At 66.3% G+C, this 57,671-nt stretch carries 41 protein-coding genes (2 of these 41 running past the window's edge); 13 read left to right on the plus strand and 28 right to left on the minus strand.

What is annotated here, in order from left to right; genetic code table 11:
• From AC1RR5_RS11565 to AC1RR5_RS11610, 10 genes are all read right to left on the minus strand, one after another.
• On the minus strand, nucleotides 1–449 hold the start of the coding sequence (locus tag AC1RR5_RS11565; RefSeq protein ID WP_492921688.1) for a class I SAM-dependent methyltransferase. It extends 472 nt beyond the left edge of the window; the window shows 449 of its 921 coding nt (coding positions 1–449); it begins with the start codon at nucleotides 447–449; its stop codon lies beyond the left edge, outside the window.
• Complete coding sequence (locus AC1RR5_RS11570) at nucleotides 446–1,198, minus strand: ABC transporter ATP-binding protein (RefSeq protein ID WP_492921690.1); 753 nt, start codon at nucleotides 1,196–1,198, stop codon at nucleotides 446–448. The genes AC1RR5_RS11565 and AC1RR5_RS11570 overlap by 4 nt, the downstream gene beginning before the upstream one ends.
• A 9-nt stretch (nucleotides 1,199–1,207) precedes the next feature.
• A complete protein-coding gene (locus tag AC1RR5_RS11575; RefSeq protein ID WP_492921692.1) occupies nucleotides 1,208–1,999 on the minus strand; it encodes an ABC transporter permease in 792 nt (263 codons plus the stop codon).
• Nucleotides 2,000–2,113: 114 nt separating this feature from the next.
• Complete coding sequence (locus AC1RR5_RS11580; RefSeq protein WP_492921694.1) at nucleotides 2,114–4,132, minus strand: glycoside hydrolase family 97 protein; 2,019 nt, start codon at nucleotides 4,130–4,132, stop codon at nucleotides 2,114–2,116.
• A 175-nt stretch (nucleotides 4,133–4,307) separates the two neighbouring features.
• Nucleotides 4,308–5,024 (minus strand): DUF6445 family protein, encoded by a 717-nt coding sequence (locus tag AC1RR5_RS11585; protein WP_492921696.1) that lies wholly within the window; start codon nucleotides 5,022–5,024, stop codon nucleotides 4,308–4,310.
• Nucleotides 5,021–6,061, minus strand: a complete 1,041-nt coding sequence (locus AC1RR5_RS11590; RefSeq protein WP_492921698.1) for a cupin-like domain-containing protein — start codon at nucleotides 6,059–6,061, stop codon at nucleotides 5,021–5,023. Before AC1RR5_RS11590 ends, AC1RR5_RS11585 begins: the two co-directional genes overlap by 4 nt.
• Entirely contained in the window at nucleotides 6,054–7,529 is a 1,476-nt protein-coding gene (locus tag AC1RR5_RS11595; RefSeq protein WP_492921700.1) for a tryptophan 7-halogenase, read from the minus strand. Before AC1RR5_RS11595 ends, AC1RR5_RS11590 begins: the two co-directional genes overlap by 8 nt.
• Nucleotides 7,526–9,079 (minus strand): tryptophan halogenase family protein, encoded by a 1,554-nt coding sequence (locus AC1RR5_RS11600; protein ID WP_492921702.1) that lies wholly within the window; start codon nucleotides 9,077–9,079, stop codon nucleotides 7,526–7,528. The genes AC1RR5_RS11595 and AC1RR5_RS11600 overlap by 4 nt, the downstream gene beginning before the upstream one ends.
• Before the next feature lie 58 nt (nucleotides 9,080–9,137).
• On the minus strand, nucleotides 9,138–12,503 hold the full coding sequence (locus AC1RR5_RS11605) for a TonB-dependent receptor (protein ID WP_492921704.1): 3,366 nt from the start codon (nucleotides 12,501–12,503) through the stop codon (nucleotides 9,138–9,140).
• A 538-nt stretch (nucleotides 12,504–13,041) separates the two neighbouring features.
• On the minus strand, nucleotides 13,042–14,490 hold the full coding sequence (locus AC1RR5_RS11610) for an MFS transporter (RefSeq protein ID WP_492922095.1): 1,449 nt from the start codon (nucleotides 14,488–14,490) through the stop codon (nucleotides 13,042–13,044).
• Nucleotides 14,491–14,628: 138 nt separating this feature from the next.
• Here AC1RR5_RS11610 and AC1RR5_RS11615 point away from each other — a divergent pair, with 138 nt between their 5' ends.
• A complete protein-coding gene (locus tag AC1RR5_RS11615) occupies nucleotides 14,629–15,642 on the plus strand; it encodes a LacI family DNA-binding transcriptional regulator (protein WP_492921705.1) in 1,014 nt (337 codons plus the stop codon).
• On the opposite strand, the gene AC1RR5_RS11620 is transcribed toward AC1RR5_RS11615, so the two are convergent.
• Complete coding sequence (locus AC1RR5_RS11620; RefSeq protein WP_492921706.1) at nucleotides 15,639–16,397, minus strand: LytTR family DNA-binding domain-containing protein; 759 nt, start codon at nucleotides 16,395–16,397, stop codon at nucleotides 15,639–15,641. The genes AC1RR5_RS11615 and AC1RR5_RS11620 overlap by 4 nt on opposite strands.
• A 107-nt stretch (nucleotides 16,398–16,504) precedes the next feature.
• Between AC1RR5_RS11620 and AC1RR5_RS11625 the strand changes: the two genes are divergently transcribed.
• From AC1RR5_RS11625 to AC1RR5_RS11645, 5 genes are all read left to right on the plus strand, one after another.
• Nucleotides 16,505–17,116, plus strand: coding sequence for a DUF2306 domain-containing protein (locus AC1RR5_RS11625; protein ID WP_492921707.1), 612 nt, complete (start codon nucleotides 16,505–16,507; stop codon nucleotides 17,114–17,116).
• 104 nt (nucleotides 17,117–17,220) lie between these two features.
• Complete coding sequence (locus tag AC1RR5_RS11630; RefSeq protein ID WP_492921708.1) at nucleotides 17,221–18,186, plus strand: sugar ABC transporter substrate-binding protein; 966 nt, start codon at nucleotides 17,221–17,223, stop codon at nucleotides 18,184–18,186.
• 6 nt (nucleotides 18,187–18,192) lie between these two features.
• Nucleotides 18,193–19,734, plus strand: coding sequence for a sugar ABC transporter ATP-binding protein (locus AC1RR5_RS11635; protein WP_492921710.1), 1,542 nt, complete (start codon nucleotides 18,193–18,195; stop codon nucleotides 19,732–19,734).
• Nucleotides 19,731–20,747 (plus strand): ABC transporter permease, encoded by a 1,017-nt coding sequence (locus AC1RR5_RS11640; protein ID WP_492921711.1) that lies wholly within the window; start codon nucleotides 19,731–19,733, stop codon nucleotides 20,745–20,747. Before AC1RR5_RS11635 ends, AC1RR5_RS11640 begins: the two co-directional genes overlap by 4 nt.
• A gap of 62 nt (nucleotides 20,748–20,809) precedes the next feature.
• Nucleotides 20,810–23,059: a GH92 family glycosyl hydrolase gene (locus AC1RR5_RS11645; RefSeq protein ID WP_492922096.1), complete on the plus strand. Its 2,250-nt coding sequence runs from the start codon at nucleotides 20,810–20,812 to the stop codon at nucleotides 23,057–23,059.
• Here the strand turns inward: AC1RR5_RS11645 and AC1RR5_RS11650 are convergent, their stop codons facing one another.
• The 4 genes from AC1RR5_RS11650 to AC1RR5_RS11665 form a co-directional block, all read right to left on the minus strand.
• The gene (locus AC1RR5_RS11650; protein ID WP_492921713.1) at nucleotides 23,060–24,406 is read right to left on the minus strand and encodes a glycoside hydrolase family 27 protein; all 1,347 of its coding nucleotides are present in this window, start codon (nucleotides 24,404–24,406) and stop codon (nucleotides 23,060–23,062) included.
• 11 nt (nucleotides 24,407–24,417) lie between these two features.
• On the minus strand, nucleotides 24,418–26,946 hold the full coding sequence (locus AC1RR5_RS11655; protein ID WP_492921714.1) for a glycosyl hydrolase 115 family protein: 2,529 nt from the start codon (nucleotides 26,944–26,946) through the stop codon (nucleotides 24,418–24,420).
• A 56-nt stretch (nucleotides 26,947–27,002) separates the two neighbouring features.
• Nucleotides 27,003–29,561: a GH92 family glycosyl hydrolase gene (locus AC1RR5_RS11660; RefSeq protein ID WP_492921715.1), complete on the minus strand. Its 2,559-nt coding sequence runs from the start codon at nucleotides 29,559–29,561 to the stop codon at nucleotides 27,003–27,005.
• Nucleotides 29,562–29,638: 77 nt separating this feature from the next.
• Nucleotides 29,639–32,632, minus strand: coding sequence for a TonB-dependent receptor (locus AC1RR5_RS11665; RefSeq protein ID WP_492922097.1), 2,994 nt, complete (start codon nucleotides 32,630–32,632; stop codon nucleotides 29,639–29,641).
• 450 nt (nucleotides 32,633–33,082) lie between these two features.
• On the opposite strand from AC1RR5_RS11665, the gene AC1RR5_RS11670 reads away from it, so the two are divergent.
• Nucleotides 33,083–36,298 (plus strand): glycoside hydrolase family 2 TIM barrel-domain containing protein, encoded by a 3,216-nt coding sequence (locus tag AC1RR5_RS11670; RefSeq protein WP_492921717.1) that lies wholly within the window; start codon nucleotides 33,083–33,085, stop codon nucleotides 36,296–36,298.
• An 8-nt stretch (nucleotides 36,299–36,306) separates the two neighbouring features.
• The gene (locus AC1RR5_RS11675) at nucleotides 36,307–37,221 is read left to right on the plus strand and encodes a family 43 glycosylhydrolase (protein ID WP_492921719.1); all 915 of its coding nucleotides are present in this window, start codon (nucleotides 36,307–36,309) and stop codon (nucleotides 37,219–37,221) included.
• A gap of 3 nt (nucleotides 37,222–37,224) precedes the next feature.
• Here AC1RR5_RS11675 and AC1RR5_RS11680 read toward each other — a convergent pair whose 3' ends face one another.
• Nucleotides 37,225–37,545 carry a DUF1244 domain-containing protein gene (locus tag AC1RR5_RS11680; protein WP_492921720.1) on the minus strand — a complete coding sequence of 107 codons (321 nt, stop codon included), beginning with the start codon at nucleotides 37,543–37,545 and terminating at the stop codon, nucleotides 37,225–37,227.
• A 141-nt stretch (nucleotides 37,546–37,686) separates the two neighbouring features.
• Between AC1RR5_RS11680 and AC1RR5_RS11685 the strand changes: the two genes are divergently transcribed.
• Both AC1RR5_RS11685 and AC1RR5_RS11690 read left to right on the plus strand, forming a co-directional pair.
• A complete protein-coding gene (locus AC1RR5_RS11685) occupies nucleotides 37,687–39,624 on the plus strand; it encodes a hybrid sensor histidine kinase/response regulator (RefSeq protein WP_492921722.1) in 1,938 nt (645 codons plus the stop codon).
• An 84-nt stretch (nucleotides 39,625–39,708) separates the two neighbouring features.
• Complete coding sequence (locus AC1RR5_RS11690; RefSeq protein ID WP_492921724.1) at nucleotides 39,709–41,478, plus strand: hypothetical protein; 1,770 nt, start codon at nucleotides 39,709–39,711, stop codon at nucleotides 41,476–41,478.
• A 182-nt stretch (nucleotides 41,479–41,660) separates the two neighbouring features.
• On the opposite strand, the gene AC1RR5_RS11695 is transcribed toward AC1RR5_RS11690, so the two are convergent.
• The 9 genes from AC1RR5_RS11695 to AC1RR5_RS11735 form a co-directional block, all read right to left on the minus strand.
• Complete coding sequence (locus tag AC1RR5_RS11695) at nucleotides 41,661–42,776, minus strand: protein-glutamate methylesterase/protein-glutamine glutaminase (RefSeq protein WP_492921725.1); 1,116 nt, start codon at nucleotides 42,774–42,776, stop codon at nucleotides 41,661–41,663.
• Between the two features lie 8 nt (nucleotides 42,777–42,784).
• Nucleotides 42,785–43,645, minus strand: coding sequence for a CheR family methyltransferase (locus tag AC1RR5_RS11700; RefSeq protein WP_492921727.1), 861 nt, complete (start codon nucleotides 43,643–43,645; stop codon nucleotides 42,785–42,787).
• A gap of 71 nt (nucleotides 43,646–43,716) precedes the next feature.
• Entirely contained in the window at nucleotides 43,717–44,205 is a 489-nt protein-coding gene (locus AC1RR5_RS11705; RefSeq protein WP_492921729.1) for a chemotaxis protein CheW, read from the minus strand.
• Entirely contained in the window at nucleotides 44,205–45,890 is a 1,686-nt protein-coding gene (locus AC1RR5_RS11710; protein ID WP_492921731.1) for a methyl-accepting chemotaxis protein, read from the minus strand. The genes AC1RR5_RS11705 and AC1RR5_RS11710 overlap by 1 nt, the downstream gene beginning before the upstream one ends.
• Nucleotides 45,891–45,931: 41 nt before the next feature.
• On the minus strand, nucleotides 45,932–47,746 hold the full coding sequence (locus tag AC1RR5_RS11715) for a methyl-accepting chemotaxis protein (RefSeq protein ID WP_492921733.1): 1,815 nt from the start codon (nucleotides 47,744–47,746) through the stop codon (nucleotides 45,932–45,934).
• 14 nt (nucleotides 47,747–47,760) lie between these two features.
• Nucleotides 47,761–48,261: a chemotaxis protein CheW gene (locus AC1RR5_RS11720; RefSeq protein ID WP_492921735.1), complete on the minus strand. Its 501-nt coding sequence runs from the start codon at nucleotides 48,259–48,261 to the stop codon at nucleotides 47,761–47,763.
• A gap of 10 nt (nucleotides 48,262–48,271) precedes the next feature.
• Nucleotides 48,272–50,257: a chemotaxis protein CheA gene (locus AC1RR5_RS11725; RefSeq protein ID WP_492921736.1), complete on the minus strand. Its 1,986-nt coding sequence runs from the start codon at nucleotides 50,255–50,257 to the stop codon at nucleotides 48,272–48,274.
• Nucleotides 50,254–50,619, minus strand: a complete 366-nt coding sequence (locus AC1RR5_RS11730) for a response regulator (protein ID WP_291876031.1) — start codon at nucleotides 50,617–50,619, stop codon at nucleotides 50,254–50,256. Before AC1RR5_RS11730 ends, AC1RR5_RS11725 begins: the two co-directional genes overlap by 4 nt.
• Entirely contained in the window at nucleotides 50,616–50,936 is a 321-nt protein-coding gene (locus tag AC1RR5_RS11735) for an STAS domain-containing protein (RefSeq protein ID WP_492921738.1), read from the minus strand. Before AC1RR5_RS11735 ends, AC1RR5_RS11730 begins: the two co-directional genes overlap by 4 nt.
• A gap of 688 nt (nucleotides 50,937–51,624) precedes the next feature.
• Between AC1RR5_RS11735 and AC1RR5_RS11740 the strand changes: the two genes are divergently transcribed.
• The 3 genes from AC1RR5_RS11740 to AC1RR5_RS11750 all read left to right on the plus strand — a co-directional run bounded on the left by AC1RR5_RS11740 (nucleotide 51,625) and on the right by AC1RR5_RS11750 (nucleotide 54,737).
• Nucleotides 51,625–52,236: a hypothetical protein gene (locus tag AC1RR5_RS11740; RefSeq protein WP_492921739.1), complete on the plus strand. Its 612-nt coding sequence runs from the start codon at nucleotides 51,625–51,627 to the stop codon at nucleotides 52,234–52,236.
• Between the two features lie 297 nt (nucleotides 52,237–52,533).
• Nucleotides 52,534–52,917 carry an HNH endonuclease gene (locus AC1RR5_RS11745; RefSeq protein ID WP_492922098.1) on the plus strand — a complete coding sequence of 128 codons (384 nt, stop codon included), beginning with the start codon at nucleotides 52,534–52,536 and terminating at the stop codon, nucleotides 52,915–52,917.
• An 83-nt stretch (nucleotides 52,918–53,000) separates the two neighbouring features.
• Nucleotides 53,001–54,737, plus strand: a complete 1,737-nt coding sequence (locus AC1RR5_RS11750) for an HsdM family class I SAM-dependent methyltransferase (RefSeq protein ID WP_492921740.1) — start codon at nucleotides 53,001–53,003, stop codon at nucleotides 54,735–54,737.
• Here the strand turns inward: AC1RR5_RS11750 and AC1RR5_RS11755 are convergent.
• The 3 genes in view from AC1RR5_RS11755 to AC1RR5_RS11765 are tightly spaced (at most 6 nt apart) and all read right to left on the minus strand, a layout consistent with a single transcriptional unit that may run on beyond the window.
• Nucleotides 54,688–55,362: a hypothetical protein gene (locus AC1RR5_RS11755; RefSeq protein WP_492921741.1), complete on the minus strand. Its 675-nt coding sequence runs from the start codon at nucleotides 55,360–55,362 to the stop codon at nucleotides 54,688–54,690. The two genes, AC1RR5_RS11750 and AC1RR5_RS11755, sit on opposite strands and share 50 nt — an antisense overlap.
• A gap of 6 nt (nucleotides 55,363–55,368) precedes the next feature.
• Nucleotides 55,369–56,466: a hypothetical protein gene (locus AC1RR5_RS11760; protein ID WP_492921742.1), complete on the minus strand. Its 1,098-nt coding sequence runs from the start codon at nucleotides 56,464–56,466 to the stop codon at nucleotides 55,369–55,371.
• 1 nt (nucleotide 56,467) lies between these two features.
• Nucleotides 56,468–57,671 carry the final stretch of a sensor histidine kinase gene (locus AC1RR5_RS11765; RefSeq protein ID WP_492921744.1) on the minus strand. It continues 1,313 nt past the right edge of the window, so 1,204 of the gene's 2,517 nt are visible here — the last part of the coding sequence; its start codon lies beyond the right edge, outside the window — the gene reads right to left on this strand; it ends in the stop codon at nucleotides 56,468–56,470.

Consider the following 57,671-nt stretch of genomic DNA (forward strand, 5'->3'; position numbering starts at 1 on the left):
AGCCGGAAGTGGCCGTCGGCGAACGGCAGCGGCTGGCCGTTGACGATGGTGTCGAAGCTCCCCGGCAGGCTGGCGCCCGCGCAGAAGGCGACCATGTCCGGATCGATGTCGGCGCCGACCATGTCCTCGGCGCGGAAGTCGCGCAGGAAGAAGCGGCCGATGCGACCCCAGCCGCAGCCGAAGTCCAGATAGCCCTTGCCGGCCGACCGCTGATAGCTGCGGTCGTTCATGCTCTCCTGGGCGAAGCGGTAGAAGCGGCCGGCCTCGTCCAGCGCGTCCTCATAGGCCGAGCCGACGAACTGGCGCTGGATCTCGGCCGACGGGAAGTCGGGGTACAGGACGCCGTCCTGGACCCGCTCGCCGACCGAGCGCTTCAGGCGCGCGAGCCAGGCGTCGGCGCCGACACCGTTGAGGTCTTCGTGCGCGAGACGGCGGACGGTATCGGTCATGCGGCTTGAGATTCCCGGTAGACGAGCCAGTCCTCAGTCGTGCCGAGGAAGGCGATGCGGCCGGCCTGCAGTTCGCAGACGCGGTTACAGACGCGGCGGACCAGCTCATGGTCGTGGGTGGCCAGCACGACGATCTTGGCGTCCTCGACCATGCGCTGCATGCGGTCGGCGGCCTTCTGCACGAAGGCGGCGTCGCCGGCGCTGAGCCACTCGTCCAGCACCAGGATGTCGGCCTCGAACTCGGTGGCGACGGCGAACATCAGGCGCGCCAGCATGCCGGCCGAATAGGTGCGGACCGGCAGGTGCAGGAAGTCGCCCAGCCCCGAGAACTCGGCGATCGAATCGACGCGGCTGTCGATGACCTTGCGCGAGAGCCTCCGCATCAGGCCCAGCTTGTGGATGTTGCGAAGGCCGGTGGCCTCCATGTCGATGCCGGCGTTGATGGCGATCATCGAGGTGATGTCGCCGTCGATCGACAGCTCGCCGCGCGTGGGGCTGTAGATGCCGGCGATGACCTTGAGCAGGGTCGTCTTGCCCGAGCCGTTGTGGCCCACCAGGGCGATGCGGTCGCCCTCGACGATGTCGAGATTGATGTCGTGCAGCGCCTTGACCGCGGCGACGTCGCCGGCGGCCTTGTACATCTTGCCGCCGACCGCGAGGTTGAACACCGCGCTGCGCAGCGACTGCGAGCGCAGGCTGTAGACGAAGTAGTCGAGGTCGACGTTCGTCAGCTTGATCTGGTGCGTCATCGCCGTCTCCTACAGCCAGAAGACCACGCGCTTGCGGAACAAGGCCAGCAGCGCGAAGGCGATTATGGCCAGGACGCCGGTGGTGCCCAGGGTCCAATACCAGTCGATGAGGGCCGGCGCGTGGCCGGTCAGCGGGGCGCGCAGCAGCTCCACCTGATGGGTGAACGGGTTCATCTCGACCACCCAGCGGTTCTTGGCGCTGACATTGGTGGCCAGCCAGAACACGGGCGTCACATAGAACAACAGCTGGACGACGTAGCTCATCATGTAGGCCACGTCGCGGAAGCGGGTCGAGGGCACGGCGATGACGAAACCCTGCAGGCCAACGATCAGCAGCATCACCACGACCGCCGGGATCAGCGTCCAGTGCGGCACGACGAACCGGCCCATGACCAGCATCACCGCCCAGAATGCGATCGCCTGGAACAGGAAGTTCGTCGCGGCCTTCTGCACGTGCAGGAAGACGTAGAAGCTCAGCGGCAGGCGCTGGCTCTGCATCAGGCCGGCATTGTAGAGGAAGATCGCCTGGGCCTCGGCCATGGCCGTGCCCACCAGCGACCAGGCCAGCAGGCCAGCCACCACCTGCGGATAGCTCCCCATGATGTCGGCGCCCATCATGGCGCTGACCAGGAAGGCCAGGGCGAAGGCGACGACCAGCAGGTTGCAGGCCATCCAGAACGGACCCAGGATCGACCGCTGGAAACGCGAGGCCGTCTGGTCCAGGCCGAGCCGCCACCACAAAGGGGCGAGACGGAGACCGTCTCCCACGTCCTTGAGCGCCGCCATCACGGGACTCGGCATTCGCGACCTTCCAAAACGCCACGTCGGGCGACCAGTAAGGCGCCTGCTTACAGAGCCCTGAGCCGCCCGACAATTGCTTTGGAAGGTCGATGAACGTCGTGTTGCGTAAAAACTTTAGTCGAGCGCCTTGAAGCGCACCGCCGCGCCGCCGCCGGCCGCCATGTCGAGGTCCAGGCTGTCCTTGGCGGTGACGACCTTTTTCTCGACGGTCAGGGCGGCGGGGTTGGTGCGGAAGTCGGCCCAGGGGCCGTCGCGATAGATCTGGGCCTCATAGCGTTTGCCGGGCGCCAGGAAGTCCAGCTTCTGGGTCAGCTTGCGCGGCTGCTCGTCGGTCAGGGCGCCCAGGAACCAGTCCTTGGCCCCGCGCTGCTGGCGAGCGACGACGACAAAGTCGCCGACCTGGCCCTGCAGGGTCTTGGACGTCTCCCAGTCGGTGGGCACGTCGCGCACGAACTGGAAGGCGTCGGGACGGGCCTCGTAGTTTTCCAAGAGGTCGGCGGCCATGTGGATCGGGCTGTAGAGCACGACATAGAGCGCCAGCTGGGTGGCGATGGTCGACTGGCCGCGGCGGGTCAGCTCAGTCTTGCCGTGCACCACATCGAAGACGCCCGGCGTGAAGTCCATCGGTCCGGCCAGCATGCGCGTGAACGGGATGATCACGGTGTGCTCGGGCGGATTGGTCGGATCGCCCCAGGCGTTGAACTCCTGCCCGCGCGCGCCTTCGCGGCTCAGCATGTTGGGCCAGGTGCGGCGCAGGCCGGTGTCCTTGACCGGCTCGTGGGCGTCGATCGAGATCTTGTGGCGCGCCGCCACCTCGGCGACGTGCAGGTTGTGGCGGACCATATATTGGCCGGCGAACCACTGCTGCTGGCCGTCCTGGTCGACGATCGTGCCGCTGTGGCGGACGTAACCCGTCTTCACCTGGCTGACCCCGACGCTCTCATAGAGCTTCATGGCGTCTTCCAGCTGGGCCTCATAGTTGGGCACCGCGCCGGCGGTCTCGTTGTGGCCGATCAGCTTCACACCCTTGGACTTGGCGTAGTCGGTGATCGCCTTGATGTCGAAGTCCGGATAGGCCTGCGTGAAGCTGAACTTCTCCCCATTGCTGATCCAGTCGCCGTCCCAGCCCTTGTTCCAGCCCTCGACCAGCACGCCGTCAAAGCCGTACTTGGCGGCAAAATCGATGTAGCGCTTGGTGTTCTCGGTCGTCGCGCCATGGATCGGGCCGCTGCCCCAGGTCGACTTTTGCAGGTGCATCTCCCACCAGATGCCGACATATTTGCCCGGCTTGATCCACGAGGTGTCGGCGATCTTGCTGGGCTCGTTGAGGTTCAGCTCGATGCGGCTGTCGGCCAGGGCGCCGGCGGTGTCGCCGATCAGCACGGTGCGCCAGGGCGTGGTGAAGGCGCCGGTCTTCCTGGCCAGGGTCCCGTCCGGCCACGGCATCAGCTTGGCCTTGTAGGTCCCGGCCCCGTTGCCGGCGAGCAGCATGCTCGGGAAGTCGACCAGCGCCGCCTCGTGGAATGACAGGTGCAACCCGCCCTTCTCGCGCATCGTCAAAGGCGTCTCGGCCAGGGTGATGCGGCGGGCGTCGGTCTGCTTGTAGAGGTACTCGTCGCGCTCCTGGCCCAGGGCCTCGTACCACCAGGCGTCATAGGCCCCGACGGGCTTGAACTCGGTGCGGTCGTCGGTGACGGCCACGGCTTGGCCGGCCGGGATCGCGGCGTAGGCGTAGCGGAAGCCCAAGCCGTCATCGAACAGGCGGAAGGTAACGTCGACGCTCTTGTTCAGCGGCGTGTCGCCGACCAGTGAGACGGTCAGCTCCGAATGATTGTCGCGGATCACCCGCTGCTCGCCCCAGGGCTGCTCCCAGGTCGCGTCCGAGGCCGAGCGCTTGGCGGCGGTGATGGCCGAGTAACGCGCCTGCGCCTCGCCGGCGAAGGTCAGGCCCATCGGCGCGGCCGACAGCACCGGCTTGCCGCCCTTGCTCACCTCGTAGAAGGCCTGCCCGTCCTTGGTGAAGACGCACACCTCGATCACCTTGCCGGGCGACTGGGCGCACTCGCGTTCCGCGGCCTGAGCGAGCGCCGGCGAGGCCAGGGCGGCCAGCAGGGCCAGGGTTCGGAAGCTCATCGAACAGTCTCTTTCGAAAAGGGCGCCCCGGCTCCGCAGGACGGGAGCCGGAGGCGCAGGGGGAGGACTTGGATCGGCCCAGCACGCGGGCCGATCGAACGCAAAAGGGCTTCGGAGCGCGTGCCGGATTGCCCGCGCCAGGACGAAGTTCGGACGAGGGGGTGCGAGGCAGGCGCTATCCGGTGTCGACCGCCTCGATGAAGCCATTGGCCGTCAGCCGGCCCGTGGCGGGATCGGCCGCGCCGCCGCCTTGGCCCAGCAGGCCGGCGTGGAGGACGTGGCCGCGATAGACGATCAGCCGGTTGAAGACGGGCTCGATCGCCTCGATCAGGTCATAGCCGGGGGTGTCAGCGCCGGCGAAGGCCTGACGCTCCTGGGCCAACTCGGCCTTGAGCGCGGCGGCATAGGCGTCGGTGCGTGAGGCGTCGACGGACTCGAAGCCTGTGGCCTCATGCCGGAAGAAACCGGTGCCGCCGAAGTCGCCCTGGCAGAAGTAGTGGACCATGGCCAGGCGGCTGGGGTCGGGCCCGTCCAGGTGCGGGAGGGTCTGGACCGGTGTGGCGGCCGAGGCCGGCGTGGTGGCCAGGGCGAAGAAGCCGAAGAATTCCAGCACCGCGCTGGCCGAGACGCCGAACGCCGCCTCGATCGGGCCGCGCAGGGCCGTGACCACCGTGCGGTAGTAGGCCTCGGGCAGGTTGGCGTTGAGGCCCGGATAGTTGGTGTGCGGCGGCCGGTAGAACGCGGCGGCGCGGGCCGCGTCGATCATGGCCCACGGATCGGCCAGCACGTCATCGACGACCAGCAGCGGTTGCTGCTCTTCGCCGACCTTGCGCAGGCGGACGCTGATGTTGGGCCCCAGCAGCAAGGGTTTGACGGCGGCCTGGACGGTCATGTCGGCGACCTCAGCACGGCCATCTTCAGCTGCTGCTTCAAGGCGTTGCGCTGGGCGGGGCTCAGCGTGCCGAGCGCGCCGCGCAGAGCCTCGGGAATGTGCGCCGTCGCCTCGCCCCGGTCGCCGAAGACATAGGTCGCGAACATCTCGCGCCAGTAGGCCTTCTCGCCGTCGGGCAGGTCCTTCAAGGCCAGTAGGGCGATCTGGAAGACGTCGACCGGGCGCTCCAGACCCACGGCCGTGTCGCCCCACCAGTAGTTGACCATGGCGTTGTAGGGCTCGAGCGAGGTGACGTGGTGCCACCAATGCTTGGGCATGAAGAGCGCGTCGCCCGGCTCCAGCCACGCCACCCGCGCGGCGGCGTACGCGTCGCGGTAGCGGGGGAAACGCGCCAGGTTCGGAGCCTCCGGATCGACCAGCGACAGCGGCGGCGGGTTCTCCAGCGGGCCGACATAGAGGTTGCTGACCTGCTCGGGCGGGAACAGCACGAAGCGGCGACGGCCGGCGAGCACGCAGGCCAGGTTGTGGTCGCGGTCGTTGTGGGTCTGGGTGCGCAGCGGTCCGCCGACCCACAGGCGCGGCATCACCTTGGGCGAGACCAGCGGCATCGGGTTCTGGCGCACGAACTCGGGCATGTGGGTGGCCAGCGGCAGCATCTGGATGGCGACGAACGGTGCGTTCGGCTGACCGAGCAGAGCCTCGATGCGGTCCAAGGTCTGGCTGATGCCGGCGTTGCGCTTGGAGAAGCTGAACTCGCGCAAGTCGGGGCCATAGGCGTACCAGCCGTTGGTCGAGGCCGGAGCCTCCATGACCGGGCCCGGCAGGCCTGAGTCCATGGCCTTGAGGTAGGCGTTCATCGCCCCCGGCGAACGGCCGGCGGCAAGGGCCGGCCAGGTGTCGACCAGGCCCTTGATCACCACCGGGGCTTCGGCCGCGATGATCCGCTCGAAGGCCTCCGGCGACGGCGCGGCGACGGCGGCCACGCGCGGCAGGGCTTCCAGGCTCAGGGTCGGATCGATGGAAAGGCCGCTATCCATGGACAGGCTCCCGGCCGCAGAAGCTTGCCAGATAGAGGTCGTGGGTCGGCTGGCGTTCGACCTGGTCCTTAATGAAGGACAGGATGCGGCGGAACTCGTGCTTCATCAGCTCGGGCGAGGTCGCGTCGATGATCGGGGCGTGGCTGTCGGGCGTTACGCCATGGCCGACGAACACCGCCCGCCAGCTGTCGTTGGAGAAGCTGTCATGCTCGAACGGCGCGATCTCGCCGCGCGCCATGAAGGTGGCGATGCGATGGGCCAGGTCCGGCGAGAGCGGCGCCTGACGGGCGCGGGTCCAGAAGTCCGAGACGCCGTAGCGGTTGACCGCATAGTGCAGCTGCTGGAAGTCGCGCACCCGCCCGAACTGCTCGGCCATGGCCCGGTTGTAGGCGCCCTGCTCGTAAGCCCAGTCGCCGGAGACCGGGAACAGGGCGAGCAGCTGGACCAGACCCATCTGCACCGCGTGCAGGTCGACGCCGTGCAGCGGATCGAACACGCAGGCCGCCTCGCCGATCGCGACAACATTGCGGTCCCAGGCCGACAGGCGGCGACCGGGGGCGACGGCGCGCACCGAGGCGTCCTTGATCGGCAGACCGGAGGCGGCGCTGACGGCTTGCAGCGCCTCTTCGTCCGTACACAGATCGAAGGCGTAGGCCTGGACGATGTGAGTGGCGTTCTGGGCCGGATGCAGGGCCGTCCAGCCGCGCGCCCAGGCGCGGGTCTCGGCATAGGCCGGGATCGACGGGAAGGCCGGGGCCAGGGCGGTCAGCACGCGATCGGCCGGGAAGGCCCAGGCCTCGCGCGGGCTGTCGATCAGGCCCTCGAGGTCGATGAAGAGATCGCCGGTCACGCTACGGCCTTCGCCGAGGTCGAGGGCGGCGACGTCGCCCGTTTCGGCGCGCTCGACCGAAACGCTCAGCGCCTGGTGCGCCTCGACGCCCCGGCGAACCGCCAGGCTCTTCAGCGCCCCGGCATAGGCCAGGGCCGGCAGGTGGTAACCGTAGTCGGCGCGGCCGAAAACCTCGGTCTCCTCGTCCGGCATCAGGAACCGGCCGTGCTTGGCGACGGCGGCGGTCAGCGAGAAGTCGGCGAACTCGGCGTTCAGGCCCAGGGCCCGCGCCTTCAGCCAGAACGGGAAGAAGTCGCGCCCATCGATCGGCGCGCCGTGGGCGCCGTGGGCGTGGAAGAAGGCCGGGGCCTGGCCGGTCAGGTCGACAAAATTGCCGCCCAGCGAGAAGGTCCCGCCGACGCTCTGCATCAAGGCGGACTCGTCCAGGCCCAGCAGCCCATGCAGCGCCTCCAGGGCCGGCAGGGTCGCGTGGACGCTGGCGGGCGTCAGGCGGCTGGGCAGCTCCACCGCCGTGACCGCCACGCCGGCCGGCTCCAGGGCGGCGCGCAGGACGGCGGCGGACAGCCACAGCGGGGCGTCGCGGCCCACAACCACAACCTTGTTCGGCGCGGCGCTCATTGGGCGACCGCCTTTCGCGGCGCTTCGACGGCGCCCGGGGCATACCGCGCGATGAAGTCCGCGTGCGAACTCATCGCCGCGACGTTCGTATCGATCCGGGTCTTCAGGTCCGCCAGCTTCGTACCCAGCACGTCCAGCGGCATCGTCTGCGCCAGACGATCATAGGCGCGCGGCGCGATCCCCTGCCCTTCCAGCACCGACAGCCAGCTGTCGCGCGAGAACAGGCCGTACTTGTAGTCCGGCAGACCGGCGCGGCCTTCGAACAGAGCCAGCTTCTCTTCCAAGCTGGCCGGGATCTCCATGGTCCGCACGTGGTCCCACAGCGGCTGCCCGACCCGCTGGTTCAGGCGGTAGTGCAGGATCAGGAAGTCGCGGATCCGGTCGTACTGGATCTCGAACAGGCGGTTGAACTCGGCCGTCAGGCGCGGATCCATGCCGGTGGCCTTGGTCGGCATCAGGTTGATCAGATCGATCACGGCGGCCTGGATCAGGAAGATGCTGGTGCTCTCCAGCGGCTCCAGGAAACCCGAGGCCAGGCCCATGGCCACGACGTTGCGGGTCCAACCGGCCTTGCGGCGGCCGGCGGCGAAGCGCAGCAGCTTCGGCTCCATCTGGGCTGGGCCGTCCAGCTGGGCCAGCAAGGTGTCGCGGGCCTTGTCCTCGTCCATGAAAGCGCTGGAGAACACATAGCCATTGCCGGTGCGGTGCTGCAGCGGGATGCGCCAGATCCAGCCGCCCTCCTGAGCGGTGGAGCGGGTGTAGGGGCTGAAGTCGCCGGCGCGGCCGCAGGGCACGGCCAGGGCGCGGTCGCACGGCAGCCACTTGGTCCAGTCCTCCCACTGCGCCTTCATCAGCCCGCCCAACAGCAGCGAGCGGAAACCCGAGCAGTCGATGAAGAGATCGCCCTCGATGCGCTGGCCCGACCTCAGGGTGATGGCGGTGACGTCGCCGCGTTCGCCATCCTGGGCGATGTCGGTGACGAGGCCCTCGATGCGGGTCACGCCCCGGGCGGTCGACCATCGCCGCAGGTAGGCCGCGTAAAGGCCGGCGTCGAAATGGTAGGCGTAGGCATAGGTCGAACGGATCGACTTCTGGTCCTCGTTCGGAAACTCGAAGGCGTTCGCGCGGGCCGCGACCACGGCGTACGAATAGGCCTGCAGCGGCGCCGGCTCGAGCCCGGCCAGCTTGGCGCGCGCCCAGTGGTGCTGGAAGTCGACGCCCGCCCACGGCTCGCCGAACGTGCCGAACGGATGGTGATAGAGGTCGCCCGGCTTGCCCCAGTTGCGGAACTCGATGCCGAGCTTGAACGTGCCTTGGGTCTCACGCAGGAACTCGACTTCGTCGATGCCCAGCATGTCGTTGAAGGTCTTGATGTGCGGCAGGGTGGCTTCGCCCACGCCCACGGTCGCGATCTCGTCGGACTCGACCAGGGTGATGGCGTAGTCGCGCGGGTCCAGAAGCCGCGACATCCCCGCCGCGCACATCCACCCGGCCGTTCCGCCGCCGACGATGACGACCTTGAAGGCCGCTTCTGAGTTGCCTGTCCGCATGGTCGGACCTCGAACGGGTCCGGCGCCGCGACGGTGATCGCGGCGCCGTTCCTCTAGACTAGTACTTCACGCGGACGCCGAACTGGATACGGCGATCGTTGCGGATCCAACCCGTGTCCTTGACGACCGGCTTGGCGTTGGGCGTCAGGCCGCTGTCGCCGAACACCTGCTGCTGGAACACCGAGGTGGTGTTGAGCAGGTTCGACGCTTCCATCGACACCTCGACCTTGTCGTTGACCGACCAGCGGATCGACCCGTCCAGATAGCCGGCGGCCTTCTGGTAGATCGGCATGCCGATGCAGCAGTCGAGGTTGTTGGTCAGGAACTTGGACCGCCAGTTGTAGGCCAGGCGCATCGCGATCGGGCCTTTCTCGTACAGGCCCACGATGTTGTAGGCGTTGTCCGAGATGCCGGCGAGGCGGTGGCTGTCCATGACCTGGCCGTTGACCTGCAGGCCGCCGCCGAAGGCGACGGTGCCGCCGGCCGCGTAGCCCGGCTGGTTGGCGAGGTTGGAGTTGCTGATCCCCGACTGCTTGGTGTGGGTCCAGTTGGCCTGGACGCCCAGGCCGCTCCAGATCCCCGGCAGGAAGTCGAAGAAGGTCTGGTAGGCCAGTTCGAAGCCCTTCAGCTCGCCGCCGCCATTGCCGTTGCGCGGACCGCGCACCAGCACGTTCTGGGTCGAGCCGTTATTGGTGAACTCCCGCAAGAACTCGCCATAAGCGATGCTGCCGTTCAGCTTCTTGTAGAACACCGCCGCCGTCAGCGAGCTCGAGGCCGTGAAGTAGTTCTCATAGGTGACGTCGAACTGGTCGGCGGTGATCGGCTTGAGGGCCGCGTAGCCGGAGTCGGCGTTGAACTGGAAGTTATAGCCCTTGACGTTGGCCGCGGTGCGCGGAGCGTTCGGGTCGTTCCAGATGATGTACGGCGAGTCCGGACCGGTGTTGATGGCCGGGCTCTGGACGCCGACATAGTTGCGCAGCAGGCCAAAGTCCGGACGCGACAGGGCGCGCGAGGCGGCCAAGCGGACGAACTGCTTGTCGGTCAGGCCGAAGCGGACGTTGAAGCTGGGCAGCCAGTTGTCGTGCTTCTGGCCATAGTCGTTCAGCGACGAGCCGCCGTTCGAGAAGGCCAGCAGCTCGGGCTTCAGCCAGCACGAGATGTTGGTGACGTTGTTGCCCGACAGCGGCGTGGAGCACGGGATCGCGGCCGCGGTCGTGTACCAGGTGTTGACCGGGAAGGCGACGCCGCCCGAGCTCTGGACGTCGGTGCGGACGAAGCGGATGCCGACATTGCCCTGCACGGTGACGCCGTCGAAGATCGTCTTGTCGTCGCCGCCAAAGCGCAGCATCGCGTAGGCCGCCTTGGTCTTCTCCTGCACCTTCAGCATCTCGGGCGGAATGAAGCAGCCCTCGGTGTTGGCGGCGCGCTCGCACAGCGGGGTCCACTGCATGGGCGAGTTGGTGGTCTTGCCCGACAGCGCCTTGATCAGCCCGTCGTGGTCGGCCAGCGTGTCCTTGCTGAGGAACACCAGGTCGCCGTTCGGGAAGACCTTGCCGTTGTAGAAGTCGTCGAGGCCGGTCGAGGTCCAGATGCCCGCGCCGTAGCCCTTGAAGGTGTCGGTGCGACCGCAGGCGGCCGGGTACGGGGTCGGCGCGGTGTTGTCGATGTTGAAGCCCGGGCCGTTACAGTTCCACGGCGCGGCCACCGGCGACCAGTTGTAGGTCGAGTAGCGGACGTTCTGCTTGCGGTCGGCGAAACGCACGCCCACCTTCAGGGAGTTCAGCCAGCCGCCGCCCCCGAAGCTGTATTCGGCGTCGCCGCGCAGGGCCAGTTCCTTGGCGTCGTTGTCCTCGTAGTGGTCCTGGATGAACGGGATCCAGTAGTTGTGCGGGTTGGCCAGGCCCCCCGGCGCATAGTTGACGTTCGAGCCCGGCAGCAGGGTGATCTGCGGCGTGCCGTCCTTGTTCACCGCGTACTTGGCGTCGGCCATCGTGCGGTTGGCGACCAGGATGTCGTAGTTGTTGGTGTCGGCCTTGATGTACTGGCTGTCGAAGCTGGTCTTCAGGTTCTCGCTGACATCCCAGTCGAGATGCATCGAGAAGTCCTTGGTGCCCTCGGAGTGGTTGAAGTTCCGGGCCTGGTTCTCGATGTAGAGGCCTTGGCGCTGGGTAGCGCAGGTCGCGCCGGCGCCGCAGTAGTTGACGAACGGCAGGCCGGCGACGGCCGAGCCGCGCGCGATGTTGTCGGCGGTGCTGCCGCCCCAGTCGCCGGTCGGCTGGGTGATCACACCCGAGGTCAGCATGCCGTCGGCGCCGAAGGTGAAGGCGGGCGTGCCCTGGGCCGGGGCCAGGAAGGCCGTGGTCTGCGGCGAGAAGGCCGGCGATGCCCACAGGCCAAAGCCCACCACGTTCACGCTGCGCTCGAGCCAGGCGTTCTTGTAGTAGCTGTCGTTGTACTGGGCCGTGAAGCGGACGTTGCCTTCGTTGTTCTCGTACTGGAAGGCCAGCGCCGTGCCATGGCGCTTACGGTCGTAGACGACCTGCGAGTAGTTGACCTGGTCGGGGATGAACACCCAGCTCGACCCGCCGTACGGGTTGGCCGTACAGGCGATCGTGCCGTCCGACTTGACGATGGGCTTGCCCGAAGCGTCCTGGTAGCCGGCCGAGCAGAACGTGCCCAGGCGCTGCATGACCACGCCTTCGGTCTGGGTCAGGACGTGCGAGTTGGCGTAGTTGGCCATCAGGCCGATCCGGCCGATGCTGGTGTCCCAGCTGTCGGAGATGATGCCCGAATACTCGTAGGTGACCTTCTCGGACTTGTCGCCGTAGTTGGCCTTGCCGGTGAGCGAGATCACCCGGTTCTTGCTGTCGAACGGCAGGCGGGTGCGCAGGTTGACCGTGCCGGCGATGCCGCCCTCGATCATCTCGGCCGTCTGGTTCTTGTAGCTGTCGACGCCGGCCATCAGCTCGGGCGAGATGTCGTTGAAGTTCAGGCCGCGATTGGCGTCGGCCGAGAAGCTGTCACGGCCGTTGAACTCGGTGCGCACCTGGGTCAGGCCGCGGATCAGCACGCTGGCCGGCTCGGCCGAGAAGTGCGAGCTGTCGTCGCTGGACTGCAGGCGCGAGACGGTGATGCCGGGGACGCGCTGCAGCGCCTCGGCCACCGACTTGTCGGGGAACGCCCCGATGTCGGTCGCGGTGATCGAGTCGACCACCGTGTCGGAATTCTTCTTGATGTTCTGCGCGGTCTCCAGCGACTTGCGCACGCCCACCACGACGACCTCGTCGACGGTGTCGGCCGGATCGCTCTTGGCGGTTGCCTGCGCATAGGCTTGACCGGCAACGCCGAGCGCGCACAGCGCCACCAGCGAAACAGTCCCCCGCAGGACGGTCTTCCGGCCTGGGCCGAAATCGATCTTCCTCATCCCTCTGCTCCCTAACGTCTTGATCGCCCGCGCCTGAACCGCGGGTCTCGCTGTCGTTTCGCGCCCGCCCACCGATCGAGTCGGGCGCGTGGCTCGCTTGTTTTTCGTTGGTCTTCAAATGGCCCGGTCGCGGTCGTGATCGCGTACCTGGGCGCCTGCCACCCGCGCCCTACGGCGCCAGATCCCTCCTCCGTTCCCCCCGGCGCCCCGCGCGCCGCCCTCGAAAGATCGCTTCACGCAATTTTTGCGTAATTCGTGGCCTCGGCGATGGCGCTAAGCCATCGGTCGCGGCGCCACCGCGCTTCCGTGTTGCGTCGTTTTTGCGCGAATTTGCGCGCCTTGCAATAGCAGCGTTACGGAAATTTACGCAAAAAGCCGCGCAAAGACACGCAATATCCTTGCCCAGCAAGGGTTTGCGACCCGTGTTACGCAAAATGGTTGCGCAAATTTTGCGTTGAGTTGATAGTGACGCTCGATGAAGGGGCTCACCGCAATCGGACGCAAGACCAGCGCCGCTTCCGCCACGCGCGGGAGAGGCTCAGCCGCGCTCTGCGTGGTCGCAGACGGTCAGGGCCAGGACGGCCGCGACGGCGAAGGCGCCGCCGGCCAGGGCCAAAGCCAAGATCGCCTGGCCGCCCAGCACGCGGGCGACCAGCGGGCCCAGCAGGGTCGCGGCCACCATCTGGGGGATCACCAGAAACAGGTTATGGATGCCCATATAGACGCCCATCTTGCCGGGCGGCACGGCGCTGGAGAGCATGGCGTAAGGGGCCGACATGATCGACGCCCAGGCCAAGCCGATGCCGACGATCGGAACCCACAGCAGCACCGGATCGTCGATCAGCACGAAGCCGGCGAAGCCCGCCGCGCCCAGGGCGAGGCAGATGGCGTGGCTGGCGGGCCGCCCGACCCGACGGGCCAGCAGCGGCAGGGCCAGGGCCGCCAGGGCCGCCACGCCGTTATAGCCGGCGAACAGCACCCCCACCCAGTCCGCGCCGGTGTTGTAGGCGGCGGAAGACGTGTCGACGGTGTCGTAGTGGCGCGCGGTCACCGCCGGGGTGGCGTAGATCCACAGGGCGAACAGGCCAAACCAGGTGAAGAACTGGACCACCGCCAGGCGCTTGAGCACCTGCGGCATGTGGACGATGTCCTCGACCACTTCCAGCAGGCCGACCGACGTCTGGCCCCGGCCGCGCTGCCAACTGGTCGCCAACTGGGCCAGGCCGAAGATCAGGGCCAGGATCGCCAGCACATAGATCTCGCGCCCCCAGTGGCCGAGGAAGGCGCACAGGGCCACGACGACCGCGCCCGCCATCCACAGCAGGCCACTGTTGCGCATCCAGACCACGGTCTCGGGCGAGGGCGTGCGAACCGCAATGGCCGGCGCGCCCGAGGCCAGGCGCTCGGGCGGGGTCTCGGTGGTAGTGAACACGGTCCACAGCACCGCGACCATCAGGCCGGCGGCCCCGACATAGAAGGCCGCGTGCACGGACGGCGGCAGCACGCCCGGCGCGGCTTGGCTCGAAACGCCGAAGCCGTGCGACAGCAGCCACGGCAGGGCCGAGGCGAACACCGCCCCCGCGCCGATGAAGAACACCTGCATGGCGAAGCCCGCCGTGCGCTGCTCGTTGGGCAGGGAGTCGGCGACGAAGGCCCGGAACGGCTCCATGGCGACATTGATCGAGGCGGTCAGCAGCCACAGCGCCAGGCTGGCGGTGACCACGGTCGGCGCGTTGGGCATCAGCACCAGGGCGATGGCGGTCACGATCGAGCCGTACAGCAGATAGGGCCGACGGCGCCCCAGCCGGCCCCAGGTCCGGTCGCTCAAGTGGCCGATGACAGGCTGCACCAGCAGGCCCGTGATCGGCGCGGCAATCCACAGGATGGCCAGTTCGTTGACGTCCGCGCCCAGGGTCTGGAAGATCCGGCTGGTGTTGACGTTCTGCAGGCCCCACACGATCTGCACGCCGAACAGGCCACAGCACATGTTCCAGATCTGAAGGAAGCTGAGGCGGGCCTTGGCCGGCGGCGCGGTCACGGCCGCGCCCGCAAGGTCTTGCGGCTCTCCTGGCAAAGCTTCCGTTTCCCCCGGCCTTACGGCCTTATTCTTGTTAGCTAGAGCGCGATGGCCAACGATAACAGCAACAACATCACGCTTGAAGACCTGGCGGCAATCGCTGGGGTTTCGGTCTCGACGGTGTCGCGGGCGCTGAACGATCACCATTCGATCAGCACCAAGACCAAGCAGAAGATCTGGACCCTGGCCAAGGAGCGCGGCTACTCGTTCCGCCGCTACATGCCGGCCGCGCCGATCGGGGCCGAGGGCGCGATCGCCATCGTCATGCCGCGCACCCACGGCCGCCCGCTGCCGCTGTCGCACCCGTTCTTCCTGGAGCTGCTGGCCAATATCGGCGAGGCCGCCCGCGACCGTGGCTGCGACTTCACCGTCAGCCACACCGCCCCGGCCAACTATGACGACCTCTATCTGGCCGCCACCGCCAGCCGGGCCAATGGCACGATCTTCCTGGGCCAAGGCGACCTGCACGAAGCCTTCAACCAGCTGGCCGCCACCGACGCCCGCTTCGTGGTCTGGGGCGCCCAGCTGCCGGGCCAGAAATACTGCTCGATCGGTTCGGACAACGTCCTGGGCGGCCGCCGCGCGACGCTTCACCTGGCGCGCCTGGGCCGCAAGCGGATCGTGTTCCTGGGTGAGACCCACCCCGAAGCGGCCCAGCGCCGCGAAGGCTATCTGGACGCCCTGCGCGAAAGCGGCCTCGAGCCCGAGCCGTCCCTGGTGCTGCCGGTCGATTTCGAGATGGAGTCGGCCGAGGCCGCCGTCAGCCGCCTGCTGCGCCGCGGCGCGACCTTCGACGCCATCTTCGCCTCGTCCGACCTGATCGCCCTGGGCGCCATCCGCGCTTTGCAGCGCGCCGGCATACGCGCGCCGGAGGACGTCTCGGTGGTCGGCTATGACGACATGCTGCTGAGCCGCCTATCAACCCCGGCGCTCAGCACTATCAAGCAGGACACCTCCAAGGCCGGTCGCCTGCTGGTCTCGCGCATCCTCGACCAGGACGGCGACCACGACCCCGAGACGCTGCCGACCGACCTGATCGTCCGGGAGTCGTGTGGGGGCTAGAACCAGCCCGCGTCCTTCAGAACCGGCGCATGGGTCCGGCTGACCGGCGCTTCCAGGCCGCCGGCCAGGCGGACTTCGCCCGCGCCGCGTCGCCAGCGCACGCCTTCGACGGCTTCGGCCGCAACCCACCACGAGCGGTGGACGCGCCAGCCGTGGACCTTGGCCAACTCGTCCAGGGCGTCGGCGAACCGCAGGGTGATCAGTTCCTCGCCGGCGTCGGTGTGGACCTTGAGGTAGTGGTCGTGGGCCTCGACGGCGATCAGCCTCGCGCCGCGACGCTTGGCCGACAGGCGCTTGCGGAAGGCGGCTTCGGCCTCGGGCAGGGGCGGTTCGACGACGGTGCGGGTCTCTATCCGGTGCGGCCTTGGGATCCAGACCAGGGCGCGCACGGCCATCACGGCCAGGGCGATCGGGAACACCTGTGGCAGCAGCTTCCAGACGGCGCTCCAGCTGTATCGATCGTGGAAGATGACGACCGAGCAGGTCATCACCAGCAGAGTCGACAGCGGCGTCATCAACGCCGAGACCACAGCCACGCGCGACCAAGTTGCCGGCAGACGCCGCGCCAGCAGGTGATCCAGCGCGACGCCGATCACGCCGCTGCCGACCATGCAGGCCATCCAATAGACGTAGCCGCGTAGCAGCGGCCTGCCCTCGGTTCCGAAGGGCCCGAGGAAGCCCATCAAGAGGCCCATGGCGACCAACATCGCCAGGTCGACCACCCATCGCCGGCTCGTGTTCAGGCCTTGCCCCATCTCGCGATCCCGTTCGCGCAGCCCCGGCGCCATTCGCGAAGCAAGGCCTAGCGAGCCGGGACGATCGCCGCAACGACGTTCGGCGAGACCAGCCTTGAGGATCCGCCGTGACCGCCACCGCCTCTACCCCGACCGCCTGGCCCGCCCGCGTCTTCTGGCTGCTGGCCGCCGCGTTGTGCATCGGCGTCGCCGGCTATTCGGCCCGCTACCTGCTGCATCCGCCGACCACGCCGGCCCAGGCCCTGGGCAATCCGCTAGGCGTGCCGTGGCTCGTGGTCCACATCGCTGGCGCGGTCACCGCCCTGGTCCTGGGCTCGTTGCAGTTCCTGCCCGTGCTGCGCCGCGCCGGAGCGCATCGCTGGATCGGCCGGACCTATGTACTGGGCTGCCTGGTCGGCGGCGTGGCGGGACTGATCCTGGCGCCCGGCTGCAAGGCCGGCCCGATCGCCTCGGCCGGGTTCGGCAGCCTGGCAGTGCTGTGGATCGCCGTGAACCTGCTGGGCTGGCGGGCGGCGCTGCAAGGCCGCTTCGCCGAGCATCGCCGCTGGATGATCCGCTCGTGGGCCCTGACCCTGGCGGCAGTCACCCTGCGGCTTTACCTGCCGGCGGTCCTGATGCTCGACCTGCCATTCCTGCCCTGGTACCGCGCCATCTCGTTCCTGTGCTGGGTTCCCAACCTGGCGATCACCGAGGTTTGGCTGCGCGCCCGCATAAAGTGAAACGTTTTTTCTTATTCAATCTTGACATGGAATTTGGCTTCCATACACCTGTCCTCATAATCAAGGCGATGCCCAAGCATCCGATAATTTAGGACGAGGACCCCATGACCCGCCCCCTGCCCTCGCGCCGGCGTTTCTTCGGTCTGGCGGCCGGGGCTGGAGTCGTCCTGCTCGGCGCCTGCCATCGCGGGGGCAACGAAGCCGAGGTCGTGGTCAGCTTCAACGACCTGTCGCAGCCGTTCTTCGTGGCCATGCGCCGCGAGCTGGAAGACGAGGCGAGCAAGCTGGGCGTCAAGGTCCAGGTGCTGGACGCCCAGAACAACTCCTCCAAGCAGATCGCCGACCTGGAAGCGGCCGCCGTCCAAGGCGCCAAGGTGGTGATCGTTGCCCCGACCGACTCCAAGGCCCTGGCGACGGCCGCCGACGAGCTGGCCCAGCAGGGCGTGGCGGTGATCTCGGTCGACCGCAACATCGCCGGCGCCAAGGCGCCCGTCCCGCACATCGGAGCCGACAACGTGGCCGGCGGCCGCGCCATGGCCGATTGGGTCGTGAAGACCTATCCGGCCGGCGCCAGCGTGGTGGTGATCACCAACGACCCCGGCAGCTCCAGCTCGATCGAGCGGGTCAAGGGCGTGCACGAGGGCCTGGCGGCCGGCGGCGCCAACTTCAAGATCGTCACCGAGCAGACCGCCAACTCCAAGCGCGACCAGGCCCTGACCGTAACCCAGAACGTGCTGACCTCGCTGCACGAGACGCCGCCCGACGTGATCCTGTGCCTGAACGACGACATGGCCATGGGCGCGCTGGAGGCCGTGCGCGCCGCCGGCTTTAGCGCCGACAAGATCAAGGTGCTGGGCTTCGACGCCATCCCCGAGGCCCTGGCCCGCATCAAGGCCGGCGAGATGGTCGCCTCGGTCGAGCAGAATCCCGGCCAGCAGATCCGCACCGCCCTTCGCCAAGCGGTCGACAAGATCAGGACCGGCGCCGCGCCCAAGAGCGTCAGCCTGATCCCCGTGCTGATCACCAAGGACAACCTGGCGCAGGCCTCGCGCATCGCCGAGGTGAAGTAGGCCGCCATGACGCTGCTGGACGTCAGCCAGGTCAGCAAGCGCTTCCCCGGCGTGCTGGCCCTCGACCAGGTCCGGCTGCAGGTCGGACAGGGCGAGGTCCACGCCCTGCTGGGCGAGAACGGCGCGGGCAAATCGACCCTGATCAAGATCCTGTCGGCGGCCCACGCGGCCGACGGCGGCGTGGTGACCTTCGACAACCAGGCGCTGGATCCGCGCGACGCGCCCCTGCGCCGCCAGCAGCTGGGCATCGCCACGATCTACCAGGAGTTCAACCTGTTCCCCGAGCTCAGCGTCGCGGAGAACATGTTCCTGGGCCGCGAGCCCAAACGGCTGGGCCTGATCGATTGGCGCCAGCTGCGCCGCGACGCCCAGGCGCTGCTGAGCGAACTGGGCCTGCCGCTGGATCCGGACGACACCGTCCGCCGCCTGACCGTGGCCGAGCAGCAGATGGTCGAGATCGCCAAGGCGATGACCCTGAACGCCCGGCTGATCATCATGGACGAGCCGACCGCCGCCCTCTCCAGCCGCGAGGTCGACCGCCTGCACGCCATCATCGCCGGCCTGAAGGCGCGCGGCGTCAGCGTCATCTATGTCTCGCACCGCCTGGCCGAGGTGAAGGCCATGTGCGACCGCTACACGGTGATGCGTGACGGTCGCTGGGTGGCCAGCGGCGACGTCGCCGACGCCACGGTCGACGACATGGTCCGGCTGATGGTCGGCCGCTCCGTCGAGTTCGCCCGCCGCGCCCGTTCGGGTCCGCCCGGCCGCGTGGTGTTGAAGGTCGAGAAGGTCACACCGCGCCAACCGCGCGTTTCGGCGCCCGGCTACCTGGAAGACGTCAGCCTGGAGGTCCGGGCCGGCGAAATCGTGGGCTTGGCGGGTCTGGTCGGCGCTGGCCGCACGGACCTTGCCCGGATGATCTTCGGCGCCGACGCCATCGCTTCGGGCTCCATCCATCTGGACGACAAGCCGCTGAAGCTGAAATCGCCGCGCGACGCCATGCGGGCCGGGATCATGCTGGTGCCCGAGGACCGCAAGCAGCAGGGCTGCTTCTTGGATCACTCCATCCGCCACAATCTGAGCCTGCCGGCCCTCAAGCCGCTCAGCGCCCTGGGCCAGTGGGTCGACGAGACGGCCGAGCGCGGCCTGGTCGAGACCTATCGCCAGAAGCTGCGCATCAAGATGGCCGACCAGGAGACCGCGATCGGCAAGCTGTCGGGCGGCAACCAGCAGAAGGTGCTCCTGGGCCGCTCCATGGCCCTGGCCCCGCGCGTGCTGATCGTCGACGAGCCCACCCGCGGCATCGACATCGGCGCCAAGGCCGAGGTGCACCAGGTGCTGTCGGACCTGGCCGCCCAGGGCGTGGCGATCGTCGTCATCTCGTCCGAGCTGGCCGAGGTCCTGGCCGTCAGCGACCGGATCGTCGTCTTCCGCGAAGGCGCGATCGTCGCCGACCTCGACGCCGAAGCGGCCACCGAAGAGGGCCTGATGGCCTATATGGCGACCGGTCTCGGCGCGCCATCAGGAATGGAACACCGTCCGCAATGACCGCCTCCCCGACCCTCGACCCGGCCGTCCCGCATCAGGCCGCGCCGCCGCCCAGCAAGCGCTTTGACCTGCTGGCCTTCGCGCGCAAGCACCGGACGATCCTGTTCCTGCTGCTGCTGATCGCCGTGTTCGGGAGCGTCAACGAGCGCTTCCTCACCCTGCGCAACGCCCTGAACATCCTCAGCGAGGTATCAATCTACGGGATCATCGCGGTGGGCATGACCTATGTGATCCTGATCGGCGGCATCGACGTGGCGGTCGGCTCGCTGCTGGCCTTCGCGTCGATCGCGGCGGCCTATGTGGTGACGGCCCTCGTCGGCGACTCGCCGGCCGCCTGGCTGGTCGCCCTGGCCGTCTCCAGCCTGGTCGGCCTGGTCGGCGGGCTGATCCAGGGCAAGGCGGTGACCTGGCTGCACGTGCCGGCCTTCATCGTCACCCTGGGCGGCATGACCGTCTGGCGCGGCGCGACCTTGCTGCTGAACGACGGCGGGCCGATCTCGGGCTTCAATGACGCCTATCGCTGGTGGGGCACAGGACAGATCCTGTTCGTGCCCGTGCCGATCGTGATCTTCGCCCTAGTCGCGATCGCGGGCCACGTGGTGCTGCGCTACACGCGCTACGGTCGGCAAGTCTATGCCGTCGGCGGCAATGCCGAGGCCGCGCGGCTGTCGGGGGTGAATGTCGATTTCATCGTCACCAGTGTCTATGCGGTGATCGGCGCCCTGGCCGGCCTGTCGGGCTTCCTGCTGTCGGCGCGCCTGGGCTCGGCCGAGGCCGTGGCCGGCACGGGCTACGAGCTGCGGGTCATCGCCTCGGTGGTGATCGGCGGGGCCAGCCTGACCGGCGGCTCGGGCAATGTCGGCGGCACCATCCTGGGCGCCCTTCTGATAGGCGTCCTGTCTAACGGTCTGGTCATCCTGCACGTCACCTCGTACTTCCAGCAGGTGGTGATCGGCTTGATCATTGTCGCCGCGGTCGCCTTCGACCACTACGCGCGGACCCACAAGGCCTAGCGGCCAGTACAGTCAGGATGGCGCCGATGCGTTCCTTTCGAGCCCTTCTCCTCGGCGCGGCCATGCTCGCCCTGCCGCTCTCCGCGCACGCGCAGTCGGACCTGATCGCCAAGGTCGATCCGTTCGTCGGCACCGACGGCGGCGGGGTCACCGGCGGCAACACGGTGCCGGGCGCGGGCGTGCCGTTCGGCTTCGTGTCGCTGAGCCCCGACACCACCAATGCCGACACCCACGGCTACGACTCCAAGAGCCCGATCATGGGCTTTTCCTACACCCACGTCAGCGGCACCGGCGGCTCGGGCAAGTACGGCAACTTCCGCGTCACGCCCTCGGTGGGGCCGCTGCGGGTCAACCACCTGCACTTTGGCAAGACCAACGAACGCGCCGCGCCCGGCTACTACGCCGTGGGCCTGGGCAACAGCGACGCCGAGCGCATCGAGGTCGAGCTGACCGCCTCGCGCCGGGTCGGCTTCCAGCGCCTGACCTATCCCGCCGCTGCCGACAGCCAGCTGATCTTCGACGTCAGCTCGGTGATCGCCATGCGCGGCCGTGGCCAGCGGGTGCGGCTGGCAAAGGTCCAGCTGATCGACGACCACACCCTGGCTGGCGAGGTCACGGTCGAAGGCGGCTGGAACCCCGCGCCCTACACCCTCTATTTCCACGCGGTCACCGACCGTCCGGCCAAGGCCTTCGGGTCGTGGAAGGCGGGCCAAGGCTGGATGGAGACCAAGCCCGGCGTCGGCGCCAGCGAGGGCGGCGTCCAGGTCAAGAGCGCAGAGAACCGCCAGGGCCTGATGATCGAGTACGACACCGAGCGCGAGTTCTCCAACCGCCTCGGCGCCTGGCTGACCTTCGACACCACGGCGAACCGCCAGGTCCAGATGAAGCTGGCCGTGTCGTTCATCAGCGCCGACCAGGCCCGCGCCAACCTGGCCGAGGAGATGCCTGGCTGGGACTTCGACGCCTGTCGCAAGGCGGCCGAGGTCCAGTGGGGCGAGGCGCTCTCCAAGATCAAGGTCGAGGGCGGCAGCGACGAGCAGCAGCGGATCTTCTATTCCGCCCTCTACCGTTCCCACACCATGCCGCACGACCTCAGCGGCGAGAACGTCTGGTGGACATCCGACGAGCCGCACTACGAGGACTTCTACACCCTGTGGGACACGTTCCGGACGCTGCATCCGCTGCTGACGGTGATCCAGCCGCAGCGCCAGCGCGACATGCTCCGCTCCCTGATCGACACCTACAAGCACACTGGCTGGATGCCCGACTCGCGGATCGCGGGGGCCAACGGCATGACCCAGGGCGGCTCGAACGGCGACATCCTGGTGGCCGACGCCGTGGTCAAGACGCTGGGCGGCTTCGACCTGCCCCTGGCCTACGAGGCGCTGCGCAAGAACGGCGAGGTCGACAGCGACCAGCCCTTCATCCAGGGCCGGGTGCTGAAGGACTATCTGAAGCTGGGCTATGTGCCCTTCACCCAGACCCGCTCGGCCTCGCGGACCCTGGAATACGCCTATGACGACTACGCGATCGGCGTGGTGGCCAAAGCCCTGGACAAGACCGAAGACGCCAAGCGCTACCTGGCCCGCAGCGGCAATTGGAAAAACATCTGGGACGACAAGCTGGGCTGCGTGCATCCCCGCTATCCGAACGGTGACTGGGTCGAAAACTACAGCTGCACCTACGAATATCCCGACCGCTCAGGGCCGTGGTGGGACGCGGTGTTCTACGAGGGCAACGCGCTGCAGTACTCGACCTATGTCCCGCAGGACGTGGCCGGGCTGATGGCCAAGATGGGCGGCGCCCAGGGCTTCGTGACCTGGCTGGACCATCTGTTTGACGGCCACTACTCGCAGGGCAACGAGCCCGACATCCTGGCGCCGTATCTCTACATCCACGCCGGCCGGCCCGACCGCACCGACGAGATCGCCCGCACGCTGATGGCCAAGCACTACAGGCTGAGCCGCACGGGTCTGCCGGGCAATGACGACGCCGGGGCGATGAGCAGCTGGTATGTCTGGAACGCCATCGGCCTCTACCCGAACGCCGGCCAGCCCTACTACTACATCGCCTCGCCGCTGTTCACGCGTAGCGCCATCGCGCTGGAGGGCGGCAAGACCTTCGAGGTGTCGGCTCCGGCGACCTCGGAAACCAACCGCTACGTCACGGCCGCCAGGCTGAACGGCAAGGTCATCGACCGCGCCTGGATCACCCACGACGAACTGGCCAAGGGCGGGGTGCTGGAACTGACCATGGGCCCCAAGCCGACCGGCTGGGCGACGACCTTCACGCCGCCGCCCAACGGCCAGTAGCTAGCGCAGGCGGTATAGACCCGAGCCGTGCAGTGGGAGCTGGACGGCGAACCGTCCGGCCGCCTTGCCGATGTCGCTGCGGTTCCAGAGATCGCGCACAGCGACCGAGGCCGGCAGGCCCGCCGCCTTGAGGTCGACGCTCACCTCGCGGGGTTTGCCGCCGGTGTTGAAGAGGGCCAGGTACGCATCGCCATTGGCCGCCTTGGCGGTCCAGACGCGGATGCCGTCCTCGACGAAATGCGGGCGGTTGCCGCTCGAGGCCTGGTTCACGGCCAGCACCTCGGGATTGGTCAGTAGCGCCTTGGTCGGCGCGCCCAGGTGGCGCAGGTCGCCGCCCATGATCAGCGGCGAGCGAGCGATCGACCACAGGGTCATCAGGGTGCGCTGTTCGTCGGGCGTGAACTTGGTGTCGCGATCGCCCAGGGCCAGGCGGCCCAGCGGCAGCATGTCGGCGTCGGGCCAGCCGCCATCGCCGATATAGGGCGACCAGTTCTCCAGCCGGGTGAACTGGGCCTCCAGCATCTTCCACTCATCCCAGAAGTCGTCGGAGATGCGCCACATCTGAGCGTGGGCCTTGGCGTGGGCGCCGCGCACGACCGGGGTCTCGCCCGGCGACATCGACAGGATCATCGGCCGGCCCGTGCGGACGATGGCGCGGTGGATGCCCTGGATTTCGGCCGCGTGGGCGTCGTAGGGACGCGACAGGTCGTCGACCTTGACGAAGTCCACGCCCCACGACGCCAGCAGCTTGAAGACGCTGTCGTAATAGGCCTGGGCGCCGGGCCTGCTCATGTCGACCCCGTACATGTCGGGGTTCCAGGAGCAGACGCTTCGCCGGTCGACGATGTCGGCGATGGCGATGTTGGTCCCCACGACTTTCAGGTCCCGCTCGACCGCCAGGCGCGGGGCGCCGCGCATCAGGTGGACGCCAAAGCGCAGCCCCTGGGCATGCACCTTGTCAGCCAGCGGCTTGAAGCCCTTGCCGCCGGCGCTGGACGGGAAGCGGTTCGGGGCCGGCAGCAGCCGGCCGTGATCGTCCATCGTCGGGACGGGCGTCTTGGCATATTCGTAGCTGCTGGCGCCGGGCTCGTACCACTGGATGTCGACGGTCAGGATGTCGTAGCCGGCCGGCAGAAGCTCGCGGGCCATGATCGCCGCCTGCTCCAGGGTCTGGGCCTCGGTGATCGTGGTGGCGAAGCTGTTCCAGCTGTTCCAGCCCATCGGCGGGGTCGGGGCCAGCAGCGGCGTCTTCTTCGGCGCGCGCTTCTTGGTCGCCGCGGCGGCGGGCAGGGCGGTGAGCGCGGCGGAAGCGCCCAAGAGGCCGCGGCGGCTGAGGGTCGAGGTCATCGGCGGCGCTCCTAATGGTTCTCGTGGGTGGCGACGACTTCGGGGGTGACCAAGCGCAGCTGGTCCAGCCCGACACGGCCGGTGCGCGCCGTGACGGTGACCGTATGGCGGCCGGGCGTCAGCACCGGACCGGCGGTCGCCTTCAGCAGGTTGTCGAGCACGCCCTGCGCCCAGGCCGGCGAGCCCACGGCGCGGGGCCAACGCACGCGCTGGGGCGCGGCGCCGTCGAGGCTGACATCGACCTCGATCTGCTGGGCCTGGCCGTCGGGGAAGATCGGCAGCACGCCCAGCTGGACGCTGCGGTCTTCTGCGGCGACGTCGAGATTAAAGCTCAGCACCGCGCCCGGCGCGTCGGCGATCATCACGCCCTTGCCGCGCCCGACACCCTCGACCAGCCGCCAGCCGGCGTTGGTCGTGAAGGCCTCGGCCTCCGTGATCGGCGAGTTGGCCGGCGCATTGCCGTCGACCACCGCCAGGAACTTGGCCGGATCGCTGATCAAGCCGCCGCCCGGCATCGGCACCGGGCGGGCGCGATAGATGCGCCACTGGCTGTCGGCCGGCTCTTCCGGCATCAGCCAGCGCCATTTTCCGTCGGCGACTTGGTTGTTGAACTTGTCGGTCAGGGCCGTGATCTCGGCCTGGGCCTCGACCGCCGCGCCGCCGGCCGAGCGGGCCATGACCTGGTTGTTGTCGATCAACTCGTTGTAGCGCTCGGCGGCGAAGAACCGGACATTGGCGGCGGCCGAGACGCGGATCGGGAACTCGACCAGCTCGAACCAGGCGTCAGCCAGGTCCGGCGGGACCTGAGCGCTGGTCGCCTTGGTCTCGGCCGCCAGCTTGCGGAAGGCGCGCAGGCGGTCATTGACCTCGTCGGGCGTGTAGTCCGACAGGTGCCGGCTCTCGGCCTTGGGCTGCCATTCCAGGTGCTCGGGACGCCGCTCGAAGTTCAGGCGATAGTAGCTGTCCATCAGCGCGGCGGTCTGGCCGGCCAGGGCGGGGCCGAAGGCGCGGCGGCTCCAGTCTTCCAGGAACTGGCGCTGGCTCTTACCCCGCCAGCGGTCGATGTCCCAGGCCATCTCCAGGAAGTGGCTGGTCCCGATCTCCGCCGGCTTGATGTCGCCGATATTGGCCACCCAGACATTGCGCGCGCCCTTGTCCCAGGCGTGGATCATCTCCTCCTGGACCAGGGCCGGCGGGGTGGTGCTGAGCCACAGATAGGACAGCGGGAAGCCCAGGTACGACAGGTGATAATAGACCCCCGCCCCGCCCTTGCGGCCGGCTTCCTGCTCGCTGGCGAACTGGCGGATGTAGCCGAAATTGTCGTCGGGCCAGACGATGGTGACGTCGTCGGGGACCTTCACGCCGGCGCGGTAGATCTCCAGCACTTCCTTGTAGGGCACGAAGATCTGCGGGACCTTCGTGACGTCGGGCGAGACGTTCTTGGCCAGCACTTCGCGCTGGTCGCTGATGATCTTGTCCAGCAGGGCGACCTTGTCCTGCATGGTCTTGGGGCCGACCATGCCGGTGTCATGGATGCCGCGCATGCCGACGGTCCAGAGGCTCTCGTAGGCCGCATTGGCCTTGGCGCGCTCTTCCCAATAGGCCTTCACGCCGTCGGGATTGGTCGCGTAGTTGAACTTGGCCGGGTCGTCCTTCCACTCGCCGACATTGTTGCGCAGCATGGCCTCGGCGTGAGACGAGCCCATGACGATGCCGTACTCCTGCGCCAGCTTGGCGTTGGCCGGGTCGTCGTTGAACGGCGCGGTCGTGTGGTGCATGGCCGGCCACAGGGTGTTGGCCTTCAAGCGCAGCAGCAGGGTGAAGATCCGGCGGTAGGTCTTCACGCCGATGTCGCCGCGCTCGGGATCGAAGGTCTTGGCCGCCCACGGATAGAGGCCCCAGTCCTCGTCATTGACGAAGACGCCCCGGTAGCGGACCGACGGCGGGCCGAAGCGATGGACGCCAGCGCGGACGAATAGCCGGTCGCGATGCTGGGGCGTGACGTCGGCCCACCAGGCCCAGGGCGAGACGCCCATGCCTTGCGCAACCTCGTAGACGCCGAAAGCCGTGCCGCGCCGGTCGCTGCCGACCACCACCAGGGCCTTGTCGACGCCGGGCAGCGGCCGGTCGACCGTGGCGATGACGAAGCTTTCCCAGGCGCCCGACAGGCGCGAGACGTCGACCTTCCTGGCCTTGACCAGCTGGTCGATCAGCGGGCTTTGGCCCAGGGTCCCGACCAGGATCGCGGTCTTGCCGGCGGGGGCCGAGGCGACGGTCGCCGACTGGCCGGTGACGGTCTTGATGTCGTCGGCCAGGTCGTCAGCGGCGTGGCGCACGACGGCGGCGTCCGCCGCGTCGACCACGATGGTGGGCGCTTTGCCGGGCTCGACGAGGACGAAACCGCCACGCGCGAGAGCGTCGCTGAAGATCGGCTCGGCCTCGATGGCCGTGCGCGAAGGCTTGGCCGCCCAGGCGCCGGTCGCAGCGCCCAGGCCCAGGGCTACGCACGCCCCCAGGGTCGCGGCTCGAACCCACTGCATCGACTATTCCTCCGACAAATACTCTTTTAGTCAAGCTAACGGACGCGGGGTCCAGATCAACGACAGTTCGATCCGTTCGCCGCGATCAGCTCGATGTCTGCGACCTGAACGGCCTGGCCCTTCGTCACCTCGAACCGGTAGCGGGCATAGGCCTTGGCCTTGAGCGCGTAGGTCTTGGTCGCGTGACGATGCTCGAACCGCTCGCCAGTCCGCGTATCGAGCGTGACCCAACGCTTGCCGTCGAAGCCGCTGAACCGCCAGGCCGTCGGGTCGGCTTCGCTGGCGCCGACGCTGACGGTGTAGGCCTTCAGGCAGGTCGCGGCCGGACGGGTGAAGGTCGCCGACTGGCCGGCCGAGGCGGTCCAGACGGTCGAGGTCTTGCCGTCGATCAAGGCCGGGACATCGGCCTGCGCTTTCAGCACCGCGCCGTCATAGGCCCACTGGCCCGGCGTCGCGCTCATCGTGAAGTCCAGCACCCCGCCGCCCAGCAGCTGGGCCTGGGAGACGAACGGCCCGGCCAGCGGCTTGCCGTTCAAGCTGGCGCTGGCGATGTAGGGCCGATCGGCGCTGGCGTTCGCGGCGCGGATCTCCAGCGTCTTGCCGCCTTCCAGGTGCAGCACGCTGCGGGGATGCCGCGGGCCATGCAGGTAGAAGAGGTCGCTGCCCAGCTTGGGGAACAGGCCCAGGCGGTTGAAGACGTAGTTGGAGCTCATCGCCCCGGCGTCCTCGTCGCCCGGATAGGCGGTGGCCGTGAAGTGCTTGAACACCTGCTCGGCCCAGTAGGACGACAGGTCCGCGCGGCCGATGGCGTGGAACAGCCAGGGCGTGGCGAATGACGGCTCGTTGGTGATGTCGATCAGGCCGGCGTCCAGGGCGTGGTTCAGGCGCTCGTTGAAGCGCACCCGTCCGCCCATGGCCTCGACCAGCCCCGGCAGGTCGTGCAGCACGCCATAGGAATAGATCCAGGCCGTGCCCTCGTAGTAGCCGACATTGTTGTGGACCTTGCCATCCCAGCCGAGCTTGGGGTCGATGTCCTGGAACTTGCCGTCCGGATAGCGCGGCATCAGGAAGCCCTGGAAGCCGTCGCTGGCGGTCTCGGGATTCCAGATCTTGCGCCAGTTCTGCGCGCGCTCGGTCAGCGCCTTGGCCTCTTCGGCCTTGCCCGCCTTGGCCGCGACCTGGGCGGCGAAGAAGTCGTTGAGCGCGAAGCCCAGGGTCGAGGAGCCCGACTTGGCGCGCTGGTTGTTCGGCTCGGGGCTGCGGTCGCCGACGCCGAAATAGCCGCTCTCCAGATAGCGCGGGCGGCGGCGCTCATAGGCGTTGAAGTGGGTCAGCCGCCAGGCGCTGTTCCAGTCGACACCCTGGGCCCCACGCAAGGCCGCCTCGCCCAGCACGTTGTCGACCTCGTCGCCGCCCTGGCCGACATGGTAGTTCTGGCCGCCGATGATCGCCGTGTCGGCCGCGCCGAACTTGTCGAAGGTGTGGATCAGCGAGTTCAGGTTGGCCGCATAGTCGCTGGGTCGTAGCACCGACATCAGCGGGAACAGCGTCCGATAGGTGTCCCACAGGGTGTAGTGGTCGTCCCAGTTCGGACGACCCAGCGCCTTGGCCGGCTGGTCCAGGCTGCGGTCCCGGGGATGGGTCGAGGCGTGGTAGAAGGCGGTGTAGAACCGCCGGGTCTCGGCGTCCGGCAGGCCCGCGACCTCGATCTCGCCCAGCCGGTCGTTCCAGGCCTTCTGCGCGCCCTGGCGGACGCGGTCGTAGTTCCAGTCGGGGATCTCGCGGTCCAGCAGGGCCTCGGCGGTCTGCGCGCTCGTGAAGGACACCGCGATCTTGACCAGCAGCGGCTTGCCGGCGGTCGTCTTGAAGGTCAGCCAGGAGCCCAGGCGCTCGTCGGCGCCGGTCTTGCCTTCGGTGGCGCCGGCGCGTCGCTCGGCCTTGTCGAAAACGCCCCAGGCGCTCGGCGCCTGGTCGAACTTGGCGACGAACCAGATGTCGATCAGGGCCGGGTTCCAGTAGCCCTTGGCCTTCACATGGCCGACGACCTTGCCCTCGCTCGGATAGAGCTTCACGTCCGCCTGGTCCGAGGCGACCAGGCCGCCGACCTTGCGGGTGATATCCAAGACCAGCTGGGCTTGGTCCGTCGTCGGAAAGTCCAGGCGATAGATCGCCGAATAGTGGGCCGGGGTGACCGCGGCGCGCACGCCGTAGCGGGCCAGGAGCACCGAATACTGGTCGGCGGCCAGGACCTCGTCGGCCTTGGGCGACAGGTGCGCGGCCTCGTCGAACTGGGCCTGCCCCACCTGGGGCGACAGCAGGAAGGTCCCGTAGGTCGTGACCCCGCCCGAGCCCTGCGAGTGCAGCTGGGCAAAGCCGCTGATCGGCTCGGCGGCGTTGTAGCCGGCGTTGCTGGGATTGGGCGTCTCGGGCGAGGGATGGATCGAGCCGTTGGGCCGGGTCGGCCCGGGAATGGTGTCGCCTTCGTTGTCGTTGCCGAGGCCGACGCTTAGGGCGGGCAGCTTGTAGAGCGCGGGATCGGGCGCGGCTTGGGCCGCCCCCGCCGCGAAGGCGGCCAGGACCAGCAAGGACGTCAAGTGCGCGCGAAGTCCCGGCATCGATGTTCTCCAACGCTCGAAAACATAGCCGGTCCACGAATGGACCGGCTATCAAGTGGCTTCACAGGGGAGGAAGATTAGAAGGTGGCGCGCGCCGTCAAGGTGAGGGTGCGGCCGTCGTAGTCGACCCAACGCGAGACCTGGTAGTCGTTCTCGTATTCGAAGCGGACCGCGTCGGTGAGGTTGTAGACGTCCAGCGACAGGGTGACGGCGTCGTTGACGTTGTAGGACGCCGACATGTCCAGCTGGCCGCGCGGCTTCACGGAACGAGACCCGCCGCTGTAGGTGCCGTTGGCGTTCAGCCCGTAGTCGGAGCGGTAGTTGTAGACCATCCGCACGCCGTACTTGGGCGTCTCGTAGTAGCCGATCAGGTTGACGTTGTGCTTGGAGATGCCCGGGAACGGCGCGATCGAGGGGCTCTTGGACGTCGTGTAGGCGTAGTTGAAGCTGCCGCCGAAGTTCTTCCAGAAGCCCGGCAGGAAATCGAGGTTCTGCTGGATGTTGAACTCGACGCCCTCGACCGTGGTCGGCTTGTCGAGGTTGTAGGCGCCGCTGGCGTTGACGTGCACCGTCTTGGTGACGCTGCCCAGGCTGGTGGCGTTGCAGTAGGTCCCATCCCACGACAGGGCGCCGAAGCCCCAGGTCGAGCCGTCCGACGGACAGATGATCGACGGATCGGTGGTCGTGGCGATGCGGCCGGTGATGTTCTTGCGGAAATAGGCCAGCGAGACCAGGCCGTTGGGACGGTTGTACCACTCCAGCGACAGGTCGAAGGACTCGGCCAGATAGGGCTTGAGCTTGTTGTTCCCGATGGCGACCGAGACATCGTAGACGCTGGTCGTGCCCGAGCTCAGGCTGTTGTTGAGGATCTGGGTCGGGCTGATCTTGGTCGACGGCGAATACTGGCGCGGGTGCGGACGGACATAGGTCTTGTAGTAGGCGCCGCGCAGAATGAGGGTGTCGGTGACGTCGGCCACGAAGATCGCCGACGGCAGGAAGTAGTGGTACTTGTTGACGTATTCGTCGGTCTTGAACGCCGTCGACGAGCCGATTGAGTCGGTCGGCGGGGTCGTGCGATCCAGCGTCGTGATGGTGTTCTTGGTGTCTTCGTAGCGGCCGCCGAAGTTGCCGCGCACGCCGTGGCCCAGGATCTCGGTGTCGTACTTCGCCTGGATATAGAACTGATTGATGTCGTTCTCGTTGGTGAAGTTCTTGTCGTAGTAGCTGCTGTCGGCGTACTGGATGTTGAAGCCCTGGGTCGACAGGCCGCCGCTCTGATAGGCCGTGACCGGACGGACCGCGTTCAGGAACTGACGGATGTTCAGGACCTGCCAGTTGCGATTGTAGTCGCCGCCCGCGCCGCCCATGAAGTCGTCGACGAAAGGCGCCGTGACCATCATGTCGGACTTGATGTTCTGCAGCTGCGCGCCGTAGGCGTAGACCCGGTAGCCGGTCGACACGTACTTCTCGCGCTCCAGGCGCACGCCGCCCTGGATGCTCTTGACCGGGCCGAACTTGACGAAGCGCTCGACGTCGAAGGCGGCGCTATTCAGCTCGTTCTTGGCGAAGCTCTCGGTGCCCTGGATTTGGATCTGGTTCGTCGAGTTGGCGCGCGTGCCGTTGTTGTAGAACGCCGTCGGATCGCCCGAGCCGCCCCAGGTCCAGGCCTGGCCCGTGGTGATCGTGTTCTGCGGCGTCGGCGTCGTCACGTAGTGGAAGGCGCCGATGTCCGAGAGGCCGGTGGTCAGCGAGCCGGAGACGCCGTTGCCGCCCGCGCGGGTGTAGTTGGCGACGTCGACCTCGGTTTCCACCGAGGCGTTCGAGCCCGACGACAGGGTCAGGGCCGCGGCGATGCGCCAGTCGTCGTTGCTCCAGTCGATATTGCCCAGCACGCCGTCCGACTTCTGGTGCTGCGAGTACAGGCGCGTCGACGAGAGCGCGTTCATGTTGGCGAACGAATAGCTCTGGTACAGGTAGCGGCCGTCATTGGTCTGGACCGGCGAGCCCGTCGGCGTGATCACCGTGCCCGCGCCGGCGACGGCCGACGGCGTGACGGTGTTGATCAGGAAGTACTGGACGGTGTCGGGCAGGTTGCGGTCGGTCGAGAAGCCGATCAGGCCGATCTTGGTGTTGTCGTTCGGCTTCCATTCGACACCGGCCGAGCCCGACCAGACCTTGCCCACGTTCATGCGGGTGTACTGACGGATCTGGCTGTTGGCCCAGACGCCGTTCTTGCTGGTCGAGCCGGTGTTGCTGGTGACGAAGGCCTGGGCGGCGGTGTCGCTGATGCCCAGGGCGTTGCCCAGCGAGCGGCAGTACGAGGTCGCGCTGGTCGGGCAGGCGCTGGCCGAGAAGTACTGGCCGTAGGTCGCGTTGAACTGGGTCGGCGTCAGGCCCGTCATCGCCGACGTCAGGTAGTCGTAGCTGTTCAGACGGATCGTATCGCGGCGGAAGTTTTCCTTCTTGTAGGCGAGCGTGCCGAACACCGCGAGGTCGTCCGTGAGGTGCTTGTTGTAGCCGATGGTGCCGGCCGGCGCGCCCAGGTCGCCCAGGGTGTTGTACTCGTAGGACGCCTTCACGAAGCCGCCGTCCTTGCGCGACAGCGCCGGGGCGATCTGCAGGTCGACATTGCCCGACAGTCCGCCCGAGGTGGTGTTGGCCATCGGCGACTTGGCGATCACGAACGCCGAGAAGATGTCGGAATTGAACGCGCCCAGCGGCGAGCCCTGGTTGTCGCGCAGCAGCGCGGGGCCGGCGAACGACTGGCCGTTCAGCGTGGTGCGAGCGTACTCGCCCGGCATGCCGCGCAGATTGATGGTGGCGTCGCGGCCCTCGGCCTCGCGGTTGATCTGCACGCCCGGGATGCGCTGCAGCGCCTCACCCACGTTCAGGTCCGGAAAGCGGCCCAGGCCGTCCGACGAGATGCCGTCGGTGATTTCGATGGCTGCCTTCTTGGACCGGACCGCATTGGCGTAGCTCTGCTTGAAACCCGTCACGATGACGGCGTCCAGCGTGTCGTTGGACGCCGCGGCGGCCTCCTGCGCGACGGCGAAGCCCGGCAGCCCCCCCATGACGGTGGCCGACAGCAGCGCGACTTTCAGGACGCGCGCGGGGCTGATCTTGCTCACGATATTCCCTCCTCCTTGATGTCTTTTTTGGCCGCCTTGGATGGCGACTTATTGGCCTGACCTCTTCAGCCGTATCAGGTCAGGACAGTCACTTCAATTTGTCGGACGAATAAGATTGACGACAACGTTGTCGTGCTGCCAATATGCAACACGCCAATCAATCCATTGTTTTATAACGGATTATTTCATAAAAATGCTTTGGTTGGCATATTATTTCGCAACTTTACGTTAGAAAATAAATTTCGATCACGCAAAGTGGTCAGGCCAAACAATCGTTTGGATTCCAGCTTTGCCATTCCCGCTAGCGCGGCGGCGGCGCCGCTTCGGGCCAGGCGAGTGAAAACGAATGCACGGGGTCGGGCCAAAGAGCCCGCCGAGTCAGGGAGTGAGCGGATGCGTCGGGGTTTGTTGGTGGGCGTGGCGTGGCTGGGGATGGCCTCACTGGGCGTGACAGGGGCCGCCCAGGCCGAAGAGGTTCAGGTCCAGCCGGTGCAGGTCGACGCCGCGCGGCCCGACTGGGAGAACCCGGCGGTCTATGCGCGCGGCAAGCTGCCGGCCTCGGCGACGCACTTCCCGTTCGAGAGCCGCGCGGCGGCCCTGGCCGGCGACCCGGCGCGGTCGGATCGCTACCAGTCTCTGGACGGTCAGTGGTCGTTCCAGTTCTCGCCGTCGTCGGACGCGACGCCTGAAGGCTTCGAGAAGCCCGGCTATGACGTCAGCGGCTGGAAGACCATCAAGGTCCCGGCCATGTGGCAGGCCGAGGGCTACGACCAGGCGCGCTACAACAACATCACCTATCCGTTCCCGGCCAACCGCCCGCTGATCCCGCACGCGACCAATCCGGTGGGCTCATACCGACGAACCTTCGAGATCCCGGCGGGCTGGTCGGGCCAGGACGTCATCCTGCACATCGGCGCGGCCGGCTCGGCCTATCGCGTGTGGGTCAACGGCCAGGAAGCCGGCTATTCGGAAGACTCCAAGCTGCCCAGCGAGTTCGACGTCACCAAGCTGCTGACGCCAAGTCAGGCCAACATCGTCGCCATCCAGATCCACCGCTGGTCCGACGGCTCCTACCTGGAGGACCAGGACTTCTGGCGCGTCTCGGGCATCGAGCGCTCGGTCTATCTGAAGGCCGCGCCCAAGACGCGGCTGACCGACCTGTTCGTCCATGCCGGCCTCGACAAGGCCTATCGCGATGGCGTGCTATCGACGGATGTGGCGCTGACCCGGCGCGACCAGCCGGTCACGGTCCGCATGACCCTGCTGGACGACGACAAGACGGTCCTGACCCAGGAGACCAAGGTCGCGGCCGGCGCGGCCAGGACCCAGACTCTGTCCGCCCCCGTGCCCGGCGTCCGCCACTGGACCGCCGAGACGCCCAACCTCTACACCCTGCTGGTCGAGGTGCTGGACGCCAGGGGCGGCGTCATCCAGGCCACGCCGCAGCGCATCGGCTTCCGCACCGTCGAGATCAGGGACGGCCGGGTGATGGTCAATGGCCGCCCGATCGTCATCCGCGGCGTCAATCGCCACGAACATGATCCCGAGACCTTCCACGTGATGTCGGAAGCCTCGATGCGCCGCGACATCGAGCTGATGAAGCGCAACAACTTCAACGCCGTGCGCACCTCGCACTATCCCAATGCCGAGCTGTGGTACGCCCTGGCCGACGAGTACGGCCTGTACGTCATGGACGAGGCCGACATCGAGAGCCACGCCTATATGGGCTGGGGCAACGCCGATCCCGCCCAGCGCGACAAGCGCCAGATCGGCTTCGACCCGGCCTGGGAAGGCGCCCATGTCAGCCGCGTCCTGAACATGGTCGAGCGCGACAAGAACCACCCCTCGGTGATCTTCTGGTCGCTGGGCAACGAGGCCGGCATCGGCCAGAACTTCGAGAAGGCCGCGGCCGCCGCCCGCCAGCGCGATCCGGGCCGGCTGATCTCGTACCTGGGCTGGGGCGCGGTGGCCTGGGAGCACAAGCCGAACACCTATGTCGACATCTACGCCCCGATGTACGACGACGTGACCAAGATGGTTGATTGGGCGCTGGACCCGACCCGCACCCAGCCGATGATCCAGTGCGAGTACGCCCACATGCAGGGCAACTCGGGCGGCAATCTCAAGGACTATTGGGACACCATCTACAAGTACGACAAGCTGCAGGGCGGTTTCATCTGGGACTGGGTCGACCAGACCATGTACCGCTATACGAAGGACGGTCGCCGCTACTGGGGCGACGGCGGCGAGTACGGGCCCAATCCCGGCGGCGACATCGAGTTCGGCGACGGCCTGATCCAGTCGGACCGCACGGCCAATCCCCAGGTCTACGAGGCCCAGAAGGTGCTCTCGCCGATCCAGTTCGAGGGCTTCGACGAGGCCGGCGGCAAGGTCACCGTCATCAACCGCCACGACTTCCGCGACCTGTCGGGCTTTGCCTTCGACTGGGTGCTGGAGGAGGACGGCGTCGCCATCGCCTCGGGCGCCCTGCCCGATCTGGCCACGGCGGCGCGCGGGCGCCAGGCGATCGCCCTGCCCCTGCCCAGCGCACGCAAGCCGGGCGCGGAGTACTTCGTCACCCTCCGCGCCAAGGCCAAGGCCGGCGCGGTCCCGCTGACGCCGGAAGGCTATGTCGTCGGCTGGGAGCAGTTCGCCCTGAAGTCCTCGGCGCAGGCGCAAACGACCCGCGCTGGCGCCGTGACCGCCACCGACGGCAAGGACGCCGTCACCCTGGCGGCCGCCGGGGCGGTGCTGAAGATCGACCGCGCCACCGGCCTGGTCGACAGCTACGCCAAGGACGGCGTCGTGCTGGCGCGCGGCGGCCAGCCCAACTTCATGCGGGCCGAGACCGACAACGATCTGGGCACCGGCCTCTCGAGCCTGCAGCGCCCCTGGCAGCAGATGACCCGGCAGCGCCAGACGCGCTCGATCAGCGTCGACACAAAGGCCGGCCGCATTGTCGTCGAGCATGCCCTGGGCGCGGGCGCGGCGCGCTTCGTGACCACCTATGTGATGGCCGGCGACGGCACGGTGGCGGTGACCGGCGACCTGACACCACTGAAGGACGATCTGCCGCCGCCGGTGCGGGTGGGCCTGTGGTTCACCGTCCCCTCGGCCCTGAAGACCGTCGAATGGTACGGCCGCGGTCCGCACGAGACCTATGTCGACCGCTATACCTCGGCCCCGATCGGCCTGTGGCGCGGGGCGGTGGCGGCGCAGGATCACGACTACATCCGGCCCCAGGACACCGGCAACAAGATCGACGTGCGCTGGATGGAGCTGTCCGGGGCCGGTCGCGGCGTGCGGGTCACCGGCGAAAAGCCGCTGATGATGGCCGCCCTGGCCTTCCCCTACGAGGACCTCTATCGCCGCCCGCCCGGAACCAGGAAGTCCACCGACATCATCCCGCATGGCGACGGGACCCTGCTGGTCGACGCCGTGCAGTGGGGCGTCGGCGGCGACACCACCTGGAACGGCTTTGGCCTGCCGCACATGAAGTACCGCCCCAAGCTGGAGCCGACCCGCGTCAGCTTCCGCCTCGAACCGTTCGCCGGCGACGGCACGACGCCCGACAAGGCCCGCCCCGCCCAAGCCACGCCGCCGCAATAGGAGCCGCCATGAAGTCCCTTCCCCTCCTGCTCGCGGCCTTGATCGCAGGTCCCGCCTTGGCCGGCGAGCCGATCAGCCAGCGCTTCAACGCCGACCCGTCGCCGCATGCCTTCAACGGCGGCTACTACCTCTACGCCACCGACGACGCCTCGAACTCGGGCAAGTACTGGGACTCGACCACTTGGCGGCTCTACACCTCCAAGGACTTGAAGACCTGGACGGATGGCGGCGCGTTCCTGGGCGTGACGGTGTTCAAGTGGGCCAAGCCCGACGCCAAGGCCTGGGCGCCCGAGGCGGCCTACCGGAACGGCAAGTACTATTTCTACGCCCCGGTCGGCGGCGACAAGATCGGGGTGGCGGTGGCCGACAAGCCCGAGGGCCCATTCACCGACGCCATCGGCGCGCCCCTGGTCGACAAGGCCCGTGACGCCAATGCCGGGGCCGAGCCGATCGATCCGCAGGTGCTGATCGACGACGACGGCCAGGCCTACATGGTCTTTGGCACCCGCGTGCCCAAGATCGTCAAGCTGGGCGCGGACATGAAGAGCCTGGCCGGCCCCATCCAGGACATCGCCGTCACCGGCTTCCCGGCCGCTGACCCGAAGAAGAAGTACGGAGAGGCTCCGTTTCTGCACAAGCGAGACGGCCTCTACTATTTCAGCTTCTCGACCGGCTGGCCGGGCCAGATCGTCTACGCAACGGCCAAGAGCCCCATGGGCCCTTACGCCTATCGCGGCGTGATCCTCGACTATCTGAAGATCTCGACCAACCACCAGGCGATCCTGCGGGTCAGGGGCAAGACCTGGTTCTTCTACCACGACACCCTGCTGCCCGGCGGCGGCGACCATCGCCGCTCGATCGCCATCGAACCCCTGGCCTACGGGCTGGACGGGTCGATCCTCGAGATCAAGCCGACGAAGTAGGTCTTACTCCGCGCCGCCATCCTGCGCGGCGCGGAGCTTTTTGTTCAGGGCCACGCTGGCGTCCATGCGGGCCAGCTGCTCGGGCGTCGCCGCCGTCTGGTGGTTGGCCTTCCACTCGGACATCGGCATGCCGTAGACCGCCTCGCGCCCGGCTTCCTTGGTCAGAGCGCCGTCCGAGGCCTCGCTGACCCAGTCGCCCAGGCAGTTGCGACAAAAGCCGGCCAGGCCCATCAGGTCGACGTTCTGGGCGTCGGTCCGCATCCGCAGGTGCTCGACCAGACGGCGGAAGGCCGCCGCGGCGATACGGTCGTCGATGTCGGTCATGGGCGTCCTGCGGGATTCGAAGAGCGCCGAATGTGGGCGCATGCGCCGGCCGCAGCAACGCCCCCGCCTGTCGGCTTGCGCACTTAACGGTCTTTTCAGCCAAGCGTGAGCCTATGCTGGTCCGGAAGTCGCAGGCGCCTTATGTCGCAGCCAGAATTTGAACCCGATCCTCGCGCGTCTTCCGAGTCGACCTGCGCCTACGGTTATCTGAACATTCTCGAGGCCAACCAGGACAGCGCCTGGATCCTGCGCACCGACGGCGTCGTCGAGCACGCCAACCAGAATGCCCTGACCCTGTTCGGCGAGCCCTCCGGAGTCGCCGCCGACTGGCGCGCTTTGTGGCCCGAGGAAAGCCGCTTCTCGCTGGACCGCTCGTTCAACCTGGCCGCCGACGGCACGGTCGCCCGCTTCCGCGCCTTCCTGGGCGGGGCGTCCAAGGCCCGGGTCTATTGCGACACCACCATCGCCCCGGTCCGTGACCCGCAAGGGCACATCGTCCGCCTGCTGGCCACCGCCCGCAACGTGACCGAAGAGGTGGAAACCCAGGGTTTCCTGCGCACCGTGCTGCAGCTCCTGCCGCTGCCGCTGACGGTCAAAAACGTCGAGGACCGCCGCTACGTCCTGATCAACCGCGCCGCCGAGGACGCCCTGAACCTGGTCGCCGACGAGTCGATCGGCAAGACCATCGACCAGGTGCTGACCCCCGAACGCGCCGCCCGCGCCCGCGCCGTCGAGGCCGAGGTCCTGCGCAGCGGCGAGATGCAGGTGCTGGACGAGACGCTGCAGGTCGGCGACGAGACCCGTCACCTGGTGATCAAGACCCTGGCCACCTATGACGATGTCGGCGCGCGCCACCTGATCACCCTGGGCGAGGACATCACCGCCCGGAAGGCCGCGACCGACGCCCTGGGCGCGGCCCTGGAACAGGCCGAACAGGCCAGCCAGGCCAAGAGCGCCTTCCTGGCCAATATGAGCCACGAGATCCGCACCCCGCTGAACGGCATCCTCGCCGGGGCGGACCTGCTGTCGAAGACCTGCACGGATCCCCGCGCGCGCGAGCTGGTCGACATCATCTCGGCCTCGGGCCGCAGCCTGGAACGCCTGCTGTCGGACGTGCTGGACCTGGTCCGCATCGAGGCCGGCCAGATGATGATCGAAGACGCGCCGTTCGCGCTAGGCGACATGGCCCGCTCGGTGGCGGCGCTGTGCGCCCTGCGCGCCGACGAAAAGGGCGTGCGCATGAGCGTCGCGGTCGAGGTCGGCGCCGACCGGGCCGTCACCGGCGACAGCGCCCGCCTGCGTCAGGTGCTAACCAACCTGCTCAGCAACGCCGTCAAGTTCACCGACCGGGGCGAGGTCTCTCTAGCCGTGACCCTGGACGATCAGGGCCGCACCCGCTTCACGGTCACCGACACCGGCATCGGCTTCGACGAAACCACCAAGGCCCGAATCTGCGAGCGCTTCCAGCAGGCCGACGCCTCGTTCACCCGGCGCTTTGGCGGCACGGGCCTGGGCCTGGCCATCTCGCGCGAGCTGATCGAACTGATGGGCGGCGCGCTCGACTGCGACAGCACCCCCGAGGTCGGTTCGTCCTTCTGGTTCGCCCTGCCCCTGGCGGCGTGCGAGCAGACCACGCCCCAGAGCGACGACGCCGTAGAGGCCCCGTCCGGCGCGCCGCGCGTGCTGGTCGCCGACGACCACCCGACCAACCGCAAGGTCGTCGAGCTGATGCTGGCCGACGTCGCCGACATCGTCTCGGTCGAGAACGGCCTCGAGGCGGTCGAGATGTACGGCCTGTCTCCGCCCGATCTCGTCCTGATGGACATGCAGATGCCGGTCATGGACGGCCTGGAAGCGGTCCGCCGGATCCGCGCGCTCGAGATTTCGATGGGGGCGCCACGCGCGCCGATCATCATGCTGACGGCCAATGCCCGGCCCGAACATGTCCGCGCCAGCCGCGAGGCCGGGGCCGATGTCCACCTGCAGAAGCCGATCACCACCGCGGCGCTCTTCGCCGCCATCGGCGAGGCCATGGACGCGCGCGCCGACAATGATCAGGACACGGCGATCAGCGCCTGAACTGCTGAAATTTTCCGCTGATCTTTACCCCACCTTCGCACATCGACGCGATACTGGGGGCTGAGAAAAACAGCCGGCGAATTCATGGGCTTGTCAGCAGAAGCGACGGTCTCGCAGACCACGACCTCGTCCAGCGAGGGCGCACGGATCAGTCAGCGTCTGGAGTCCGCCCGTCAGGTGGTCGAAAGCCGTTTCCTGGAAGCCGGTGACGTCCTGTCGCGCGCGGTCGACGGCGTCAGCGCCCTGATCACCGGCCTGGACAGCATGCGCGGCAATCTGGACGCCGAGACGGTGTCGAGCACCACCGCCGACCTGGCCCGCGCCGCCGAGTCCCTGAAGTCCCTGCCCGACAGCCTGGGCGCCCGCCGCGAGCGGGTCAGCGAACTGGTCAAGTTCGGCGACCGCCTGGGCGCGTGCATCGAGGAGATGCGCCAGCACCTGGCCTATCTCCGGGTCTTCGCCATCAACATCAAGATCACCTCGGGCGGCATCGCCGCCGCCGGGCCGGAGTTCGCGATCTTCGCCCAGGAGATCTACGACTGCATCGACCTGGGTCGCACCCAGCTGGACGCCTTCGCCGGCGAGCTGGCTGGCCTCGACCACACCCTGCGCGGGGCCCTGTTGCATGAGCAGGATCTGGCGCGCGACTGCGTGGCCCTGCTGCCCGCCGTGCCGGACGCCCTGACCGCCAGCGCCGGCGCCATCGCCGACCACCACGCCAAGATCGCCCAGGTCGCCACCAGCGTCGCGGCCCTGGCCCGCGACGTCCAGAAGAAGGTCGGCTCGGGTCTCGCGGCCCTGCAGATCGGCGACATCACCCGCCAGCGGATCGAGCACGTCCAGGCGGGCCTCAAGTTCCTCGACGAGTCGCGCGAGATCGCCGCTCTGGACGCCGAGCCCCGCGCCCGCGCGCACGCCTTCGTCCATCGCCTGCTGGGCGCCCAGACGAGCGCGACGGCCGAAGACTTCCACCGCGACGTCTCGCGCATCGGCCAGAACATCATCGGCATGGCCGCCGACGCCACCGAGCTGCTGCGCCTGCGCGACCTGGCCTCGGGCCAGACCGCGAACACCGCCGGCGGCGCCGAGACCAACTTCCTGCGCAACCTGGAAGGCAATGTCGGCCAGGCCCTGGAACTGGTCGGCGACATGACCGCCGGCGAACAGGCCGCCGAAAACGTCAGCCGCTCGGCCGCCGTCTCGGCCCGCGAGCTGACCGAACGCATCGCCGGCATCCAGAACATCCGCGCCGACGTGCAGATGATGGCGCTGAACACCACGCTGAAGTGCAGCCGCATCGGCGAGACCGGCAAGCCGCTGGGCGTCATCGCCATCGAACTGCGCCAGCACGCCATCCACCTGGAGAAGTCGGCCGGCCACACGACCAGCGCCCTCGAAGGCCTGTTCAACGCCGCCGAGGCCCTGGGCCAGCGCGAAGCCGCCAAGGATGGCGAGGACGGCAAGGCCGCCGCGGCCGCCAACGTGCTGAGCGACGCGGTCGCCCGCATCGGCAAGGCCGGCGACGGCGTCGACACCGCCCTTAACGCCGTGGCCCGCCAAGGCGCCGAGGTCGTCGACATGCTGCGCCGCGCGTCCCAGCGCTTCGACTTCCACAAGCAGATTGGCTCGGTGCTGGACGCCGCCGCCAACCAGCTGCTGGACCTGGCCGGCGACGACGAGATCTACACCGCCGACATCGCCGCCGCCCTGCGTCCGCTGAGCGACAAGCTGGCCAAGCAGTACACCATGGCCCAGGAGCGCGAGGTCCACCGCGCGCTGACCGAGGGTCTGGGCGAGGCGCCGGTCGAGGTCGAGGTGGCGGAAGCGGTCGAGGACGACGACCTACTGTTCTAAATCCTGCCCTTCTCCCCTTGCGGGAGACGGTGTCGCCAAAGGCGACGGATGAGGGGTCGCACAAACAGAAACGCCGCAACTAGCCGATGGGCGGTCGCGGCGTTTTCTGTCTTCAACCCCTCACCCGACCCGCTTCGCGGGCCACCCTCTCCCACAAGGGGAGAGGGATGTGCGGCGCGGCCCTACCGGTTCGCCGCCCGCAGCATCTCGACTGTCAGGTTGTGCAGCGGAACCACCCGATCGACACACCCCAGCGCGATGGCTTCCTTCGGCATGCCGAACACCACCGAGGTCGCCTCGTCCTGGGCGAGCGTGAACGCCCCGGCCGCCTTCATCTCGGACATGCCGCGCGCGCCGTCGTCGCCCATGCCGGTCATGATCACGCCCACGGCGTTGGAGCCGGCCGAGCGGGTGGCCGAGCGGAACAGCACGTCGACCGACGGCCGGTGGCGCGAGACCAGCGGGCCGTCCTTGACCGTGACGTAGTAGCGGGCGCCGCTGCGCTCCAGCAGCGTGTGCTTGTTGCCCGGCGCGATCAGCACCCGGCCGCGACGCACGGTGTCGCCGTCCTCGGCTTCCTTCACCTCGACCGCGCACAGGCTGTCGAGGCGCTTGGCGAACGAAGCGGTGAACTTCTCGGGCATGTGCTGGACGATGACGATGCCCGGCGAGTCCGGCGGCAGGGCTTCCAGCAGCACGCGCAGCGCCTCGGTCCCGCCCGTCGAGGCGCCGATGCAGATGATCGATTCCGTCGTGCGGGCCATGGCTTTGACGGCGCCCCCTTTAGAAATTGGGAGCGGCGGCAGCATGGCGTCGGCGGTCAGCTTCTTCTGCGGCTCGTGGTCCGGGCGCGCGATCTGCGGGATCACCCGCTTGGAGCCGGCGATCTTGGCCCCGGCCGCGGCCTTCACCGCGTCGCAGATGCGGATCTTGGATTCCAGCAGGTGGTCGGCCACGCCCATCTTGGGCTTGAGGATGATATCCATCGCCCCGGCCTCGAGGGCCTGCAGCAGGGTCTCCGACCCCGCCTCGGTCAGGGACGAGCACATCACCACCGGGATCGGCCGCTGGGCCATCAGCTTGCGCAGGAAGGTGATGCCGTCCATGCGCGGCATCTCGACGTCCAGGGTGATGACGTCGGGGATTTCCTCGGCGATGCGCTTGGCCGCGACGAACGGATCCGACGCCACGCCCAGCACCTCGATCTGCGGATCCTCCGACAGGATCGAGGCCAGGGTCTGCCGCACGGTGGCGGAATCGTCGATGATCAGAACTCGGATCTTCCGGGCCACGACCATGCTGACTCCTACCGCTTCTGGAACACGGTGTTGGCGATCTGGACGACCGGCAGGTCGATGCCGACGATCGATTCAGAGTGCCCCAGGAACAGATACCCGCCAGGGGCCAGATGGTTGCACAGGCGCTTGAGCACCTTGGCCTGGGTCGGCTTGTCGAAATAGATCAGGATGTTGCGGCAGAAGACGATGTCGAGGTCGGTCTCGATCGGATAGGCGTCGTCCATCAGGTTCAGGCGCGCGAACGACAGCTTGCTGCGCAGGTCGGCGCGGATGCGCACCTCGTTGCGCGAGGCGTCGCGGTTGCGCATCAGGTAGCGCTGGCGGCGGACGTTCGAGACCGGCTCGATCATCTGTTCCGAGAAACGGCCGGCGATGGCCTGGTCCAGCACCTCGGTGCAGATGTCGGTGCACAGGATCGAGTAGTCGACGCCACGCTGCTTCTCGCAGAACTCGTCCATGACCATGGCGATCGTGTAGGGCTCGGCGCCCGTCGAGCAGGCCGAGCTCCAGATCTTGATCTCGCGCTTGCCCTTCGCCGCCAGGGCGGGAAGACCCTTGGCGATCAGGAAGTCGAAGTGGGCCGGCTCGCGGAAGAACTCGGTCTTGTTGGTCGTCACCGCGTCGATCAGGTGGATCGTCTCGGAGGCCAGGCCGTCCTCCTCGAACAGGAAGCGGCAGTACTCGTTGACGTCGCCGATCCGGGTGGCGCGCATGCGGCGGCGCAGGCGGCCTTCCAGCATGGTGCGCTTGTTGGCCGGCATCTTGATGCCGCTGTAGTCCTGGATGAACGTCGCCAGGCGCTGGAAATTGCGCGCGCTGAGCTGTTCGATTTCGGTCGCCTGAAGTGCGGCGGCGGATTGTCTCGACACGGGTTTCTCCGTTCGCGGCGTCTACGCGCCGTCCTTTACGAGCGGCCCCTTCTGGGCCGCCGGGACTGGCGTCAGGCCGCCTGGCTGAGGGCGGCGGCGTCCTGGGTGGTCAGCAGGCGGGCGAGGTCGAAGATGACCACGAAGCCCCCATTCCCAGAGGAAGAGTCGCGCCGCACCACGCCCTGGATGTATTCCGAGCGCCACGGCACGCCGATGTCCGGCGCAGCCTCGATCTGGCCTTCCGAAAAGGCCACGACCTCGATGACGCGGTCGGCGATCAGGCCCAGCGACAGCACCCGGTCCTCCAGCTGCACGTCCAGCACCAGGATGCGGGTCGCGCCGTTGGGCGGGACGGGCGGCAGGCCCAGCTTCATGCGCAGGTCGATGGTCGGGGTGCCCCGGCCGCGCACATCGGTCAGGCCCATCAGGTAGCTGGGCCCTTCCGGGATCGCGAACGGCGCCTGATAGTCCAGGATCTCGCGCACGTGCGAGACCGACACCGCGAAGACCTCGGCGCCGAGGCCCAGGGTGACGAACTGGTGGTCGGAAGCGCCAGCCATTAGGCGTACTCGCGGAAGTCGGCGTCGTCGGCGTCCGGGCCGCCGTTGGTCAGGTCCAGAGCGAAGCCCGTGGCGCGGGCCTGCTGGGCGGCGACCGTGTTGCGGGTCGGCGCGGCGGGCTTGCGGGCGGTCGGCGCGGCCGGACGCTTGGCCGCCGGGCGGGCGGCCGGGCGACGTGGCGCGGCATGGCCGTTGGCGCTGGTGCGGAAGTAGGCGATCGAGGTCTGCAGCTCTTCGGCCTGGGCGGCCAACTCTTCCGAGGTCGCCGACATCTGCTCCGAAGCCGAAGCGTTCTGTTGGGTGACCTTGTCCAGCTGCTGGATGGCTTCGTTGATCTGCGAGGCGCCGATGTCCTGCTCGCGGCAGGCGGCGCTGATCTCCGAGACCAGCTCGGCGGTCTTGCGGATGTTGGGCACCAGGGTGGTCAGCATCTCGCCGGCCGACTGGGCGGCCTTGACGGTATCCGACGACACGGCGCTGATCTCGGCGGCGGCGGTCTGCGAGCGCTCGGCCAGCTTGCGCACTTCCGAAGCGACGACGGCGAAGCCACGGCCGTGCTCACCGGCCCGGGCAGCCTCGACGGCGGCGTTCAGGGCCAGCAGATCGGTCTGGCGCGCGATCTCCTGCACGATGCCGATCTTCTCGGCGATCGTCTGCATGGCGTCGACGGCCTTGTTCACGGCCTGGCCCGAGGCCTCGGCGTCCTGGGCCGACTGGCGAGCGATCTTCTCGGTCTGGGCGGCGTTGTCGGCGTTCTGCTTGATGTTGGCGGCCATCTCTTCCATCGAGGCCGAGGCCTCTTCGGCCGACGAGGCCTGCTCGGTGGCGCCTTGGCTCACCTGCTCCGAGGCGGCCGAGAGTTCCTGGCTGCCGGCCGAGACGTTTTCCGAGGCCGAGATGGCGTCGGAGACCACGCCGCGCAGGCGCTCGATCATGACGTTCACATGGCCCAGCAGGTCGGCGATCTCGTCCTTGGTGGTGATGTCGATGGTCTTGGTCAGGTCGCCCTCGGCCACGGCGCGGACGGCGTCCGAAGCGCGGTTCAGGCCCTTGCTGACCATGGTCGAGATGTAGACGGCCGCAGCGGCGGCGATCAGCAGCGAGACGACGGCCAGGGCGATCAGGCTGGTGCGGACCTTCTCGAAGTCGACATCGGCCTTATCGGTGGCGGCGTTCAGCTGGGCTTGCGACAGCTCGACCAGCTCCTGCACCTGGGCGGCGGCTTCGGTGACGGCCTTGCGGCCTTCGCCCATCGATACGGCCGTGGCGGCCTCGTCGTTATTGCTCAGGGCCAGGCCGTAGACCGTGTCATGCGCGGCGACCAGGCGCTCGAACGCGTCGCCCAGCGACTGCCACTTGGGCTTGCCTTCGGCGGTGGCCAGGCCCTCGGCCTTGGCCAGCAGGGTCTCGAACGACTTCTTTTCCTTGTCGACCGAAGCCTCGAGGGCCTTCACCTCCTCGGCAGTGTCGACCAGGACCATGTTCTTTTCGAACCGGACCACGTTCAGCAGGTGGATGTTCAGCTGCTGGGCGGCCTGCAGGCGCACCGCCGGACCGTCGACCATCGCGTTCATGTCGCGATTGGTCGAGGAGAGGCTGTTCACGCCAAACAGGGTGGCGGTGATCAGAAGGGCGATGATCAGGCCGAAGGCCAGACCAAGCTGAAGTTTAATCGTAAAGCGCATGGTCTGGATCCTTCGGCGTGAGCGGGTCGAGGGTCAGTGAACTAGTATTCGGTGAATTCGCGGTCGTCGGCGTCCGGGCCGCCCTGGCTCAGGTCCAGGGCGAAGCCCTGGGCGCGAGCCTGCTGAGCGGCGACGGCGCGCGGCGCCTTGCGCGACGGGGCCTTGGACACGGCGGCCGGCTTCGCAGTGCGGGCCGGCAGGCGAACCACCGGCGCGGCGGCCTTGCGGGCGCCCTGGCCCGAACCGTTCGACAGGCGGAAGTAGGCGATCGAGGTCTGCAGCTCTTCGGCCTGGGCGGCCAGCTCTTCCGAGGTCGCCGACATCTGCTCCGAAGCCGAAGCGTTCTGTTGGGTGACCTTGTCCAGCTGCTGAATGGCTTCGTTGATCTGCGAGGCGCCGATGTCCTGCTCGCGGCAAGCGGCGCTGATTTCGCTGACCAGCTCGGCGGTGCGACGGATATTCGGCACCAGGGTGGTCAGCATCTCGCCGGCCGACTGGGCGGCCTTGACGGTATTCGACGACACGGCGCTGATCTCGGTGGCGGCGGTCTGCGAGCGCTCGGCCAGCTTGCGCACTTCCGAGGCGACGACGGCGAAGCCGCGACCGTGTTCACCAGCCCGGGCAGCCTCGACGGCGGCGTTCAGGGCCAGCAGATCGGTCTGACGCGCGATCTCCTGCACGATGGCGATCTTCTCGGCGATCGTCTGCATGGCGTCGACGGCGCGGTTGACCGCGTCACCCGAGGCCTCGGCGTCCTGGGCCGACTGGCGAGCGATCTTCTCGGTCTGGGCGGCGTTGTCGGCGTTCTGCTTGATGTTGGAGGCCATCTCTTCCATCGAGGCCGAAGCCTCTTCGGCCGACGAGGCCTGCTCGGTGGCGCCCTGGCTGACCTGCTCCGAGGCCGACGACAGCTCCTGGCTGCCGGCCGAGACGTTCTCCGAGGCCGAAATGGCGTCCGAGACCACGCCGCGCAGGCGCTCGACCATGCGCTGCAGGGCGATGCCCAGGGTGTCCTTGTCCGACAGCGGCTTGGTTTCGACGGTCAGGTCGCCGTCGGCCACCTTGTCGGCCACGGCGGCCGTGGCGCGCAGGTTCTCGGTCATCTTGTTGACCGTCTCGACCAGGTCCTTGATCTCGTCGTTGGTCGTGACGTTGACGCGCTGGTCCAGGTCGCCCAGGGCGACGGCGTCGGCCAGGCTGGCGATCTTGCCCAGGCCCTTGCTGATGGTGATCGAGATCCAGGCGGCGGCGGCGGCGGCCAGCAGCAGCGAGCCGACCAGCACGCCGATCAGGAAGTTACGCGAGCCGGCGAAGGTCTTGTTGCCGTCCTCGTCGGCGTCCTTCAGCTGTTGCTCGTTGAAGGCCACCAGGTCGTCGACGCGCGCGGTGACGGCGTTGGTCAGCGGGCGCTGGGTGGTCGCCATCATGCCGACGGCTTCGGCGCGGTGGCCGCTCATCATCAGGTCGCGCATCTTCAGGTCGATGGCGGCGTAGCCTTCCCAGTCCTGGTTCAGGGCGACCCACTTGGCCTTGGACTCTTCGCTGCGGGCCTGGGCGATGCCCTCGTCGATCAGCGACTGGACCTGCTTGCGCGCCTTGTCGGCCTTGCCGTTCTGGCCGCGCAGCTCTTCGTTGTCGGACGCCAGGCCCATGTTCTTCTGAGCGCGCGTGATCTGCAGCAGCGCGATGTTGGCGGCCTGGACGCGCTGCATCTGGGCCATCGGGCCGGTGATCATCGCGGTCTGGGCCGAGTTGATCTTGTTCAGCGAGTTGATGCCGAGCAGCGTCGAGACCGTCATCAGGACGATGAGAAGGCCGAAGGCGAGGCCAAGCTTGAGTTTGATCGTGAAGCGCATGATGGGGTTCCGGCTCAGGCTTGCAGCGCGTTGATAGGGGTGACGGTGGCGGTCGACTGGCCGCGCGCCGCGAAGATCTGGTCGAGGTCGGGAATGACGATCACGTCACCGTCCCGACGGGCCAGCAGGCGAATGAAGTCCGCGCGCCACCGCAGGCCGACGCGGGGCGCGTCCTCGGTGATGGCGCGATCGATGGAGGTGACCTCGTGCACCTTGTCGGCGCGCAGGCCGATCAGGGTGGGCTCGCCGTCCAGGGCGTGCTCGATCACCACGATGCGGCTATCGATGGTCGGCTCGCGCACGTCCATGTCGAAGGCCACGCGCAGGTCGACCAGGGGGATGACCCGGCCCCGGAAGTTGATCACGGCGCCGACGAAGGCCGGCGCGCCGGGCACGCCGGTCTCGGGCAGCAGGTCCAGCACTTCGCGCACCAGACTGGCCTCCAGGGCGAAGGTCTCGCCATAGAGGTCGAAGGTCAGGGCTTCGATCGGACCGGTGGAGAGTTCGGTGTTCATGTCAGCCCCCTCAGCCGGCGGCGCGCAGCTGCGCGTCCTGGCGTTGGCCGGCCGCCACCAGGCAGCCGATGTCGAGGATCAGCGCCACGCCCCCGTCGCCCAGGATCGTCGCGCCCGAAAAGGCGCCGACGTCGGCGTGGAAGGGCGACAGCGGCTTGATGACGGTCTGGTGGTCGCCCAGGATCTGGTCGACGACCAGGCCCACGCGCTCCTGGCCCGTGGAGACCACGACGATCTTCTGGTGCGGATCGGGGGCCAGGCCCGTGGCGAACATCTGCCGCAGGCGGATGAACGGCACCAGCTGGTCGCGCAGGGTGATCAGGCTGCGGCCGGCGGACCGCAGGTCCTGCTCGACCGGCAGCTCGACGCATTCCTCGACCGAGGACAGCGGGATGACGTAGCGGCTCGAGCCGACCCGCACGAGCAGGCCGTCGATGATCGCCAGGGTCAGCGGGATGCGCAGCGACACCACCGAGCCATGGCCCGGCGTGCTGTTGATCTCGATCGCGCCGCGCAGGCCCTCGATGGTCTTCTTGACGACGTCCATGCCGACGCCGCGACCCGACAGGTTGGTGATCGCCGCGGCGGTCGAGAAGCCGGGGGCGAAGATCAGCTGCAGCAGCTCGTTGTCGCTCAGCACCTGACCCGGCTGGATCAGGCCGTTCTCCTCGGCCTTGGCGCGGACGCGCGCACGATCGACGCCGCGGCCGTCGTCGGTGATGGTGATCACCACCTCGGCGCCCGACTGGCGGGCGGCCAGCACGATGTGGCCGGTCGCCGGCTTGCCGGCGGCGACGCGTTGTTCGGGGGTTTCCAGGCCGTGGTCGGCCGAGTTGCGGATCAGGTGGATCAGCGGATCGGCCAGGCGCTCGATGACCGTCTTGTCCAGCTCGGTGGCCTCGCCCTCGGTCGAGAGCTCGATGGTCTTGCCGGTGTCGCGGGCCAGGTCGTGGATCAGGCGGCGGAAGCGACCGAACAGCTGGGCGATCGGCACCATGCGGACGACCATCATGGTGTCGCGCATTTCCGAGGCCAGGCGCTCGATTTCCTCGGCGACGGCGCGAAGAGCGATGTCGCTGCTGCTGGCGGCCAGCTGCTTGAGGCGCGACTGGGCGATGACCAGTTCGCCGACGCGATCCATCATCTCGTCCAGGCGCTCGGCCGGGACGCGGACGGTGTCGCCGCCGGCCTTGGCGGCGCGGCCTTCGTTGGCGGCTTCCGGCGCGGCGGCGGCGGCTTGCGCGGCGACGGCGGTCGGCGCGGCTTCGACAACGGCCTCAACGACAGCTTCCACCGGGGCGGCGGTCAGATCCTGGATCTCCAGGGTCATGTCGTCGATCACGAAGATGAATACGTCCTCGATCGCGTCGCGACCGTGCTTGGTGACCAGGGTCACGTCCCAGGCCAGGTGGCATTCGGTGGGGACCAGGGCGTCGAAATCGGGAATGGCGTCGGTGACGGCGACGACCGTGCATTCGCCCAGGTCGCGCAGCTCGTCCAGCAGCGGCAGGGGGCGGGTACCGTTGACCAGGGCGTCGGCCGGCAGGCTGAACGTCACGCGCCAGGTGTTGAGGCCCGGAGCGGCGGGAGCAGCGGCGACAGCGGTCGCGGCGGCCGGGTCGCCGGCGCTGGCGACCACGCGGTGCAGCTCGGCCAGCAGGGCTTCGCCGGTCGCCTGTTCGGCGGGACGGCCCTCGGCCAGGGCGCGCATGTGGTCCTGGCAGGCCAGGACGGCGCCGACCAGCTCGGTCGTGGCGGCGACCTCGCCCTTGCGGACGCGGTCGAAGGCGGTTTCGCAGTGGTGGGTGAAGGCGGCCAGGGCGTCGAAGCCGAACATGGCGCCCGAGCCCTTCAGCGTGTGGAGCCCGCGGAACACCGCGTCGACCAGGTCGCGGTCGCCGGGGCGATGCGCCAGGTCCAGCAGGCCCTGCTCGATGTCCTCGAACAGCTCCTGGGCTTCCTGGCGGAAGATTTCGACGGGATCCTGGCCGCTCACTTGGCGAGGACCTTCTTGACGACCCGGACCAGCTGTTCAGGGTCGAAGGGCTTGGTCAGCCAGCCAGTCGCGCCGGCGGCCTTGGCCTGCGCCTTGATCTCGGCGTCGGATTCGGTGGTCAGGAACAGGATCGGCACGCCGGCGCCGGCCGGGCGCTGACGCAGCTCGCGGATCATGGCCAGGCCGTCCATGACCGGCATGTTCAGGTCGGTGACGATCAGGTCGAAGCCGCCGGCGCTGCCCTTGTCCAGGCCGTCCTGGCCGTTGACGGCCTCGGTCACGGCATAGCCCTCGCCGCTCAGGGCGATCTTGATCGCCTGGCGGATGGAGGCGGAGTCGTCGACGGTGAGGATGGCGGTCATTGAGCTGCCCCTTGAAGCCAGAACTTGGCGCGGTCCGAGGTGTTGTCGTCGAGGAACCCACCGCGCCGGAGGACTTCCAGAAGGGCGCCGGCGGCCGGCTTGTTGAGCGACAGGCCGACGCCGCTTTCGCCCGCCTTGCGGCGCGCGGATTCCAAGAGCTGGACGAAGGTAAGATCAGTCTCGGTCAGGTCTTCGACGTCGATGACCACGGCATCCTGCTCGCGCAGCAAAACGCCGAGCTGCTCGTGAGCCTCACCGATATTCGAAATCGTCACCTCACCGGCGAACGAAATCGTTCTTTCTCCGACCTCAGACAATACAGTCGCCCCCACAGCAAATATATATCGCCGTTATGCGGAATATTCGCTTGTGGAAACTTTGTGGGTTTCAGCCTTAAATTAAGGTAAATGAGACAACCTGAGGCGGAGCGGCAATTTGCCGCCGCACCCGGAAAAACGCCCGGCTGACGGGTCTCAACGGCCAATGGGGCCTGGGATCACCCTTCACGGTTGCGCTTGCGCCCGCCCTGTGCGGCCGAATGACGCAGAGAAGGTAAACGCCGGCCAGAACCCGGAATGAGTCGCGTTAACGCGCCAGAGCCCAGCGCTAGGAGGCGCTGTCGCGGTAGATTTAAGGCTTAGGAGAAAATGGCGCCCGGAACGATTCGAACGTCCGACCCTCAGATTCGTAGTCACCGGATTCCGGGCGGGGATTCAGAGAGTTGGGCTTTTCGGAATGGAAACGGCCGAGCTCCGAATTCGGGGGCCGTGGGGCGGGGGAGCGTGATAAATCAAACCCCAAACCGTTAGAACGAAGCTATCAGTCTCTTCTCCCGACGTCGAGAGGAGCCGCCACCATCGACTAGCGAGGAGACTTCGTCGTCGGCTCTCAACCCATCAAAAGCCGCCCCTGTTGCCACGACGGCGAATCCGCGAAGCTTGGGTATCCAATTCTGAGATATCCAGCGCACCTTCGCCCTACCGGAACCCTGATCGCGGCAAGCCCATGTTCGACAACCTGCCGTCTGAAACCGCTGCTTTAAAGACACTCCTTGGAGATCTGCACGACGACCTCGACGATCGCGTCGAGCGCTTTCGCCGTCTATTTGCCTTAGAAGTGGATTTCGGCGGCGGCGGCTCGTTGATGATCCCGGGGGGCACGACCGCCTACATGGCTTACGTAGAGGTCCGCCACGCCTACGTATGCGGAAACTTTCTTTCAGTCGTCTTGCTGTCGCAATGCCTGGTCGAGAACTTGTTGGCCGCCCAAATTGGCTTGGATGCCCTCTCAGCGGAAATTCGTGGTGCCGAGCCGTATGAAGCGGCCAAACGGCCAGCCTTCAAGCAGACGATAAGTGCTGGACGAAAGTCAGGCCTGCTGGATGAGGCTGATGAGCGCGACTTGCTCCGACTCGTCGACCGTCGGAACGCCATCGCGCATTTCCGATCAGTCAGCGACGCGAACCAACTGGATCGGCGGGCGATGACGCAGAGGATGCCTGCCGTGGAACTGTGTGAAATTGATGCTCGCCACGCTATTGCTTTGCTGGTGCGCATACTGGGTAAACCCGCCTTCAGACCAGCAAAGGGTATTTATCCGGGCCCACAATCTCCCTAGATTAACCAAAACCCCAAGATATAGAAAGTTCAGGAATAAATGTCTACAGAATCGACAATTATTCCTCGCCATGAAACCGTTGTATCAGCGCTGCTTAACCTTGGGGGTCAAGCTCGACCTGTAGAAATTGCTGATACAATCAGGCGCATGTTCCCAGGCCCTCATCCAGAAAGCTTGTTGCAGAGTGTTCGAGGGCGGATCCAAGAATGCTCGTCTGACTCCAAGATTTGGAAGGGCAAGCGCGATTTATTTTATAGCGTGCATGGCATTGGCGGGGGTGTGTGGGGCCTTCGAGCCATGGACCCTCTAAGCCCGACAAACACTGACGGGTTTTCCGACTCCGTAGAGCCCTACCTGGCGTGCGAGGGCGCAGCCGTTCTGAAAACCCACCTACGACGGGAGCGATCGCGATTGCTCGTCGAAAGATTTAAATCTCAACTTGAATCGTTTGCTTGCGCGGTATGCGAATTTGATTTTTTTGAGAAGTATGGAAACCTCGGCCGAGGCTTCATTGAAGCACATCATAAAGTTCAAGTTTCGCGTCTTGAACCAGGGTCTAAAACTAAGATCGAAGATCTAGTAGGTGTTTGTTCGAATTGCCACCGAATGCTTCATCGGTCCGGCGGCATCACAGTCGAGGAGTTGCGGCGACGCGTAGGAGATCGCGCGCCGAAGCCCTGAAACGGTTTGCGATCGGGCTGCGATTGTATAAAGAAGGCTATGTCTAAGCTTGGCCCCGCTCGATTCGCTCTTTGAATGAGCACATGACGGCAACGCCCCTTCACATTGAGCCCGCCCTCCAAGATCGCGCGCTGAAGGAGCGACGCAAGCTTGGTGCCTACTACACACCTGAACGCCTTAGCCAGATCTTGTCAAACTGGGCAATCCGTAGCGCCCGTGACAATGTGCTCGAGCCGAGCTTCGGCGGCTGCGGCTTTTTGGCCGCTGCCCGCGACACACTAAAACGACATGGCTGCGAGGCACCGGTTAAGCAGATATTTGGCTGCGATATTGATGAAATCGCGTTCCAATATCTGTCCTCGGTGTTTGGGGGGCCAACGGATGCTGACGGCTTCGTCTTGGGTGACTTCCTCGACTGCGTGAACGTCGAAAGCTGGCCGGCGCGGTTCTCTGTAGTTTTGGCGAATCCGCCCTACATTCCGCACCATCGCATCGGTATGGCCAGGGTTCGTACGCTATGGAAGCGGCCGCAGGGGATCGCCGATGTTGGGGGCCGCGCAGGCCTCTGGGCGTATTTCATATCTCACGCGGTTAGCCTCCTAGAAGAGAATGGCCGAATGGCGTGGGTTTTACCTGGCGCCTTTTTGCAGGCTGACTATGCGGAATCAATTCGCCGCTATCTTGGCGAGCGCTTCGATCGCTGCGCCGCATTTTTGGTGCGCGAGCGCTTGTTCCTCGACGAAGGAACTGATGAAGAGACCGTGATTCTTCTTGCTGATGGTCACCGATTAACCGCAACGCCCGGCGCAATTGAGGTCGGTGATGCGGGAACGTTGGACGAATTAGAAGAGCTGATCGCACGATGGAGCAATTCATCATGGAGCGGCGTGAAACATGGTTTCTCTCCGGCAGCCTTAAGCATGCCAGCGAAGGCACAAGTCCTTCACGCAAACCTTGCCCAGGCTGAATGCGCGACCACAATCGGCAGCATTGCCAAAGTTCAGATCGGCTTAGTCACTGGTGACAACCGCTTCTTTGTGCTGGACAGGACTGCGTGCTCAGCAGCGAAACTTCCTGAAGCTGACTGCACCCTTGTGCTCTCCAAGTTCCGGGCGGCGGTTGGAATTAGTCTCACCACGGACGACCTGGGCAATTATGCGAAACAGGGTGGGCGAGTGTTTCTGGTCTCGGCGGAGAATCCTCAAACGGGTTCGCCAATTGCATCCTATCTCGACACATATGATAGAGTTCGGCGCGAGACAGTAAGCACCTTCCGGAAACGGCGGATTTGGAGCGCTCCTTCAGACGGCCGCATCCCCGACGCTTTCTTCCCGGTGATGCATCACACAGGACCTCGGCTGGTACTCAATCCAGATCGGCACAATTGCACCAACACCATCCACCGAGTTTTCTTCAACGAAGACACAACCTTAGCGCAGCGTCGATTAGCGGCTCTATCGCTCATCACAACATTCTCACAGTTGTCGGCTGAGCTTTGCGGCCGCAGATATGGCTCTGGGGTTCTCAAGCACGAACCCCGAGATGCCGAGCGTATTCAATTGCTCATGCCAAAAGCTACGGATAGCGCGATCGATTCCGTCTACCATTCCGTAGAAGAGAAACTCCGAAACGGAGATGCTGATGGTGCGCGCCTCGAGGCCGATCAGGCAATCCTAGCTTGGGCAGGACTTTCGACGGTAAAAGCCGACGCGGCGCTCTTATCTCAAGCGCTAGTCGAGATGCGCAGTCGACGGCGCCCAGACCGGCGATCTAGGCCCAGTGACCGTTCCACATCTGCGAAAGTGCCGTCGAACTGCTGACCTCGAGACAGTCGCTAAGCCTCCTGGCATACGCCGAGTAGCAGAGCTTCTGGAGCTTCTGGATAGCGTCGCACCATGCCGGGTCCTCCCTCAAGGAGGACATCCATTGGCTCATATAGAAATTCGCAGCGATGACTTCGCATAGAAGCCCTAGCTCCATCGGCGGGTGACACCATCGAGGCTCGGCGATCGGCAGCTCACGATCACGAAACCCCGGCAGGTGTCCGCCGAACTGGAGATGGAAAAGGGGACCAGGCTGATTGAGATTCGCTCGGTCGATATGCCAGCGACACACTGGCTCACCAGTGAGATGATTTAGCTCAATGGAAATATCAAGATTTGAGAACGGTGGAAGCTTTTCATCATCTTGATCAACAACGATCCGATCCGCCGATAATAAAATCGTTACAGGATCGCCATTATCATCATTCAATCTCTCAAAGACTATCGGCCTCGCACGAGGTACCGTCGTTTTCCATGAAGTACCTTTTCTGAGCTTGGTAAGCTTGTAAGATTCTTCAGCAAGAACCGCTGCTCCCTCTGGAGTTAAGATGCCGGCACCCAGCATCTTCTCTCCAATCACCCGAATGGCTTTACCGGCTGCCTCTGCAGTTATTTGAGACATCGCCGATCAAATCTTCCGATCGCGATGCTTGATATTCTCGACCAGATCTTGGTCCGTTTCCTCGACAATCAATCGCGCGGGTGGTTCGAGATAGCGATCTGTCTGAATGCAATCCCAACAAATGCGACGACGCGCGGCGAACTTCGGCGCTTTGGGGTCAAATGCAGCGAGCGAGTGACGCATCTCAGATGGGCGGCGACAGCACGCACATGCAAACGACGGGTATTCATCGGTCCTGCCATTCCAAGGCGAAGCCGCAGGTACAAGTTTAAGCTCTAAAACCTCTGACAAGCGCTTCGCCCGATCTTCGGCAGTCATCGACAAGAGTGGCGCTCCAACCTTCTCCTCTGCAAACTCTTCAACACGATGAGTCCACCACCGCCGCCAACCCTCACTAAACAGGCCGCGATAATCAATACCGGCATCGATCAATTTCTCTGCAGCCAACGCAAAGGAAGCACCGTCAACCCCGAGTCTTGCGGCAACGTCACAATCATCCAATAACAGTCCAGGGCGATCTATAAAATTTCGCAAAATAAACTTGGAAACGATATGAGGCGCAGATGCTTTTCCAAGTGAAACCAATATTTCTTGAGAAGAAACGCGTTCACGCTCGTCCTCATTAGTCGCCAGAATTTCCACCGGATCGTATTTTTCCTTTAGCGTGCGAAGTGTAACGTAGCCATTGCTAAGCGCAGCAACCTCTTTCGATATTTGCAACCGGCGCTGCGTTACTTCCTCTTTGGAATAAACAATATCAAATAGATCGTGAGCCGTTTTATCGGGAGCATATAACTCCTTGAGCTTCATCTCGTTAGAAACAAGAATAATAGAAAAATCAGATGCGGGATTTGATATCGCATGATCGCGTAACATTTGGGCTAGCGCGCTACCCTTGTAGGTATGCGCAGCATCGATATTCGGCGTAACCTCATCTAGACGATAATCCAGCGCGACAATTGTCGGCTCAACTTCACGAATAGCAATTGCCTGGTCGGTAATCGGCAAAACTTCCTGATACTCGAACTTCAGCACATCGCGCGTACTAAGTAATTGTGCGTATTCGCGATCTTCGTCGTCGACGAAGACTCCTTTGGCCGGCATGCTACCGCTCCTCGTCGATCTTCGCTAAAATACTAAATTCCATACGGCACGTGTAGCCATCACTCGGCACCCCCACCCTCACCTCGCCGCCATAGCTCTCAGCGATGTCCGAGACGATCTTCAGGCCCAATCCGGTACCAGGACCTGCGACCCCGTCGTCCTCCGCCGCCATGGTTGTCGTGAAGAATGGGTCGAAAATTCTATCTCTAATGTCTGTCGGGATCCCCGTGCCATTATCCTCAAAGGCCAAGCTTACATGCCGTCCCACGCGGCGCGCTTCGATACGAACCTGCTTCTCAGGGACCTTGGCATTTTTCATTGATTTGATTGAGTTTGTGAGAAAATTTAACAATACAGAGTCGAATTCAGCGCCGTGCATTGGCGTTGTTCTCAGCTCTGGTGGGTCGATATCAACTTCAAATTCGACATTTTGCTTCGACATATAGCTATTAAATTGTCGGGTAAATCGATCCACAGCCCCCTTAACAGATAGATCGCGCATGTCTCGACTTTCGGTGCGAGACATCAACCCGCCAATATATCCACCAATATCGAATAGCCGCCCCGTCGCCCTATCGAGGTTGGCATGCTGCTCTCTCAACTCGTTACGGATCGGCTCATCAGAGACTTCCGATATAAAATCATCAAGAAGCAGCAAATTAGCGATAACGGCTCGCTCGGCGCCCTTTATCTCATGTCCAAACACGCTAATGGACAATCCAAGCGACGCTAGAATGCGCAACATTTCCTCATATTCGATCGATGCCGCGATCTTTGCTTCAACAACCTCCTCATAGTCCTTCACTACCTGAGCAAATTGCGACAGAACAACATCATCAACTACTGCGGCAGATGGATCTCGCGCGTCGGGATGGGACGTGCGCTTGTCGAGAATTTCTTGGAAGAAGACCGATGGTTTTACTCGCTGAGATGTAAATCCGCGATCACCAGCCCTTTGCTTTCGATTGCGAGCCGCCGCAACGCGAAGCGCGGACCATTCGACAGCCCATCGTGTAAATATACGAAGCTCTTTAAACGCCTCGTTGTCGATCAAGCCTTCTCGGCTGCTCGTTTCCTCGAACAAGGGGTTCTCATCTTTGGACAACGACACGTGACCAAAGAAATTGTGCGTGTTTGCCGGGATTAGAAGGTTTCGGCGGCCAGTGTCGTATGCAAGCCCAAGCCAGTCATCGCTCGGCTCGCCA

This window comes from Caulobacter sp. GW821-FHT11E11 (genome assembly GCF_058808315.1).

Coding starts and splice junctions, on each gene's coding strand:
- AC1RR5_RS11570 (WP_492921690.1), bottom strand. CDS start 1,198: ATGACGCACCAGATCAAGCTGACGAACGTCGACCTCGACTACTTCGTC.
- AC1RR5_RS11575 (WP_492921692.1), bottom strand. CDS start 1,999: ATGCCGAGTCCCGTGATGGCGGCGCTCAAGGACGTGGGAGACGGTCTC.
- AC1RR5_RS11580 (WP_492921694.1), bottom strand. CDS start 4,132: ATGAGCTTCCGAACCCTGGCCCTGCTGGCCGCCCTGGCCTCGCCGGCG.
- AC1RR5_RS11585 (WP_492921696.1), bottom strand. CDS start 5,024: ATGACCGTCCAGGCCGCCGTCAAACCCTTGCTGCTGGGGCCCAACATC.
- AC1RR5_RS11590 (WP_492921698.1), bottom strand. CDS start 6,061: ATGGATAGCGGCCTTTCCATCGATCCGACCCTGAGCCTGGAAGCCCTG.
- AC1RR5_RS11595 (WP_492921700.1), bottom strand. CDS start 7,529: ATGAGCGCCGCGCCGAACAAGGTTGTGGTTGTGGGCCGCGACGCCCCG.
- AC1RR5_RS11600 (WP_492921702.1), bottom strand. CDS start 9,079: ATGCGGACAGGCAACTCAGAAGCGGCCTTCAAGGTCGTCATCGTCGGC.
- AC1RR5_RS11605 (WP_492921704.1), bottom strand. CDS start 12,503: ATGAGGAAGATCGATTTCGGCCCAGGCCGGAAGACCGTCCTGCGGGGG.
- AC1RR5_RS11610 (WP_492922095.1), bottom strand. CDS start 14,490: ATGTGCTGTGGCCTGTTCGGCGTGCAGATCGTGTGGGGCCTGCAGAAC.
- AC1RR5_RS11615 (WP_492921705.1), top strand. CDS start 14,629: ATGGCCAACGATAACAGCAACAACATCACGCTTGAAGACCTGGCGGCA.
- AC1RR5_RS11620 (WP_492921706.1), bottom strand. CDS start 16,397: ATGGGGCAAGGCCTGAACACGAGCCGGCGATGGGTGGTCGACCTGGCG.
- AC1RR5_RS11630 (WP_492921708.1), top strand. CDS start 17,221: ATGACCCGCCCCCTGCCCTCGCGCCGGCGTTTCTTCGGTCTGGCGGCC.
- AC1RR5_RS11635 (WP_492921710.1), top strand. CDS start 18,193: ATGACGCTGCTGGACGTCAGCCAGGTCAGCAAGCGCTTCCCCGGCGTG.
- AC1RR5_RS11640 (WP_492921711.1), top strand. CDS start 19,731: ATGACCGCCTCCCCGACCCTCGACCCGGCCGTCCCGCATCAGGCCGCG.
- AC1RR5_RS11645 (WP_492922096.1), top strand. CDS start 20,810: ATGCTCGCCCTGCCGCTCTCCGCGCACGCGCAGTCGGACCTGATCGCC.
- AC1RR5_RS11650 (WP_492921713.1), bottom strand. CDS start 24,406: ATGACCTCGACCCTCAGCCGCCGCGGCCTCTTGGGCGCTTCCGCCGCG.
- AC1RR5_RS11655 (WP_492921714.1), bottom strand. CDS start 26,946: ATGCAGTGGGTTCGAGCCGCGACCCTGGGGGCGTGCGTAGCCCTGGGC.
- AC1RR5_RS11660 (WP_492921715.1), bottom strand. CDS start 29,561: ATGCCGGGACTTCGCGCGCACTTGACGTCCTTGCTGGTCCTGGCCGCC.
- AC1RR5_RS11665 (WP_492922097.1), bottom strand. CDS start 32,632: ATGGGGGGGCTGCCGGGCTTCGCCGTCGCGCAGGAGGCCGCCGCGGCG.
- AC1RR5_RS11670 (WP_492921717.1), top strand. CDS start 33,083: ATGCGTCGGGGTTTGTTGGTGGGCGTGGCGTGGCTGGGGATGGCCTCA.
- AC1RR5_RS11675 (WP_492921719.1), top strand. CDS start 36,307: ATGAAGTCCCTTCCCCTCCTGCTCGCGGCCTTGATCGCAGGTCCCGCC.
- AC1RR5_RS11680 (WP_492921720.1), bottom strand. CDS start 37,545: ATGACCGACATCGACGACCGTATCGCCGCGGCGGCCTTCCGCCGTCTG.
- AC1RR5_RS11685 (WP_492921722.1), top strand. CDS start 37,687: ATGTCGCAGCCAGAATTTGAACCCGATCCTCGCGCGTCTTCCGAGTCG.
- AC1RR5_RS11690 (WP_492921724.1), top strand. CDS start 39,709: ATGGGCTTGTCAGCAGAAGCGACGGTCTCGCAGACCACGACCTCGTCC.
- AC1RR5_RS11695 (WP_492921725.1), bottom strand. CDS start 42,776: ATGGTCGTGGCCCGGAAGATCCGAGTTCTGATCATCGACGATTCCGCC.
- AC1RR5_RS11705 (WP_492921729.1), bottom strand. CDS start 44,205: ATGGCTGGCGCTTCCGACCACCAGTTCGTCACCCTGGGCCTCGGCGCC.
- AC1RR5_RS11710 (WP_492921731.1), bottom strand. CDS start 45,890: ATGCGCTTTACGATTAAACTTCAGCTTGGTCTGGCCTTCGGCCTGATC.
- AC1RR5_RS11715 (WP_492921733.1), bottom strand. CDS start 47,746: ATGCGCTTCACGATCAAACTCAAGCTTGGCCTCGCCTTCGGCCTTCTC.
- AC1RR5_RS11720 (WP_492921735.1), bottom strand. CDS start 48,261: ATGAACACCGAACTCTCCACCGGTCCGATCGAAGCCCTGACCTTCGAC.
- AC1RR5_RS11730 (WP_291876031.1), bottom strand. CDS start 50,619: ATGACCGCCATCCTCACCGTCGACGACTCCGCCTCCATCCGCCAGGCG.
- AC1RR5_RS11740 (WP_492921739.1), top strand. CDS start 51,625: ATGTTCGACAACCTGCCGTCTGAAACCGCTGCTTTAAAGACACTCCTT.
- AC1RR5_RS11745 (WP_492922098.1), top strand. CDS start 52,534: ATGGACCCTCTAAGCCCGACAAACACTGACGGGTTTTCCGACTCCGTA.
- AC1RR5_RS11750 (WP_492921740.1), top strand. CDS start 53,001: ATGACGGCAACGCCCCTTCACATTGAGCCCGCCCTCCAAGATCGCGCG.
- AC1RR5_RS11755 (WP_492921741.1), bottom strand. CDS start 55,362: ATGTCTCAAATAACTGCAGAGGCAGCCGGTAAAGCCATTCGGGTGATT.
- AC1RR5_RS11760 (WP_492921742.1), bottom strand. CDS start 56,466: ATGCCGGCCAAAGGAGTCTTCGTCGACGACGAAGATCGCGAATACGCA.